The 57,671-nt window shown below is 45.5% G+C and carries 47 protein-coding genes and 1 pseudogene (1 of these 48 running past the window's edge); 12 read left to right on the forward strand and 36 right to left on the reverse strand.

Annotated features, from left to right (window positions below; genetic code table 11):
• Positions 1-355 precede the first annotated feature (355 nt).
• Positions 356-1,708 (reverse strand): cell wall-binding protein, encoded by a 1,353-nt coding sequence (locus tag QM657_RS03875; protein WP_415065231.1) that lies wholly within the window; start codon positions 1,706-1,708, stop codon positions 356-358.
• 512 nt (positions 1,709-2,220) lie between these two features.
• On the opposite strand from QM657_RS03875, the gene QM657_RS03880 reads away from it, so the two are divergent.
• Positions 2,221-3,087, forward strand: a complete 867-nt coding sequence (locus QM657_RS03880) for a class I SAM-dependent methyltransferase (RefSeq protein WP_415065232.1) — start codon at positions 2,221-2,223, stop codon at positions 3,085-3,087.
• Between the two features lie 6 nt (positions 3,088-3,093).
• Here the strand turns inward: QM657_RS03880 and QM657_RS03885 are convergent, their stop codons facing one another.
• Positions 3,094-4,131, reverse strand: a complete 1,038-nt coding sequence (locus QM657_RS03885; RefSeq protein ID WP_415065233.1) for an acyltransferase family protein — start codon at positions 4,129-4,131, stop codon at positions 3,094-3,096.
• 209 nt (positions 4,132-4,340) lie between these two features.
• Between QM657_RS03885 and QM657_RS03890 the strand changes: the two genes are divergently transcribed.
• The gene (locus QM657_RS03890) at positions 4,341-5,639 is read left to right on the forward strand and encodes a S8 family peptidase (protein ID WP_415065234.1); all 1,299 of its coding nucleotides are present in this window, start codon (positions 4,341-4,343) and stop codon (positions 5,637-5,639) included.
• 51 nt (positions 5,640-5,690) lie between these two features.
• Here the strand turns inward: QM657_RS03890 and QM657_RS03895 are convergent, their stop codons facing one another.
• The 13 genes from QM657_RS03895 to QM657_RS03955 form a co-directional block, all read right to left on the reverse strand.
• Positions 5,691-7,559 carry an LTA synthase family protein gene (locus QM657_RS03895; RefSeq protein WP_415065235.1) on the reverse strand — a complete coding sequence of 623 codons (1,869 nt, stop codon included), beginning with the start codon at positions 7,557-7,559 and terminating at the stop codon, positions 5,691-5,693.
• 227 nt (positions 7,560-7,786) lie between these two features.
• A complete protein-coding gene (gene tuf / locus QM657_RS03900) occupies positions 7,787-8,980 on the reverse strand; it encodes an elongation factor Tu (RefSeq protein ID WP_415065236.1) in 1,194 nt (397 codons plus the stop codon).
• 154 nt (positions 8,981-9,134) lie between these two features.
• Complete coding sequence (gene fusA / locus QM657_RS03905; RefSeq protein WP_415065237.1) at positions 9,135-11,255, reverse strand: elongation factor G; 2,121 nt, start codon at positions 11,253-11,255, stop codon at positions 9,135-9,137.
• Between the two features lie 16 nt (positions 11,256-11,271).
• A complete protein-coding gene (gene rpsG / locus QM657_RS03910; protein ID WP_415065432.1) occupies positions 11,272-11,742 on the reverse strand; it encodes a 30S ribosomal protein S7 in 471 nt (156 codons plus the stop codon).
• Positions 11,743-11,917: 175 nt separating this feature from the next.
• Complete coding sequence (rpsL, locus tag QM657_RS03915; protein ID WP_415065238.1) at positions 11,918-12,340, reverse strand: 30S ribosomal protein S12; 423 nt, start codon at positions 12,338-12,340, stop codon at positions 11,918-11,920.
• A gap of 264 nt (positions 12,341-12,604) precedes the next feature.
• A complete protein-coding gene (locus QM657_RS03920; RefSeq protein ID WP_415065239.1) occupies positions 12,605-13,921 on the reverse strand; it encodes a sulfatase-like hydrolase/transferase in 1,317 nt (438 codons plus the stop codon).
• A 16-nt stretch (positions 13,922-13,937) separates the two neighbouring features.
• On the reverse strand, positions 13,938-14,771 hold the full coding sequence (locus tag QM657_RS03925; protein WP_415065240.1) for a carbohydrate ABC transporter permease: 834 nt from the start codon (positions 14,769-14,771) through the stop codon (positions 13,938-13,940).
• Between the two features lie 13 nt (positions 14,772-14,784).
• Positions 14,785-15,666: a carbohydrate ABC transporter permease gene (locus QM657_RS03930; protein ID WP_415065241.1), complete on the reverse strand. Its 882-nt coding sequence runs from the start codon at positions 15,664-15,666 to the stop codon at positions 14,785-14,787.
• 62 nt (positions 15,667-15,728) lie between these two features.
• Positions 15,729-17,084, reverse strand: a complete 1,356-nt coding sequence (locus tag QM657_RS03935) for an ABC transporter substrate-binding protein (RefSeq protein ID WP_415065242.1) — start codon at positions 17,082-17,084, stop codon at positions 15,729-15,731.
• A gap of 145 nt (positions 17,085-17,229) precedes the next feature.
• Positions 17,230-17,958 carry a response regulator transcription factor gene (locus tag QM657_RS03940; protein WP_415065243.1) on the reverse strand — a complete coding sequence of 243 codons (729 nt, stop codon included), beginning with the start codon at positions 17,956-17,958 and terminating at the stop codon, positions 17,230-17,232.
• Positions 17,943-19,646 carry a sensor histidine kinase gene (locus tag QM657_RS03945; RefSeq protein ID WP_415065244.1) on the reverse strand — a complete coding sequence of 568 codons (1,704 nt, stop codon included), beginning with the start codon at positions 19,644-19,646 and terminating at the stop codon, positions 17,943-17,945. Before QM657_RS03945 ends, QM657_RS03940 begins: the two co-directional genes overlap by 16 nt.
• A 132-nt stretch (positions 19,647-19,778) precedes the next feature.
• Positions 19,779-23,438 (reverse strand): DNA-directed RNA polymerase subunit beta', encoded by a 3,660-nt coding sequence (rpoC, locus tag QM657_RS03950; protein WP_415065245.1) that lies wholly within the window; start codon positions 23,436-23,438, stop codon positions 19,779-19,781.
• Positions 23,439-23,456: 18 nt separating this feature from the next.
• Positions 23,457-27,317, reverse strand: a complete 3,861-nt coding sequence (locus QM657_RS03955) for a DNA-directed RNA polymerase subunit beta (protein WP_415065246.1) — start codon at positions 27,315-27,317, stop codon at positions 23,457-23,459.
• A 309-nt stretch (positions 27,318-27,626) separates the two neighbouring features.
• On the opposite strand from QM657_RS03955, the gene QM657_RS03960 reads away from it, so the two are divergent.
• The 3 genes from QM657_RS03960 to QM657_RS03970 all read left to right on the forward strand — a co-directional run bounded on the left by QM657_RS03960 (position 27,627) and on the right by QM657_RS03970 (position 29,412).
• Complete coding sequence (locus QM657_RS03960) at positions 27,627-28,055, forward strand: hypothetical protein (protein ID WP_415065433.1); 429 nt, start codon at positions 27,627-27,629, stop codon at positions 28,053-28,055.
• Between the two features lie 269 nt (positions 28,056-28,324).
• Positions 28,325-28,945: a superoxide dismutase gene (locus QM657_RS03965; protein ID WP_415065247.1), complete on the forward strand. Its 621-nt coding sequence runs from the start codon at positions 28,325-28,327 to the stop codon at positions 28,943-28,945.
• Between the two features lie 26 nt (positions 28,946-28,971).
• Positions 28,972-29,412, forward strand: a complete 441-nt coding sequence (locus tag QM657_RS03970) for a Dps family protein (RefSeq protein ID WP_415065248.1) — start codon at positions 28,972-28,974, stop codon at positions 29,410-29,412.
• 118 nt (positions 29,413-29,530) lie between these two features.
• Here the strand turns inward: QM657_RS03970 and QM657_RS03975 are convergent, their stop codons facing one another.
• The 3 genes from QM657_RS03975 to QM657_RS03985 are packed head-to-tail and all read right to left on the reverse strand — an operon-like array spanning position 29,531 to position 31,883.
• Entirely contained in the window at positions 29,531-29,977 is a 447-nt protein-coding gene (locus QM657_RS03975) for a DUF1934 domain-containing protein (protein WP_415065249.1), read from the reverse strand.
• 11 nt (positions 29,978-29,988) lie between these two features.
• Complete coding sequence (gene murI / locus QM657_RS03980; protein WP_415065250.1) at positions 29,989-30,807, reverse strand: glutamate racemase; 819 nt, start codon at positions 30,805-30,807, stop codon at positions 29,989-29,991.
• A gap of 17 nt (positions 30,808-30,824) precedes the next feature.
• Complete coding sequence (locus QM657_RS03985) at positions 30,825-31,883, reverse strand: D-alanine--D-alanine ligase family protein (protein ID WP_415065251.1); 1,059 nt, start codon at positions 31,881-31,883, stop codon at positions 30,825-30,827.
• A 96-nt stretch (positions 31,884-31,979) separates the two neighbouring features.
• Here QM657_RS03985 and spoIIR point away from each other — a divergent pair, with 96 nt between their 5' ends.
• On the forward strand, positions 31,980-32,630 hold the full coding sequence (gene spoIIR, locus QM657_RS03990) for a stage II sporulation protein R (protein WP_415065252.1): 651 nt from the start codon (positions 31,980-31,982) through the stop codon (positions 32,628-32,630).
• Here spoIIR and QM657_RS03995 read toward each other — a convergent pair.
• The 9 genes from QM657_RS03995 to QM657_RS04035 form a co-directional block, all read right to left on the reverse strand.
• Positions 32,608-33,804 carry a TolC family protein gene (locus QM657_RS03995; protein ID WP_415065253.1) on the reverse strand — a complete coding sequence of 399 codons (1,197 nt, stop codon included), beginning with the start codon at positions 33,802-33,804 and terminating at the stop codon, positions 32,608-32,610. The genes spoIIR and QM657_RS03995 overlap by 23 nt on opposite strands.
• A 2-nt stretch (positions 33,805-33,806) precedes the next feature.
• Positions 33,807-34,958: a TolC family protein gene (locus QM657_RS04000; protein WP_415065254.1), complete on the reverse strand. Its 1,152-nt coding sequence runs from the start codon at positions 34,956-34,958 to the stop codon at positions 33,807-33,809.
• A 94-nt stretch (positions 34,959-35,052) separates the two neighbouring features.
• A complete protein-coding gene (locus QM657_RS04005) occupies positions 35,053-38,100 on the reverse strand; it encodes an efflux RND transporter permease subunit (protein ID WP_415065255.1) in 3,048 nt (1,015 codons plus the stop codon).
• Positions 38,101-38,112: 12 nt separating this feature from the next.
• Positions 38,113-39,255 (reverse strand): efflux RND transporter periplasmic adaptor subunit, encoded by a 1,143-nt coding sequence (locus QM657_RS04010; protein WP_415065256.1) that lies wholly within the window; start codon positions 39,253-39,255, stop codon positions 38,113-38,115.
• 24 nt (positions 39,256-39,279) lie between these two features.
• Positions 39,280-39,894 carry a TetR/AcrR family transcriptional regulator gene (locus QM657_RS04015; protein WP_415065257.1) on the reverse strand — a complete coding sequence of 205 codons (615 nt, stop codon included), beginning with the start codon at positions 39,892-39,894 and terminating at the stop codon, positions 39,280-39,282.
• Between the two features lie 131 nt (positions 39,895-40,025).
• Positions 40,026-40,217: a hypothetical protein gene (locus QM657_RS04020; protein ID WP_415065258.1), complete on the reverse strand. Its 192-nt coding sequence runs from the start codon at positions 40,215-40,217 to the stop codon at positions 40,026-40,028.
• Between the two features lie 10 nt (positions 40,218-40,227).
• Positions 40,228-40,905: a GntR family transcriptional regulator gene (locus QM657_RS04025; protein ID WP_415065259.1), complete on the reverse strand. Its 678-nt coding sequence runs from the start codon at positions 40,903-40,905 to the stop codon at positions 40,228-40,230.
• Positions 40,895-41,800 carry a 4-(cytidine 5'-diphospho)-2-C-methyl-D-erythritol kinase gene (gene ispE / locus QM657_RS04030; protein WP_415065260.1) on the reverse strand — a complete coding sequence of 302 codons (906 nt, stop codon included), beginning with the start codon at positions 41,798-41,800 and terminating at the stop codon, positions 40,895-40,897. The genes QM657_RS04025 and ispE overlap by 11 nt, the downstream gene beginning before the upstream one ends.
• A gap of 183 nt (positions 41,801-41,983) precedes the next feature.
• Positions 41,984-42,676: a YesL family protein gene (locus QM657_RS04035; protein ID WP_415065261.1), complete on the reverse strand. Its 693-nt coding sequence runs from the start codon at positions 42,674-42,676 to the stop codon at positions 41,984-41,986.
• Between the two features lie 176 nt (positions 42,677-42,852).
• Between QM657_RS04035 and QM657_RS04040 the strand changes: the two genes are divergently transcribed.
• Positions 42,853-43,554 (forward strand): hypothetical protein, encoded by a 702-nt coding sequence (locus tag QM657_RS04040; RefSeq protein ID WP_415065262.1) that lies wholly within the window; start codon positions 42,853-42,855, stop codon positions 43,552-43,554.
• Here the strand turns inward: QM657_RS04040 and QM657_RS04045 are convergent.
• The 7 genes and pseudogenes from QM657_RS04045 to QM657_RS04075 form a co-directional block, all read right to left on the reverse strand.
• The gene (locus QM657_RS04045) at positions 43,490-44,323 is read right to left on the reverse strand and encodes a GNAT family N-acetyltransferase (RefSeq protein ID WP_415065263.1); all 834 of its coding nucleotides are present in this window, start codon (positions 44,321-44,323) and stop codon (positions 43,490-43,492) included. The two genes, QM657_RS04040 and QM657_RS04045, sit on opposite strands and share 65 nt — an antisense overlap.
• Positions 44,289-44,807 carry a peptidylprolyl isomerase gene (locus QM657_RS04050; RefSeq protein WP_415065265.1) on the reverse strand — a complete coding sequence of 173 codons (519 nt, stop codon included), beginning with the start codon at positions 44,805-44,807 and terminating at the stop codon, positions 44,289-44,291. The genes QM657_RS04045 and QM657_RS04050 overlap by 35 nt, the downstream gene beginning before the upstream one ends.
• Positions 44,808-45,054: 247 nt before the next feature.
• Entirely contained in the window at positions 45,055-46,008 is a 954-nt protein-coding gene (locus QM657_RS04055; RefSeq protein ID WP_415065266.1) for a choloylglycine hydrolase family protein, read from the reverse strand.
• 69 nt (positions 46,009-46,077) lie between these two features.
• The gene (locus QM657_RS04060; protein ID WP_415065267.1) at positions 46,078-48,138 is read right to left on the reverse strand and encodes a thioredoxin domain-containing protein; all 2,061 of its coding nucleotides are present in this window, start codon (positions 48,136-48,138) and stop codon (positions 46,078-46,080) included.
• A gap of 663 nt (positions 48,139-48,801) precedes the next feature.
• Positions 48,802-49,080 (reverse strand): hypothetical protein, encoded by a 279-nt coding sequence (locus QM657_RS04065; protein WP_415065268.1) that lies wholly within the window; start codon positions 49,078-49,080, stop codon positions 48,802-48,804.
• A gap of 445 nt (positions 49,081-49,525) precedes the next feature.
• Positions 49,526-49,729: pseudogene (locus QM657_RS04070) on the reverse strand (transcriptional regulator); the annotation flags it as partial.
• A gap of 285 nt (positions 49,730-50,014) precedes the next feature.
• Positions 50,015-50,470, reverse strand: coding sequence for a hypothetical protein (locus QM657_RS04075; RefSeq protein WP_415065269.1), 456 nt, complete (start codon positions 50,468-50,470; stop codon positions 50,015-50,017).
• A 666-nt stretch (positions 50,471-51,136) separates the two neighbouring features.
• Here QM657_RS04075 and QM657_RS04080 point away from each other — a divergent pair.
• From QM657_RS04080 to QM657_RS04090, 3 genes are read left to right on the forward strand one after another with little or no spacing between them, the layout of a single operon-like run.
• Positions 51,137-51,544 carry a BlaI/MecI/CopY family transcriptional regulator gene (locus QM657_RS04080; RefSeq protein ID WP_415065270.1) on the forward strand — a complete coding sequence of 136 codons (408 nt, stop codon included), beginning with the start codon at positions 51,137-51,139 and terminating at the stop codon, positions 51,542-51,544.
• Between the two features lie 3 nt (positions 51,545-51,547).
• On the forward strand, positions 51,548-52,699 hold the full coding sequence (locus QM657_RS04085) for a M56 family metallopeptidase (protein ID WP_415065271.1): 1,152 nt from the start codon (positions 51,548-51,550) through the stop codon (positions 52,697-52,699).
• Positions 52,696-52,947, forward strand: a complete 252-nt coding sequence (locus QM657_RS04090; RefSeq protein WP_415065272.1) for a hypothetical protein — start codon at positions 52,696-52,698, stop codon at positions 52,945-52,947. The genes QM657_RS04085 and QM657_RS04090 overlap by 4 nt, the downstream gene beginning before the upstream one ends.
• A 99-nt stretch (positions 52,948-53,046) precedes the next feature.
• Here QM657_RS04090 and QM657_RS04095 read toward each other — a convergent pair whose 3' ends face one another.
• Positions 53,047-54,420, reverse strand: a complete 1,374-nt coding sequence (locus QM657_RS04095; protein ID WP_415065273.1) for an alanine/glycine:cation symporter family protein — start codon at positions 54,418-54,420, stop codon at positions 53,047-53,049.
• 147 nt (positions 54,421-54,567) lie between these two features.
• Between QM657_RS04095 and QM657_RS04100 the strand changes: the two genes are divergently transcribed.
• Positions 54,568-55,551: a zinc dependent phospholipase C family protein gene (locus QM657_RS04100; protein ID WP_415065274.1), complete on the forward strand. Its 984-nt coding sequence runs from the start codon at positions 54,568-54,570 to the stop codon at positions 55,549-55,551.
• A 90-nt stretch (positions 55,552-55,641) separates the two neighbouring features.
• Here QM657_RS04100 and QM657_RS04105 read toward each other — a convergent pair whose 3' ends face one another.
• Positions 55,642-56,253 (reverse strand): hypothetical protein, encoded by a 612-nt coding sequence (locus tag QM657_RS04105; protein ID WP_415065275.1) that lies wholly within the window; start codon positions 56,251-56,253, stop codon positions 55,642-55,644.
• A gap of 224 nt (positions 56,254-56,477) precedes the next feature.
• Here QM657_RS04105 and QM657_RS04110 point away from each other — a divergent pair, with 224 nt between their 5' ends.
• Positions 56,478-57,671 carry the 5' portion of a BCCT family transporter gene (locus QM657_RS04110; RefSeq protein ID WP_415065276.1) on the forward strand. Its footprint extends 330 nt past the window's final position, so the window shows 1,194 of its 1,524 coding nt (coding positions 1-1,194); its start codon is at positions 56,478-56,480; its stop codon lies beyond the right edge, outside the window.

The raw sequence follows: 57,671 nt of genomic DNA on the forward strand, positions 1-57,671 counted from the left end.
ATGTGATTCTCATTACTTGACTTGCCATAAAAAAAGTCGCCTCCTTTTCGCACTTATAATAGAAGTACGACAAGCGGTGACTGTACACATTCCCGTGTGTGTCCTGCGGACTACCACACTGACTATCCGTTTGTATAAACAGAACTTTAAGTTGTACAGTGACTTGTCGCCAGTTTCCTAACTTGACATTCGCTCCGCGGAAAACCTGCTTTTACAAGCAGCAACCTCACGCTTCACAGCTATCATGCCACAGCCTTAATATAATATCATACTTTTTTTTAGATTGCAAGTACTTTTTTTCAAAAAAATGGCGTGAAATCTGATTTTTTCAAATCTCACGCCATCAATCTTTTTTTTAATCCCAGACAGGCTCTACCGGAGATCTGCCTTCCCCTGACGGGGTTTCATCGTCCACCTTTAATAAGTTTCCGTTGCTTCCGGTTTTATACTTCACGCCTTCCGCATTCTTTACAGTCGTTCCCTTTGCCACTTTTCCGGTGGAGTTGACCACATAGTCGGTGGTGGTGCTTCCCGTTGGAATGGCGATGACTTCGTACTTGCTTCCTTCATCAGCTCTCTGAAGCTTACCCATATAATACAGGTAGCCGTCTTTCACGCCCGTATAACCCCGGCCGCTGTCGCTGAAATAATATGTTTCCTCGTTGCCGTCTCCTTCAATCACTTTGATCTTACCCTTTTGCATGGAGCTGGCCTTCTTATCTCCGAAATAATAAGCCGTAAATTCGGAGCCGTTTCCGATTTTCACCTTCTGGAGTCCGTATACAGGATTTCCAAGATCGTTGAACAAATACGTCTTGTCATTGATCTTCGTCAGATGCTGGGTGCTGGCTTCCCCCTCCTTTGGTCCGGCCTTTGGTACACCGGAGTTGGAGAAATAAAACCATTCCACATTTTCTTCATAGCCGGATACATCGTGAGGCGGTTCTACCGAATACCAGCCCACTCTCAGCTTTCCGTTGTTGTCATAATACTTATAATTTTGAATCTCATAGTCCGCATTGTCAATGCCTACATTTTTCCAGCCGGTCTGAAGAGTGCCGTCTGAGTCAAAGCAGTAAGAGATTCCGTCAATCTTATAAGTTGCAAAATCGCCGGACAAGTTCTTTGGAACGTACTTCTTTCCGCTCTCGCCGAAATAATACCAGAACTTTCCATCGTCGCTGTCTCCCGGCGCCACCTTATCCGGGTCATAGTCGCTGTCCGGTGAAAAAAGCTTCTGCCAGCCTGTGCGCATAGCGCCGTCCGTGCCGCAGTAATACATATCCTCCAGAACCCAGCCCGTCTGCATCTCGCCGTTGGAATCAAAATAATACCACTTGTTGTTGATCTTGGACCAGTTGTCCATAACAGCCTTTCCGCTGCTTCCGAAGTAATACCACTTAAGCTGGCCGTTTCCCGAATCCTGGAACTTCATCCATTTATCAGTCACCAGAATGCCGTTAGAGTCCGTATAATATGTATTTTCGATCCAACTGTTTACGGCCATCTCACCATAGCTGTTTAAATAGCGCCAAAGGTTGTCCGCACCCTTTTTCCAGACATTGGTGACTTTACTTCCGTCTGCATCATAGTAAACCCAGGTATTTCCTGACTGAGCCCAGCCTTCCGCGGCCATAGCATCCATCGATGCAGTACCCATAGCCAGCACGGCGGAGACAGCCAGCACAATGAGACCTTTTCTTTTCATTCCTTCACTCCTTACAGGGATTTCCTTTTTATCTTTCTTTATTTTAGCAATTATTTTCCAATTATTCAACTGTTTTAATCTTTCGATTCTATTACGAAATTATTTCTCCCTCAGGAATACGGCTTTTTTCTTCTATATAAAAGCGGGTGCCGTAAATCACACCCGCTTTTATTCACGTTACCAGTTGCATCGGCGGTTGCAGCAGCGGCAATTCCTTCTGCACCGGCAGCAGCATCCCCGGTTACACTGCCTGTAGCAGCCTCCTGCATTAATTCCCCAATTGCACCAATAATTACAGCCGCAGGTACCGGCAGAAATTCCTATACGAAAACACATAGTTTCACACCTCATCACTTAGAATTATACTATATTATATAGGACACATAGACAAGGGGTGATTTTACGAGCAATTTCTTGACGCTCCCCCGTCTATCCAGTATAATTGAGGAAGTTCAATCGGCCCGACCCATAAGCGGACAGGCTGACAGGAAGCAAAAGAAAGGAAACACGATATGTGGATTGCAGACGGCTGGAAAGATTATGAAGTAATAGATTGTTCAGAAGGAGAAAAACTGGAGCGCTGGGGGAAATACATCCTCGTGCGTCCCGATCCCCAGGTCATCTGGTCCACTCCCAAGACAGAAGCGGGCTGGAGAAAGATGAACGGCCATTATCACCGAAGTGCCAAGGGAGGGGGAGAATGGGAATTTTTCAGTCTTCCGGAGCAGTGGAGCATCAGCTATAAGGAACTGACCTTCCAGTTAAAGCCCTTCAGCTTTAAGCACACCGGAATTTTCCCGGAGCAGGCGGCAAACTGGGACTGGTTCGGCGAAAAGATCAAACAGGCAGGAAGGCCCATTAAGGTCCTCAACCTCTTTGCATATACCGGAGGAGCCACATTGGCAGCCGCAAAGGCGGGAGCCTCTGTCACCCATGTGGACGCGTCCAAGGGAATGGTCGGCTGGGCCAAGGAAAACGCCCGCTCCTCTAACTTGGAATCCGCACCCATCCGCTGGATCGTGGATGACTGTGTCAAGTTCGTGGAAAGGGAAATCCGCAGAGGAAGCCGGTATGATGCCATCATCATGGACCCGCCATCCTACGGCAGAGGCCCAAAAGGGGAGATCTGGAAGATCGAAGATTCCATTCACCCCTTTGTCAGCTTATGCGCCCAGCTTCTGTCCCCTGAGCCTTTATTTTTCCTCATTAATTCCTACACCACCGGCCTGGCGCCCTCTGTATTGTCCTACATGATTTCCATTGAAGTGGGAAAGAAATTCGGCGGCACAGTAGATGCCCAGGAGGTAGGCCTTCCTGTCACAAATACAGGACTCCTGCTCCCCTGCGGCGCATCGGGAAGATGGTCGTCAGAGTCTTAAGGTTCTTTACCGGCCTCCGTTCATCACCTGCCACAAGGGCGGCAAAAGCCACCGCAGCAACCGCCCTGCCTGGTAGCTTAAAATCACACATAAGATCGGCATAAAGAGAAACAGCATAAAGGGAATGGCCGGAACAGACGGGAGCAGCAATGCTCCCGTTTTGTTAACCAGTCTCACAATAGCAAAGTGAGCTGCATACAGAAAGAAGTTCTGCTTCATCCAGTCTTTCGCTTCTATGAGAATCCTTTCCGGGGTGAGCAGCCACAGTCCTGCAGGAGTGAGCAGGCGAAAGCACACGGCAGAAGCCGCCATTTCTCCCTTTAAGCTTCCTGGAAAATCAAACCCATATAGAAAAATGGCTGACACAAGGAGGGCTGCCCCCGCTCCAAACCGGCCTCTGTTCCATTTTCCTTCCGCAACCCTCTTTCCATGGATGGCCGCAAAGGCTCCGAAGGAATAATAGAGGAAAGCATCCAGGTTTAAAAACGGCAAATATCCTCCCAGGTAGATGACCGCAAATATCCCGCCCAAAACCAGGCAGCCAATCTGCCATGTTTTCACCAGCATGTAAATGAGGGGGGCCAGGATGATCAGCAGAATCAACTGTTGTAAATACCAGAATACATAATTATAAGTATAATTGAAAACCGCATCCCAGGCTCCCGAAAGGGAAAAAGGCACCTTGCCCTTTCCGATGACCTCGGACAAATAGGGAATCCGGCTTCCCACCACGTAACCCAGGTAGTAAAGGAGATTCCACACCACATAGGGCACCAGCACACTTCTCATTCTGGCTTTCCATTTCACCCAAAGCTTTTCCATGGTAAATCCCCGGAAAAAGAGGTAAGAGGAAATCAAAAAGAACCCAGGCACGGCAATCTGGGACGCTGTATTTCCCAAAAGCCTTTCCAGCCAGTCCATCTGATATCCCAGCCTTGTGCTGCCCAGAAAAAGTACTGCATTGTAGGAGTGGACCCATATGACTAAAAGACTGTAAAAAAATGTAAACCAGACGATTTTATTACGAAACTGCACTTCTTCCATGGGGCCCTCCTTTCTCTCCATACATTTTATCACAGGAAAAGAGCCTTTATCAAATCATTTTCCAGGTCTTTGGCCGGAAAAAGGAACTTTCAGCAATAGACCGTAAAAATTAAAATATTTTTCACATATTTTTTCATTCTGTCCCGTAGGGTTTATGGTATAATAGGAGCAATCTCAACCATTGCTTTCCAGTTAAGGAGAAAATAACCATGAAAAAAATAACCCGCGCCGCCTGTCTTTCCCTCGCTGTCCTGATTGGGGGCTTATCCCTTTCAAGCAGCGCTGCTTTCGCAAAAAGCAGTCCAAAAGATCCGGCCACGGCGCTTCAAGCATTTTCCTCTGACAGAGGACAGGCCCTTCAGGCAGCAGCCATTGGTCCGGGCCTCATAAACTTATCCCCCGCGGATGAGTTTTCCACCTATCAGTGGGGGCTTAAAAATGACGGGGAATTCCGTCTCATAGAGCTGCAGGCCAAATTCCGGGCAGTGGACCAGAACTACAGCCAGAAAAGGTCCGGAGTGGGCATTGGAATCCCAAAACCTGGGCCGGACGATTATAAGTCCATTGTGACCCACGCCACGACCGGCATTGACATCGCCATGCAGCCCGCCTGGAAGGTGTACGATCAGGCAGAGGCAAAGCGGTCTGTTACCGTTGCCATCATTGATACGGGCATTGATATCCATCATCAGGAGCTTAAAAATGCGCTGTGGACCAATCCCGGAGAGGTGGATGGAGACGGCATTGACAATGACGGCAACGGATATGTGGATGATTTTTACGGCTGGAACTTTTATTCCGGAAACAACCAGATTTTTGTAGGGAACGAGGACAGCCACGGAACCCATGCGGCTGGCACCATCGGAGCTGACAGAGGATCTTACGGCATAGCTGGAATTACGGATAATAACTACGTGAAGCTCATGACCTTAAAAGCCTTAGGCGGCGAGGACGGGGCCGGCTCTCCGGAAGCGGTGATTCAGGCCATACGGTATGCCGAGGCAATGGGGGCTTCCATCTGCAACTTAAGCATGGGAACCACCGCCTACAACGAGGCGCTGGACCAGGCCATCAGAGACTCTTCCATGCTGTTTGTGGTTTCCTGCGGAAACGGAGGGGTGTCCGGCCTTGGATACGATACGGATGTTTACCCTGTTTATCCGGCCTCTCTCCCTCATGACAACGTGATTTCCGTAGCCAACATCCTGTTTGACGGAAGCTTAAGCAAGGACTCCAACTTCGGCGCCAGCAGCGTGGATATCGCAGCGCCGGGCAGCTTCATCTTAAGCACGATCCCAGGTGATGCTTACGGCTTTATGAGCGGAACCTCCATGGCCGCACCCATGGTGACCGGAGTAGCTGCCATGATCTATTCCTACCGGCAGGACATCTCTTTGGGAGAGGTTAAAAACATTCTTTTAAGCTCCAGCAGAAAAATGGACAGTCTTGCCGGTAAGATGGTAAGCGGCGGACTTTTGGATGCTTATGCTGCCATCACCTGGCAGTAAATAAAAAACAGTGAGATAAAGGGTACATTTCTCCTTCTTCTCACTGTTTTTTTATTTTTCATACTCCAGGGAAAACATCTCCCTGTACTTCTTTCCGTCAAAGGTGTGATTATATACCAGATATTCATAGCTGGCAATTAAGTCACGGTAAGGATTTTCCGGCATTCTTAAGTCATCCCATGAATAATAGGTGCCTTCTTTATCATAACAGCCGATGGGGTGAACCACCGGAAATGTCTCTTCCATGGTCAGAAGAAACTGCTGGTAAGGCGTCATCTGGACATTGGCCCTTTTTAACAGCTCTGAACCCAGGTAAACAGCCCCCAGCTTCCCTTTTTCTTCTGCCTGGCTCTCATAATTGGTCCAGATCAGAAACGGGGTCTGATACCACTTTAAACGGTCCTCATTGGGCACAAGATCGCTTGGCATCCCTGCAATTTCATCAAAGAATTCATCTTCCACACTGGGCTGATGATCCCCGAACAGGACGATCATGGTGGGCTCATCACTCTGCTTAAAATAGGAAATCAAATATTCCAGGGCTTCATCCGACTTCTTCACAAGGGATAAGTACTGGTCGGTCTTAGGATACTTCCCTTTCAGGTTTCCGGTCAGCCATACTTCCTGCTGGAAGTTATCATAATCACTCTCATAACCTCCGTGGTTTTGCATGGTCACATTGAAGATGAACAGCTTATCCTCCGGATTCTCCTTGGACTCCACCCGCTCGATCAGCTTCTGGTAATCCGCTTTGTCGCTGACATAGTTTCTCAGCTCTTCGCTGCCCTCATAATCTTCTATAGCCAGAAATTCATCCATTCCCAGGTTCCGGTAGCATTCCTGCCGGTTCCAGTTTTCTCTTGGATATGGGTGCATGGCGACGGTCTCATAGCCCTGGGATTTTAAGGTGCTCACAAGGCTGTATGTATCAGGCTTCACATTAAACTGATAGGCAATGCTGTTGGCCTGAAGCAGGGAAATGGAATTTCCGGTCAGGAATTCATATTCGGAATTGCTGGTCAGGGAACCGAATACAGGAACGGCAAGACTTCCTTTCACCGTGTTTTCCTTTAAGCTGTTTAAAAAGGGAAAATATTCCTGATTCGTCTCAAAGCTGCCTGCTGTTTTCAGTTCAGACAGGCTTTCATTCATAATGCATATGATGTTGACCGGGGTTGTATTCTCTTCTGTTTCCGCATCACTTTCTCCGGCCTGAGCCAAAAGAACCTGGTTTTCCTCCCTCACGGAATCGTAAATCTGTTTTACCTTTGAAAGGCTGTAGCCCTTGGGTTTTTTCTGCACCGTGTAATTGAAGGAAACAGCCGTGGAAAGCACATATCCGTACTCCTGATAAGTTTCATTAACCTCCCACATGTTGATTTCAAGGCCCTTGGAAGGGATCAGGAAGGTATAAAACCACATGCAGAAGCTGACAATCACGCCCGCACTTCCTCCGGCGAGGATCAGCCGCCTTTTCCTGCCCTTAGCCCGTCTGGGAAACAAAAAGGCAAAGAGACAGATCGCCTGGACTCCTAAAAATGCCAGATACATCTCCTCTGTCAGGATAAATTCATAATTTCCCGCCACGCTCATGGCAGTCCGCAGGGCCAGGACATCCCAGATCATGATAGGCCTTCCCCGAAAGCTGGTGACCAGATATTCCGCCGCAGAAACAAAATAGAGAAATACCGCCATCACGGGAATTCCGATTCCGGTGCTTCCGCTGACTGCAAATGCAGTGAGATACAAAAGGTAAATCCAGCCTATATTTAAAACAGCCATGGAGGGGGAGATTGCAGACAAATTGCCGGTTACATACTCAAACAGAATATAAGATGCGCAGGGAATCAAAAGCATGATGGCAGTGGCTGTAAAAATCCCTGCATTTTTAAGCCACTTTAACAGCCGTTCTCTTATCACGTAAAAACATCCTCTTTTTCTATACCAGAATGATTTAATGTTACCACAAAGCGGCGGCGCCATCAATAGACAATTTATGACAACCGGAAAATCAAACCGTTTCCATCAATCACCCAGCCCCCTCTCAGCATTTTAGAGCAAAAAAAGGAGCGCTGCTCCACAGATGATTTCTCATCTGTTTTGCAACGCCCCTGATGTTTCAATCAGTATTGATTTATCGTCAATAATTACTCAACGATAGTAGCTACTCTACCTGAACCTACTGTACGGCCGCCTTCACGGATAGCGAAACGAAGACCCTGCTCCATAGCGATTGGGTGAATCAGCTCTACGGACATTTCTACGTTATCACCAGGCATACACATCTCTACGCCTTCTGGAAGATCACAAACGCCTGTTACGTCAGTTGTTCTGAAATAGAACTGAGGTCTGTAGTTGTTGAAGAAAGGAGTATGACGTCCACCTTCATCTTTTGTTAAAACGTAAACCTGTGCTGTAAACTTCTTATGGCACTTTACAGAACCTGGTTTAACGAGACACTGTCCTCTTTCGATGTCAGTTCTCTGAACACCACGAAGAAGTGCGCCGATGTTATCACCAGCCTGAGCCTCGTCAAGCAGCTTACGGAACATCTCGATACCAGTTACAACAACCTTACGGGTCTCTTCGCTGATACCAACGATTTCAACTTCATCAGATACGTGTAATGTACCACGCTCTACTCTACCGGTAGCAACGGTACCACGGCCTGTGATGGAGAAAACGTCCTCGATAGGCATAAGGAATGGCTTATCTGTTTCACGAACTGGGTCCGGAATCCACTCATCTACTGCGTCCATTAACTCAAGAACCTTATCGCCCCAAGAGCAGGAAGGATCTTCAAGAGCCTTTAATGCGGAACCCTGGATGATTGGTGTATCATCGCCTGGGAACTCGTACTCATTTAAGAGCTCACGGATTTCCATGTCTACCAGTTCAAGAAGTTCTGAATCGTCTACCATGTCACACTTGTTCATGAATACAACGATGTAAGGAACGCCTACCTGACGGGAAAGAAGGATGTGCTCTCTTGTCTGAGCCATAACACCATCAGTTGCAGCAACAACCAGGATAGCGCCGTCCATCTGAGCAGCACCAGTGATCATGTTCTTAACGTAGTCAGCATGTCCTGGGCAGTCAACGTGTGCATAATGTCTCTTGCTGGTCTCGTACTCAACGTGAGAAGTGGAGATTGTGATTCCACGCTCTCTCTCTTCCGGAGCCTTATCGATATTCTCGAAAGCTACTGCCTGTCCAGTACCTAATCTTTCATGCAGAGTCTTTGTGATAGCTGCTGTTAAAGTTGTTTTACCGTGGTCAACGTGACCGATGGTGCCGATGTTACAATGTGTTTTGTTTCTTTCAAACTTAGCTTTAGCCATTTTATAACGTCCTCCTTAATTTACGCTCTCTTCCGAGCTTTGTTTATATGTTAGGCTGTTTTTTATTATATGCTATTTGTGCACTATTTTCAAGCCTATTTGATGGATTCCGGGCAGACTTGTGTGCCCGAAATCCATGGAAAACCGGTTAGGATTATTTGCCCTTCTTTTCAGCAAGAACTTTTTCCTGTACGCTCTTTGGTACTGGCTCATATTTCTCGAAGAACATAGAGTAGTTACCGCGTCCCTGTGTTCTGGAACGTAAGTCAGTGGAGTAGCCGAACATCTCTGACAACGGTACAAATGCTTTAACCATCTTACCGCCGCCGATATCCTCCATACCTTCGATACGGCCGCGTCGGGAGTTAATATCACCGATAACATCGCCCATGTATTCTTCCGGCATGGTTACTTCCACCTTCATGATCGGCTCAAGGAGAATAGCGCCACCCTTGTTCATAGCATCTTTAAATGCCATGGAACCGGCGATGTGGAATGCCATTTCACTGGAGTCAACCTCATGGTAGGAACCGTCGTATACAGTTGCCTTTACACCAAGCACTGGGAATCCGCCCAGAATACCGGACTTTGTAGCTTCCTCAATACCTGCACCAACTGCCGGGATGTACTCCTTAGGAATAGCACCACCAACAACAGCGGATTCAAACTTGAATAATTCTTCGCCATTGGCCTCCATGGGCTCAAAGCGAACCTTACAGTGTCCGTACTGACCACGTCCGCCGGACTGCTTTGCATACTTGCTGTCAACTTCAACAGTCTTTGTAAAGGTCTCCTTGTAAGCAACCTGAGGAGCACCTACGTTAGCTTCTACGTTGAACTCACGAAGCAGACGGTCTACGATGATCTCCAGATGAAGCTCACCCATACCGGAAATGATAACCTGGCCAGTTTCCTGGTTGGTCTTTGCACGGAAGGTAGGATCTTCTTCTGCAAGCTTTGCAAGAGCCTCGCCCATCTTGCCCTGACCAGCTTTGGTCTTAGGCTCGATAGCGATATCGATAACTGGCTCTGGGAATTCCATGGACTCCAGAATTACCGGATGCTGCTCGTCACAGATAGTATCGCCTGTTGTTGTCAGCTTGAAACCTACGGCAGCAGCGATATCACCGGAATATACCTTATCCAGCTCTGATCTCTTGTTGGCATGCATCTGAAGGATACGGCCAACACGCTCTTTTTTGCCCTTGGTTGCATTCAGCACGTAGGAACCGGAGTTCATAACACCGGAGTAAACGCGGAAGAATGCCAGCTTACCAACGAATGGGTCTGTCATAATCTTAAATGCGAGAGCGGAGAATGGCTCTTCATCAGAAGAATGTCTCTCGATCTCATTTCCATCCATATCAACACCCTTGATAGAAGGAATGTCAACAGGAGATGGCATATATTCCAGAACAGCATCAAGCAGCTTCTGAACGCCCTTGTTTCTGTATGCGCTTCCGCAGCATACAGGAATAGCGGTACACTCACAGGTAGCTCTTCTCAATGCCTTCTTTAAATCTTCATTTGACGGCTCTTCCCCTTCCAGGTATGCCATCATCAGGTCATCGTCCAGTTCGCAGATTTTCTCAATCATCTCTGCACGATAAAGTTCAGCGTCATCCTTCATGTCGCCAAGGTCTTCTGTGATAGTCACATCATCACCCTTGTCGTCATTGTAGATATAAGCCTTCATTTCGAACAAATCGATGAGTCCTTTGAATTCGTCCTCTGCACCGATGGGAAGCTGAATGCAGATTGCATTCTTGCCCAGACGGCTCTTGATCTGATCAACAGCACCGTAGAAGTTCGCACCCATGATATCCATCTTGTTGATGTATGCCATACGGGGTACGTTATAGGTGTCTGCCTGACGCCATACGTTTTCAGACTGAGGCTCTACGCCGCCCTTTGCACAGAACACGCCTACAGCGCCGTCCAGTACACGCAGGGAACGCTCAACCTCTACAGTAAAGTCAACGTGTCCTGGAGTATCGATAATGTTGATACGGTGCTCCGGAGCGCCTGCTTTTACCTTATTGTTTTCATGCATGGTCCAATGGCAGGTGGTCGCTGCTGAAGTGATTGTGATACCTCTTTCCTGTTCCTGCTCCATCCAGTCCATGGTTGCAGTACCTTCATGAGTATCACCAATTTTGTAATTTACACCAGTATAATAGAGGATACGCTCAGTCAATGTGGTCTTACCAGCATCGATATGGGCCATGATACCAATATTTCTGGTTCTCTCCAATGGATATTCTCTTCCAGCCAAAGCTTTTTCCTCCTAATTAAAATCTGTAATGAGCAAATGCTTTGTTTGCCTCAGCCATCTTGTGCATATCTTCTTTCTTCTTTACTGCAGCACCGGTGTTGTTGGCAGCATCCATGAGCTCATTGGCAAGTCTTTCTTCCTGGGTCTTCTCGCCTCTCTTACGTGAGTAAAGAGTGATCCATCTTAAAGCTAATGCCTGCCTTCTCTCCGGTTTTACCTCGATAGGTACCTGATAGGTAGCTCCACCGATACGTTTTGCCTTTACTTCCAGTACAGGCATGATGTTGTTCATTGCTTCTTCGAATAATTCAACAGCAGGCTTGCCTGTCTTCGCTTCCATACGGTTAAATGCACCGTATACGATCTTCTGAGCAACACCCTTCTTACCGTCAAGCATAATGTTGTTGATCAGCTTTGTAACAACCTTGTTGTTGTAAAGCGGATCTGCTAATACGTCTCTTTTTTGAGTATGTCCTTTACGTGGCACGTTACTTCCCTCCTTAATACCGCTGGCAATTCCTAAAATTGTCCAGCTATTCATTAGATCTTAGGTACTCACAAACATTGAAGTTGCGTTCGCGCTGGGTTTCTATATATAATCCTGCAACCTACAGGTTCAATATCTAAAGTCCGGCACTAGAAATTCAAATGTGTGGTTCTAATTATTTCTTTGCTGCTTTTGGTCTCTTAGCACCATACTTGGAACGAGCCTGTCTTCTGTTGGCAACGCCTGCAGTATCGAGAGTTCCTCTTACGATATGGTATCTTGTACCTGGTAAGTCTTTTACTCTTCCGCCGCGGATTAAAACAACGCTATGCTCCTGAAGGTTGTGTCCCTCTCCTGGGATGTAGCTTGTTACTTCGATGCCGTTAGAAAGACGTACTCTGGCGATCTTTCTAAGAGCTGAGTTAGGTTTTTTCGGTGTAGCAGTCTTAACTGCGGTACAAACGCCTCTCTTCTGAGGAGCAGAAATATCAGTAGCCTTTTTCTGTAAAGAGTTGTAACCCTTCTGCAGAGCAGGTGCTGTAGATTTCTTTACGCTTGTCTGTCTTCCCTTTCTTACTAACTGGTTAAATGTTGGCATTCCATTCACCTCCTGTGATATTGTCTGTGGTTGCTGTCTTCTTCAGCTTAATTTACGCACAAAAACATGACGCGTTTATGCACGCCTAATCATTATATACATATTGCTTTTTCCTGTCAAGGATTTTTTTGCTGATCTGTATTTTTTAAAGCGCGGACAGAGAAATATGCTTTGTATTTTTTCCTGATATGAAATTATTTTTTTATAACCGCAAAAAGTGGGCCGCAGCCCACTCTTTACCAAAAATCATAAATGCGGACAGGGTCAGAGGGAAATGATCCTGGGGCTCCCTTCTCCGGCCAGCTCCAGCTTCCCAAGCAGCTTCTCTTTCAGCTCTTCTTTCACTTCCCGGTATTTTTCCCTGTCGACCAGGTTATTCAGCTCATAGGGATCTTCCTCCAGATTATAGAGGCATTCTTCCACATAAATATCACTTCCGGAATCGAGCCAGGGATTTTTATGGGGTGCCGTCACGCAGTATTTCCATTTTAACGTGCGCAGGGCACGCCCCACCTGGCTTTCACTGATTTGAATCAGAACATCGTTATCCCAGTCTTTGGCTCCATCCCTTAGCAGGCATCCTGCCGGTCTGCCATCCATCTGCTTTGCCGGCTCTGCTCCTGCAATTTCCAAAATCGTCGGGGCGAGGTCTACCAGGCTCAGGGACTGTTCGATCACCCTTCCTCCCAAATAGCTGCCCCCTCGGCATATCATGGGGATTTTTATGCTGGCCTCATGACAGGAACGCTTATATTCCCCATTTCTGGTGCGGAAATGGCTTCCATGGTCAGATGTGAACAGAATGACCGTATCCTCGTAGATTCCTTTTTTCTTTAAAGCGTCTGCAAACTCTCCCAGATTTTCGTCCAGCTTTCTGATACAGCCATAATAGTCGGCAAGATTGGCTCTCCAGTCCGCATCCGGCTTATCCAACTGAAGCAAATCCTCAGGCACCCTGGCATCCCGATACCGGTCCGCATATCCCTCCGGCGCGACATAACGGTTTTTTGTATTCTGATGGTGGGGCTCCAGATAAGAAACCATTAAAAAGAAAGGCTCTTCCTTCTCATACTCCTCAATGAACCGGACACCGTGCTCCGTCAGAAAATCAGAACGGTACTGTCCGGAAAACGGCAGCTTTTGATTATCACGGTCATAAATATAGCCCTCATACGCATCCGATGTAAATTCCAGCAAGTCCGCAGCTTTCCACTCTCCCGTATAGCCGCATCGTTCTTCCATAGGGACAGGCTCAAGCCCAGTGAGGGAAAGATGCCACTTTCCGATGTAGTTGGTCGTATACCCCGCACCGTTTAACAGATGGGCCAGAGTCTGGTTATCGTCCTTTAACTCCAGCGCATTGCGAAAGCATCCGTTTTTCGTAGCATACCTTCCAGTCTGGATCACCGATCTGGCCGGGCCGCATACAGGCTGGCAGGTAACCGCATTCTTAAACGTCACTCCTTCTGCGGCCAATTCATCAAGATTCGGAGTGAGTCCAAGGTCTGAGCCATAACAGCCGCAAGTGTCCGCCCTTTGCTGGTCCGTAAAAAACAACAGTATATTTGGTCTGTTTTTCATGAAAATTCTTCTCCTTTCACTCTTTGACCGCACCGGCAGTCAGCCCTGAGATTATGTATTTTTGAAGGAATATAAATATGATCAGAATGGGTATTGCCGCCGTAACAGCCGCCGCCATAACGCGTCCCCAGTCATAATTATACTCTCCCAGATACGTCATGGCGATTCCCGATGCCAGCGTCCTCATCCCTGTTTTATTTACCAGGGTCAGCCCCCATAAAAAGTCCTCCCAGGATATCAGGAAAGAATAGATGCCTACGGCGATGATCCCCGGCCGGATCAGGGGCAGTATAACCCGAAACAGGGTGTTGGCCTTAGAGGAACCGTCGATGCAGGCTGCCTCATCCAGGGATTTGGGTATGGTGTCAAAGAATCCCTTCAAAATCCAGACCGACATGGGAAGCGCATTGGTGGAGCAGGCCAGCACCAGAGCCGTATAGGTATTTAACAAGCCCAGCTTAAAATACATGTTGTATAAAGCGATCAGCAGGGTCATAGCCGGGAACATCTGCGTGGACAAAAACAGCATCTGCAAAAATCTGGCCCCCCGGAACTGAAAACGGGAAAATACATAGGCCGCAAATACTGCAAGGGTCAATGTAACCAGAGTTGTCACAGTGGAAACAATCACATTGTTCTTATAAAAAACAACAAATTTCCCATCATTCATAATATTTTTATAGTTATTCCAGGTCGCGCCATTGGGAATAAACTGAGGCGGCAGCCTTAAGATCGCCTCATTGGGCTTAACGGATGTCAATATCATCCAATAGATCGGGAATATAAATATGATGGTAATTGCAGCCACACCAAGGTACACCAATACCTTATTTGACATTTTAACCTTCATCTATGATGCCTCCTTAATATTGAACTTCCTTCGCTGCCAAAACCTTATTATACACCGCCGAGAATACCATCAGGAACACAAGCCAGCACACGCCGATTGTGGCCCCCTTGCCCATATTAAAGCCGGAAAATGCGGTTTCATAAGTATAGAGAGGCAGGGTAGTAGTCGCCCTCACAGGGCCTCCCCCGGTCATTGTGAAGAAAAGGACGAACATCTGAAAGTTAGAAACAATGGATGTCAGGGTGACTGTCTTTATTACGGGCATAATAAACGGAATCGTAATTGCGTAAAACTTCTGCCAGCCCGTCGCTCCGTCTATGGAGGCCGCCTCTCTCAGTTCCTCCGGAACCGTCTGGAGCCCTGACAGCAGCATAATCATCATAAGAGGCATCTGTTTCCAGACTGCTGAAATAACAACAGAAATCATTGCTGTCTTTGGATTGCCCAGCAGGCTGTAATTGCCCATCCCGAAAAGGTAGTTGGCAATGCCGTACTGGGGCTGGAAAATGAACATCCATACCACTGCAACAACCAGGGAGGGAATGGTCCAGGGAAGGAACAGCAATCCCCGGAAAATCTTCTGCCCCTTAAGCCACTCGATATTTAACAGCATTGCAACCGTAAGACCTATGACAAACTGGAGAAATACGGTGGATACGACATAAATCAATGTCCTTCCAAAGGTGGCAAAGAATTGGGCATCCTGTAATACATCCTTATAGTTCTGAAAATTATTCCACTTTATATTGTTAATATCCATCAGGTTATAGCGCGTAAAGCTCATGCCGATCACCGTCACCACCGGAATCACAATTGTGATTGACAGCAGTAGGAGTGCGGGTGCCAGAAGGACAATTATGAACCAGTTAATTTTCGTTTTTTTCTTTCTAATCATCGATATCACCCTGTCTTTCAAAAAATTTAGGAGGAATTTAAATCCTCCTAAATTTAAACCCGCTATTCGCCGTATATATTTTTGATGGTGGTTTCTGTCTCTTCAAGGACTGTGGTGATATCCTCGTTGTTGATCATAATGCGCTCCATTGCCTTTGTCACTTCATTCATGGCATTGTCAAACAGCGGGTTTGTGGCCGGAAGCGGGCTTGCTGTCTCTGCTTGCTTATTAAATACTTCCATAAAATAATCCTCATTCATCTCCGGCAGCGCTGCAACGGATTTTCTGCCGGAAAGCACAGCATTGGATTTATGGTATTTTAACATGGCTTCCTTGCCGGTCAGGTATTCAATTAATTTTGCCGCTGCTTCCTGGTGGCTTGAAGATGCTGAAATTCCAAGCTCATGTTCCGTATATACCGTTTCGCTTTTTCCTGTCACTCCTATTGGAATGATGGCATAACCCATAGAAGCATCAAAGTCTTCGCCCTTACCGCTGCTGGCCCTATATGCGTTACGCCCCATATCGCCGTCGATAATAAACCCAATCTGTCCTGTTGCAAATAATCCGCGTAAGTCCTTAATCTCCAGTCCGCCCGGCATCACCTTCTCGTCAACCATCTGCTTCATGTATTTTAATGCATTCACATTGCCTTCATTGTTAAGGTCAACCTTGCCGTCCCCGCCCAGAAAATGTCCTCCAAAGCTGTAGAATACGCCATTGGCGACAGACCCGGTATGTGCCACCTTACCGGTTGGAAGTCCCAGTCCATAGATCGTATTGCCTGCATCATCCTTGCCGAGAGCCGCTATTTTCTTCGCCATTTCCGTCATCTCATCCCAGGTGGCAGGGGCCTTTTCAGGATCGAGGCCGGCTTTCTTCATCAGGTCCTTATTATAGTACAATGCCAGAGGATGGGGTGCCCAGGATATTGCAGCTACCTTTCCATCAAACGTCGTCCCTGCCAGATAATTCGGATATACATCGTCGAGCACCTCCTGTGATACGAGGCCCTTTAAGTCTGCAAGAAGACCGGCTCCCTGGAAGGCAACCATCATCTGAGAATTTCCCATGATGACATCTGCTGCATTTCCCGATGTTCCTGCAATTAAAACCTGATCCTTGTACTGGTTAAACGGAATTGCCACAGATTCTACTTTAATGTTTGGATTGGCCGCCATAAAATCAGCCAAAAGCTCTTTAAAAATACCACTCGTTGCCTCTTCTGCCTCCAACCAGTTGCTCATGGTAATGGTGACGGCTTCTTCCCCTGCTGTTCCCGCTGTTGTGCTCTCCGTTTTTTCCACCGATGCACTTTTGTCCGCAGATACCGTTTCTTCCGTCTTTTTACCGCATCCTGTGAGAATCATACTTCCCGTCAGAGCCGCCAGCAAAATAATACTTAACACTTTTTTCATTTCCTTCTCCTCCTGCTTTCATATTTTGTTGCAGTAATTACTCTGTGGTTTTATTATATAGTAAAATATCACAAGATTATAAGGACACAAACTTCATATCAGGTATTATTTTCACATATTCCATCTCATTTCAGAAGTGTTTTTGTCACTTTTCACGTCCCTCCGAAGGTGTGACACCAAATTTCTCTTTATATATCCGGGTAAAATGCTTTGTGCTTAAATACCCCACCATCTCTGAGATTTCATTCACCTTTAAATCCGTATTGAGCAGCAGGTTACGGGCTTTTTCCATGCGAAGCTCTGTCAGGTATTCAATGTATTTCATTTCCAACTGTTTTTTAAAGAGGGAAGAAAGGTAATTCGGATTTACCCCTACCTTTTGGCTCACATCCTCCAAACTGATATTTTTATAAAAATTCCGGTCTATGTATTCCTTCGCTCTGCCTATCACACTGTTGTCGCGAACACTGTCAGCCGGCTCTGCCCCTGCCTTAGAGGTCTCACTGATTCCGAGAATGCGGTTTATGGACTCTACCAGTTCAAAACGGTTAACCGGCTTAATGATATACTCACTGACACCATACCTCATGGCAGTGCGGGCGTATTCAAACTCACTATAAGCGCTGATGAGAATAATTTTAGGCCGCCTTTCCATACCGCTGCAGAGCCTGGCCAGGTCCAAACCGTTTACAACCGGCATACGGACATCCGTAATAATAAGCTCCGGAGTGTGGATAACCGCCTCTTTGTATCCCTCTTCCCCATTTTTGCATTCTGACACAACCTCAACATCATCATAAGCAGTTTCAATGATCTTGCGTATCCCCTGGCGTATGATTTTCTCATCATCACATACAATCACTTTGTGTTCCATAGTTTTTCCTCCTGAATCGGAATCTGAATCGTGGTTATGGTGCCCACCCCTTCCTTCGAGTGGATGAAAAGGCGGCTTTTCTCCCCATAAGCGATTTTCAACCGGCGATACAAGTTTCTGATGGCATAGCATTCTGATGGACTCTCTTCCGGTTCACTGACCAAAAGCCGGCCAATCCGGTCCATGCTGTCCGAATCAATATGTCTTCCATTATTATAGACCCGGATGAGCAGATACTGATTTCTCACCCGGACGGAAACCTTCAGATAACCCTGGTCCTCAAAATCATTAAATCCATGCTTAAAAGAGTTCTCTACCAATGGCTGCAGGGACAGGCGAAGCATCTTACACATTTCACTCCCCTCTTCCACATCGAATTCAGTAGTAAAGCAGTCCCCAAAGCGTATCCTCTGTATTGCAATATAATTTCTGGCATTTTCCACTTCAGACCGGACCAAAACCTCCGGCATGGATACTTCCATAGCATACCGCATCATGGCAGAAAAGGATTTGGATAAATTCACGATCTCGTAATTGTCCTGTATCAGCGCAAGCATTGAGATACTTTCTAAGGTATTATAGATAAAATGCGGGTTGATCTGGCTTTGCAGCGCCCTTAAAGTCGCCTTCTGATTCTCAATCTGAGCGATGTAATTTTCATTAATCAACTGCTTCATATTGTGGATCATGGTATTTAAGCTATGACTCAGCTCACCGATTTCATCCTCATAGCCTTCCTTTACATGAATGTCCAGATTTCCCCCTGCAACGGACAGCAGGGTATCCCGCAAGTGAAAAATACGGTCCGTAAACCGGTTGGTGAATAAGCGGCTGGTAAAATAGATGCTCACCATCAGACCTGATGTGCCGAGAGCAAAATACAGAAATGCTAATTTATATCCGGCTCTGATATCCTGCAGACTGATTCTGTACTCCACCTTTTCATTTAAGGCTCTGACAGTCGAGTAAACCGACATATATTCCCTGCCCTCTCCGCCCTGGGGCCCGATCTCCCTTCCATTCACAATAACGGAATTCTTCGTCCCCCGTACCAGAGGATAGAATGTACCTATTATGTTATCGTAATCCAGCTCAGAATACACGAATCCAAGAAAGGCGCCGTTCTGCACACTGATAATCGGAATCGCCGTAAATAAAACCTCATTTCCCGTCTGTATGCTGACCGTCTCCCCCAGCACCTGACGTTTACTTCCGGAAAGCAGGTCCTTAAACCAATCTGCCTGGCTGTAATAAGTGTCAAGGTCCTTATCTGAAAAATCATTTGAGAAGGACTTTCGTGATCTGTTAATGTAAACATATATGTTAATGACCCTCTTGTCCGAGGTTGCCACATTAGCAAGCCGGTTTCTGATAAAATCCCGGAATTCAAGCTTCTCCTTATAATTGAGGTCCGGATACTCCTGCATCTCTTTTTGCACACTGATGTCGGTTGCAATGCTTTCCAGCTTCTCCTTATTCTGCAAAAACCATGTATTAATTTCATCGGAAGCCTTATCAATGGTAATCTGTGCCTGTTTTCTCGACGCGTTCACCGTCGCCCTCACGTATACCACAGATATAATAGTAAAAAGCACCAGAAAGGGAACAATAACCGCTCCCCAGCAGGATATCGTAAGCTTTTTATGAATCGATGCATTATTATAACGCAGTAAAAGCCGTTTTATCATAAGATTCCTCCCATCAATATACCGAAAAATAACGTTCCATAGCCGTTTATGAAATATTATATATTATTTGAAAAGGACTGTATACGAAAAAAATCCCGGAAGCCTTCAGCCTTCCGGGATTTTCTCCTCTGATTATTCTTCTATCTCTATTTCATCAATATCCAGAACTTCTTCCGCCTCTTCAAAGGAATCTTCTGCCAAAATGATCTCATCATCTTCTGAAAGAACAATCTCCTCTTCTTCCTCGAAAGCAGCGTCTGTGTTCAGACGAATGGTGCGGTAACGCTTCATACCGGTACCTGCCGGAATCGGCTTACCGATGATAACATTTTCCTTCAGACCGATCAGATGATCCACCTTGCCGTTAATAGCGGCTTCGGTCAGAACCTTTGTGGTCTCCTGGAAGGAGGCTGCGGATAAGAAGGAATCAGTAGCCAGAGATGCCTTGGTAATACCAAGCATAACCTGCTTTCCATCTGCCGGTTCTTTGCCTTCTGCCAACAGGGATTCATTTAAATCATTGTAATCCAGAACATCCATGGAGGTTCCCGGAAGCACATCACTGTCTCCGCTTTCCTCAATTTTGATCTTCTTAAGCATCTGTCTTACGATCATCTCAACGTGCTTATCATTGATCTCAACACCCTGGAGACGGTATACACGCTGTACTTCCTGGATCATATAATCCTGAACAGCACGAACGCCCTTGATCTTTAAGATATCGTGAGGATTCACACTACCTTCGGTCAGCTCGTCGCCGGCCTCCAGCACCTGATTATCCTGAACCTTGATTCTGGAACCGTAAGGGATCAGATAGGTCTTGGAATTTCCGGTTTCATTTTCTGTTACAATGATCTCACGTTTTTTCTTTGTATCTTTAATCGCTACCACGCCGCCAAACTCTGCGATAATGGCAAGACCCTTTGGCTTACGGGCCTCGAAAAGCTCCTCGACACGGGGAAGACCCTGTGTGATATCGCCTCCGGCAACGCCTCCCGTATGGAAGGTACGCATGGTAAGCTGTGTACCGGGCTCACCGATGGACTGAGCAGCGATGATACCGACTGCCTCGCCTACCTGAACCGGCTGTCCGGTTGCCATGTTGGCACCGTAGCACTTGGCGCAGACGCCCAAATGGGATTTACAGGTTAAAACGGTACGGATTTTAATAGAATCGCGGCCCATCTTATTTAATACCTTCATAACCCCGGACGCACGCTTTGGCGTACACATGTGGTTGGCCTTTACGATCACTTCTCCTGTATCCGGATCAGTGATGGTCTCTCCGATGAAACGGCCTGTAATACGTTCTTCCAGACTCTCAATGGTTTCCTGACCGTCCATAAATGCCTTGATTTCCATATAAGGAATCTCTTTTCCTTCGCAGCAGTCGATTTCACGGATGATCAAATCCTGAGAAACGTCTACGAGACGTCTGGTCAAATAACCGGAGTCAGCGGTACGAAGGGCTGTATCGGAAAGTCCCTTACGGGCTCCGTGAGCGGAGATAAAGTACTCCAATACGTCAAGTCCTTCACGGAAGTTGGACTTAATAGGAAGTTCGATGGTATGACCGGTTGTATCGGCCATGAGTCCACGCATACCGGCAAGCTGCTTGATCTGCTTATCGGAACCACGGGCTCCGGAATCGGCCATCATGTAGATGTTGTTATACTTATCAAGTCCTGTCAGCAGGTCATGGGTCAACTGGTCATCGGTTGCCTTCCATGTATCAATTACTTCTTTATAGCGTTCTTCCTCTGTGATCAAACCACGGCGGAAGTTCTTTGCAATCTGGTCAACCGTTGCTTCTGCATCTGCGATCAGCTTCGGCTTGCTCTCCGGCACGGTCATGTCGGAAATGGATACGGTCATGGCAGCTCTGGTGGAGTACTTATAACCGATAGCCTTAATATCATCTAAAGTCTCAGCGGTCTGAACAGCACCGTGAACGTTGATAACCTTTTCCAGGATCTGCTTTAACTGCTTCTTTCCTACGTGGAAATCCACTTCCATCAAAAGCTCATTGCCTGGAATGGAACGGTCTACAAAGCCTAAATCCTGAGGAACGATCTCATTGAAGATGAAGCGTCCTACTGTGGATTCTACCACTCCGGTTTTTGCGGTTCCATCAGCCAGAGTCTTGGTCATTCTGGCCTTGATTCTGGAATGAAGGGTAACTGCCTGGTTTTCATAGGCAAGAATGGCTTCATTCACACTCTTAAATACCATTCCCTCACCCTTTGCGCCCGGTCTCTCCTGAGTCAGGTAATAGATTCCGAGAACCATATCCTGAGACGGAACAGCCACAGGGCCGCCGTCAGAAGGCTTTAATAAGTTGTTAGGTGATAACAGGAGGAAACGGCACTCTGCCTGAGCTTCTACGGAAAGAGGAAGATGAACAGCCATCTGGTCTCCGTCAAAGTCGGCGTTAAAAGCGGTACAAACGAGAGGATGGAGCTTAATAGCCTTACCTTCCACCAGAATCGGCTCAAATGCCTGGATTCCAAGTCTGTGAAGGGTAGGAGCACGGTTTAACATAACCGGATGCTCTTTGATGACATCCTCAAGCACATCCCAGACTTCCGTCTGAAGGCGCTCTACCATCTTTTTTGCGTTCTTTATATTGTGAGCGGTTCCGTTGGAAACCAGCTCCTTCATAACAAAAGGCTTAAACAGCTCAATGGCCATTTCTTTCGGAAGACCGCACTGGTAAATCTTCAGTTCCGGTCCTACTACGATAACGGAACGTCCGGAATAATCCACACGCTTTCCTAACAGGTTCTGACGGAAACGTCCCTGTTTTCCCTTTAACATATCGGAAAGGGACTTTAAGGCTCTGTTTCCAGGTCCTGTGACCGGTCTTCCGCGTCTGCCGTTGTCGATGAGGGCATCGACAGCTTCCTGAAGCATACGCTTTTCGTTGCGGACGATGATGTCCGGAGCTCCAAGCTCTAATAAGCGGGCGAGACGGTTGTTACGGTTTATGATTCTTCTGTAAAGGTCATTTAAGTCTGAGGTGGCAAAACGGCCGCCGTCAAGCTGTACCATGGGACGGATATCCGGAGGAATGACCGGAACCACTGTCATGATCATCCACTCAGGCAGGTTGCCGGAGCTGCGGAATGCTTCCACTACTTCCAGTCTCTTGATGATTCTGGCCCGCTTCTGTCCTGTGGCTTCCTTTAATCCCTTCTTTAACTCCTCAGAGTCCTTTTCCAGATCTATGGAGTGCAGAAGCTCTAAGATGGCCTCTGCTCCCATTCCTACCCGGAAAGAGCCGTGGCCGTATTTCTCCACTTCCTCCCGGTATTCTTTTTCTGATAAAACCTGCTTATACTGCAGACCTGTATTTCCTGCATCAAGCACCACGTAAGATGCAAAATACAGAACTTTTTCCAGCGTTCTGGGAGAAATGTCCAGAATCAGACCCATACGGCTGGGAATTCCCTTAAAATACCAGATATGGGAAACTGGTGCAGCGAGCTGGATATGGCCCATACGCTCCCTGCGGACACTGGCTTTGGTCACTTCCACACCGCAGCGGTCACAGATAACGCCTTTGTAACGGATTTTCTTATACTTTCCGCAATGGCATTCCCAGTCCTTACTCGGCCCAAATATCTTTTCACAGAACAGACCGTCTTTTTCCGGCTTTAAGGTCCTGTAGTTGATTGTCTCAGGCTTTTTTACCTCACCGTGGGACCAATCCAGAATTTTCTCCGGAGATGCCAGACCGATCTTGATGGCATCAAATGTCATTGGGTGGTAAGTTTCATTATTTTCAGGCATGAGCGGTTCTCCCTTCTATTATTCTTCGTCTGAGTCTTCAAAATCTGTATCGTCGAAAGCATCTGAAGAATCGTCTACTTCTACTTCTTCCTCATCCTCTACACTTACCAGCTCCTGATCCTGGAATTCCTGTTTCTGGTAGCCGAAGCTGCCAAAGGATTCCTCGTCACGGTACTGTTTGTCACCTTCGATAATGGATCTCAAATCCGTTTCTTCATAGTCAGTGCTTTCTGCGATCTGAACCTCAGTGTTGTCATCACGCAGCACCCTTACATCGAGCGCCAGGGACTGAAGCTCCTTTAACAATACCTTAAAGGATTCGGGGATTCCCGGCTCAGGGATGTTCTCACCCTTGATAATGGCCTCATACGTCTTCACACGGCCTACCACGTCATCGGATTTCACTGTCATGATCTCCTGAAGTGTGTAGGAAGCGCCATAAGCCTCCAGAGCCCAAACCTCCATCTCTCCGAAACGCTGTCCGCCGAACTGGGCTTTACCGCCAAGTGGCTGCTGGGTAACCAGAGAGTATGGTCCGGTAGAACGTGCATGAATCTTATCGTCTACCAGATGGTGAAGCTTCAGATAGTGCATGTGTCCGATGGTAACGGCGCTGTCAAAGTACTCGCCGGTACGTCCGTCACGGAGGCGGACCTTTCCGTCCCTGTTAATGGGAACGCCCTTCCACAGCTCTCTGTGCTCCAGATGATCTCCCAGATATTCAATAACTCCGGGGGTCAAGGTGTCGTTATATTTTTCCTGGAAATCCTCCCACGTCATGTTCACGTAGTCGTTTGCTACATCCAGGGTATCCATAATATCAATTTCGTTCGCTCCGTCAAATACCGGTGTGGACACGTTAAATCCAAGAGCTCTTGCAGCAAGGCTCAAATGGATTTCAAGAACCTGACCGATGTTCATACGGGACGGAACGCCCAAGGGGTTTAATACAATGTCAAGAGGGCGTCCATTGGGTAAGAATGGCATATCCTCTACCGGAAGCACGCGGGAAACAACACCCTTGTTGCCGTGACGTCCGGCCATCTTATCGCCGACAGAGATCTTTCTCTTCTGTGCGATGTAAATGCGGACAGTCTGGTTCACACCCGGTGACAACTCGTCGCCGTTTTCTCTTGTAAATACCTTTGCATCTACGATAATTCCGTAAGCACCGTGAGGCACCTTTAAGGAAGTGTCGCGGACTTCTCTTGCCTTTTCGCCGAAGATGGCGCGAAGCAGTCTCTCTTCTGCAGTCAGCTCAGTTTCTCCCTTTGGAGTCACCTTTCCAACCAGAATATCTCCGGCACGAACTTCCGCACCGATTCTGATGATTCCTCTTTCGTCAAGGTCTTTTAAAGCGTCCTCGCCTACGCCGGGAACGTCTCTGGTGATCTCTTCCGGCCCTAACTTGGTGTCACGGGCTTCTGCTTCGTATTCCTCGATATGGACAGAGGTGTAAACGTCTTCCTGAACGAGACGCTCGCTTAAGAGAACCGCATCCTCGTAGTTATAACCTTCCCAGGTCATAAATCCGATGAGAGGATTCTTTCCAAGAGCGATCTCGCCGTTTTGTGTGGAAGGACCGTCTGCAATGACTTCTCCCTTTTCCACGTGGTCGCCTTTATATACCACCGGCTTCTGATTATAGCAGTTGGACTGGTTGCTTCTCTTAAACTTGGTCAGACGGTAAACGTCTCTTCTGCCGTCTGAATCTCTCTTGATGATGATCTCATTGGAAGCGGAGCGCTCTACCACGCCGGACTCTCTGGAAACCATACATACACCGGAGTCTACCGCTGCCTTTGCTTCCATACCTGTTCCTACGGCCGGAGCCTCTGTGGTCAGAAGCGGAACTGCCTGACGCTGCATGTTGGAACCCATGAGGGCACGGTTAGCATCGTCATTTTCCAGGAAGGGGATCATGGCTGTCGCAACGGAAAATACCATCTTGGGAGATACGTCCATGAGATCGATGTTCTTTCTCTGGAACTCGGAAGTCTCCTCGCGGAAACGCCCGGAAATATTCTTATGAATGAAGTGGCCCTCATCATCTAACGGCTCATTAGCCTGGGCAACTACGTAGTTATCTTCTTCGTCAGCGGTCAAATAAACCACATCCTCTGTAACAATAGGATTGTTGGCATCTGTCTTATCCACCACCCGGTAAGGAGCCTCTACGAATCCGTACTGGTTCACTCTCGCATAGGTAGCGAGGGAGTTGATCAGACCGATGTTAGGACCTTCAGGAGTCTCGATAGGGCACATACGTCCGTAATGGGTGTAGTGAACGTCTCGAACCTCGAATCCGGCACGGTCTCTGGAAAGACCGCCAGGTCCCAATGCGGAAAGACGGCGCTTATGGGTCAGTTCTGCCAGAGGGTTATTCTGATCCATGAACTGGGAAAGCTGGGAACTTCCGAAGAATTCCTTCACTGCCGCGGTAACCGGTTTAATATTGATTAAGGACTGAGGCGTAATTCCGTCCATGTCCTGTGTTGTCATTCTCTCACGAACCACACGCTCCATTCTGGAAAGACCGATGCGGTACTGGTTCTGTAAAAGTTCGCCTACAGCACGGATTCTTCTGTTTCCAAGGTGGTCGATGTCATCGGCATTTCCCACGTTTTCTTCCAGATGCATGTTATAGTTGACGGATGCTAAAATATCCTGCTTTGTGATGTGCTTTGGAATCAGTTCGTTGACATTCTTGCGAATGGCAGCTTTCAGTTCTTCTTCGTCATTTCCAGCTTCTGTCAGGATTTTTTCAAGGACAGGGTAGAATACTAATTCTGTGATTCCTGCATCTTTGGGATCAAAGGTCACAAAAGAAGTTAAATCCACCATGAAATTGGAAAGAACCTTCTGCTTGCGCTCTACGCCCTCAATCCACACGAAAGGAACAGCCGCATTCTGAATGTCAGTTGCAAGCTGCTTGTCTACAGTCGTTCCAGCCTCTGCCAGGATTTCGCCGGTTCTGGTATCCACCACTTCCTCAGCCAGCACATGGCCTGTAATGCGGTTTTTGAAATGAAGCTTTTTATTGAATTTATATCTTCCCACCTTTGCAAGATCATATCTTCTGGGGTCGAAGAACATACTATTTAACAGACTTTCAGCACTATCAACAGATAAAGGTTCACCTGGGCGTATCTTCTTATATAACTCCAGCAAACCGTCCTGGTAATTGTCGGAGGTATCCTTGCCGAAGCTGGCTAACAGCTTTGGCTCTTCACCAAAGAGTTCAATGATCTCTGCATTGGTGCCAAGGCCAAGGGCACGGATGAGCACGGTTACAGGAACCTTTCTGGTTCTGTCAACACGTACATAGAAAATATCGTTGGAGTCCGTCTCGTACTCCAGCCACGCACCGCGGTTTGGAATTACTGTACAAGCATAAAGCTCTTTTCCTACCTTGTCGTGTTCAATACCATAATAAATACCTGGGGAACGTACCAACTGGCTTACAATAACTCGTTCAGCGCCGTTTATCACGAAGGAACCGGTATCTGTCATAAGCGGAAGATCACCCATGAAGATCTCATGTTCATTTATTTCATCTTTATCTTTGTTGCAAAGCCTTACCTTTACCTTTAAAGGAGCTGCGTAGGTGGCATCTCTTTCTTTGCATTCTTCTATTGTATACTTGATATCATCCTTACATAATGTAAAGTCGACAAATTCAAGACTCAAGTGACCAGCAAAGTCTGCGATGGGAGAGATGTCTTCAAAAACTTCCTTCAACCCTTCATCAAGGAACCACTGATAGGAATTCTTCTGAATTTCGATCAGGTTCGGCATCTCAAGCACTTCTTTTTGTCTTGAGAAACTCATTCTCAGGCTCTTACCGGCCGGGACCGGACGCATTCTGCTTTTCTCCATTGACGTTTCACCCCTGTTTTCTTTCTAATCGTTTCTGTTTTTGGGCATAAATGTGCCTTTAAGGCACACAAAGCCACAATAGTGCACATTCCATAATATCATAGCCCTGTCAAGGTGTCAAGCATTTTTTGCTTGAATTTCCCAGAGATATGTGTTATACTATTTCGGATAGGCATGATTTTCTTAGCGAAAGTGAGTGAAGCGAACTTGAGCTCAGTAAATCAGCCGTTCGTTCGCCGTCAGGCGAATCGAACTTCCTTAAAAAATGAACTATTGGAGGTATTCCCGGTGAGCGTATTTTTAAACGTAATGATAGTGATTCTTTTCATTGCAGTGGTGGCTATGGCAGCCCTTTATTTCTTCGGAAGAAAGTTGGAAAAGCGTCAGGTGGAGCAGCAGCAGGCATTGGAGGCTGCGGCGCAGACCGTATCCATGCTGGTAATTGACAAGAAAAAGATGAAGGTTAAGGATGCTGGGCTTCCCAAGGTCGTATATGAGCAGACTCCCTGGTATATGCGCCGTACAAGCCTTCCCATCGTAAAAGCGAAGATCGGTCCAAAGGTCATGACCTTGATCGCAGATGCCAAGGTTTTTGAAGTGCTTCCGGTTAAGACAGAGGCTAAGGTGGTTATAAGCGGTATCTACATAACCGAGATCAAGAGCCTTCGGGGAAAAGCAATTCCGCCTGCACCGAAAAAGAAGAAATTTATGGACAGGTTTAAAAAAGATAAAAAATAAAACTGCTCTGAATGCCGGAGTGCGATTGCCAATCGCGCTCCGGCATTTTTATTTTTCTTTTATTGGATTTAACCCTGTAATTATTCTCAATATTTAACTATATTTTACAAAAACATGTTTATTACCTATATTTTGTTTCAAAAGTTTGAAAACGCCCTTGACATTTCCCTATTCTTAATATATAATCAAGCTACAAGGTTGTTAGTTACAACTAACCTAAAAATTAAAACGACTACTACATTATATATAGAAGCGAAAGGAGAACCACTATGTTTGAACAGATTAAATTACCTTATGCATATGACGCTTTAGAACCTCACATCGATGCTCTTACCATGGAAACTCATTATTCCAAGCATCACGCAGCTTATACAAAGAATTTAAATGATGCAGCCCAGAAGGCAGGCCTTGAGGGCAGGGAGATCACTTCCATCCTCTCCTCTTTGGACAGCATTTCCGATGAAGCTTTGAGAAAAGCGATCCGCAACAACGGCGGCGGCTTTTATAACCACAACCTCTATTTTTCCACCATGAGCCCTGACGGAGGCGGCGAACCTTCCGGCAGTCTTAAGGCGGAACTGGATAAGACCTTTGGAAGCTTTTTGGCTTTTCAGGATCAGCTAAGCGGTCTGGCTGCCGGACAGTTCGGCTCAGGCTGGGGCTGGCTCTCTGTTAACAGAGAAGGAAAGCTGGTTCTTTCCTCCAGCGCCAACCAGGATAATCCTTTTATGGAAGGAAAGGGAAGTATCCCGATTCTGGGCATTGACGTATGGGAGCATGCTTATTATCTGAAATATAAGAACTTAAGGGCAGATTATATCAAGGCTTTCTTCCAGGTTGTTGACTGGAAGGCAGTTGCCGATAATTATGAAAAGGCATTAAACAGATAAAAAAGAAAGAGGGGAATAAAAGCATTATGAGTAAAAACTTATCCGACAAACTCAATGAATATCTTGCAAATCAACAGGTCATGTACATTAAGCTCCACAACCTGCACTGGTATGTAAAGGGCCGCGGCTTCTTCACACTCCATGCCAAGCTGGAAGAGCTTTACGATCAGACAGCTCAGATCATTGACGATGTGGCCGAAAGGCTTCTGGCTCTGGGCGGTTTTCCGGTAGCCAACTTAAAGAAGGCGCTGGAGCTCACTTCCGTAAAGGAACGGGAGGATGCACCTATCTCTTCCGATGAAACCATTAAAAGTCTGATCTCTGATGTGGACTATTGGATTCGGGATACGAAAGAAATTGTGGAACTGGCAGAGGAAGACAACGACGGAGCTACTGCCGATCAGTTTAACGGCTATCTGACGGAATATCAGAAACTGATGTGGATGTTGAATTCCTACATGGATTGAATTTAAATAGATAAGCAATTTTAAATGAATAAGCAAAAGTACCGCCCCGCAGTGAAAATCTCGCTGCGGGGCGGTTTTTGGCTGCCCGATGACTTGCGTCAAAAGGCGTATATCCGGTTTAATTTAAGAGATGGATATCGGCTGTGGCCTTGGAATGGATGTCCAGGACAATGCTGCACTGCGATACGTGCTGATAATTGATGTCCAAAGAATACTCCACCCGCACGGTTAAATGGTCCTCATCCTCCTGGATGTGGATGTCATTCGTATTGATTCCAACCATGAGCTCTCCCAGGGGCGTGGCATAGCAGGACATATTTTTCTTGTCTTTTTCAAATATCATATGGGTGCTGAAGCTTCCCCTTTTAATAATATCCAGGCCGGAAGGACGGATCTTGATGGTATTTTTGGTCAGCCCTTCTCCGTCTTCCTGAATCTCCTCGTATAAAATGTAGTGGTTTCCGTTTTTTACGAAGTAATCCCCGGAGGTAATCAGTTCCACTCCATTTTTGTCCTCTTCTGCAACCTGCATTCCGCTGATGCTGATCAGAACGTCTCTCGTCATATAGTACTCCTCTAAAATTCCTCAATATTAATCTGCTTTGTCTCCGTCACCCTTCCAGGGAGGATAGACGCCGCAAAATTAGTAAATTTTTCTGCCAGGTCACTGACATAAAAACGGTATTTTTCCTGGTCACCGCCGCAGGATTCACACAGCAGCCCCTGCTCCTCCAACACCTGTTTCAACTCCAAAGCGGTCTCATAGGCCGGGTTCACAAGGGTGACCTCCGGTCCCATCAGCCTTCCTACTGTGGAGCGCAAAAGGGGATAATGGGTACATCCCAGAATCAGTGTGTCTATATATTTACCTTTTAATTCGCTTAAATATCTGGATGCGATCTCATCGGTGACAGAATCGTGAAGAAGGCCTTCCTCCACCAGGGGAACCAAAAGGGGACAGGGCTTTCCGGTGACCTGGATGTCTTCCCTCATTTTCATCATCACTTTGGTGTATTCTCCGCTGTTTATGGTTCCTTCTGTTCCAATGATGCCGATTTTCCCGTTCTGGGTGGACTCCACAGCGGTCTTAGCCCCTGCATGGATCACACCGACGATGGGAATGTTCATATCTTTTTCCACTTCCTCTAACGCATAGGCTGTCGCTGTGTTGCAGGCGATGACAATGGCCTTCACATCCTGGGTCAGAAGAAAGCGGATGATCTGTCTGGTAAAACGGATTACTGTGCTGCGGGACTTATTTCCGTAGGGCACACGGGCCGTGTCACCGAAGTATACGATCCTCTCCTCCGGCATCTGCCTCATGATCTCCCTTGCTACCGTAAGGCCTCCTACGCCGGAGTCAAAAACTCCGATAGGTGAATTTTTATCTGCCATGGTGTCTCTCCTTGCTGTCAGCTTCTATCCATGGCATGAGCCATCAGGCGGTCTACCAATTGATCCTTGGTGATTCCAGCTGCCTCCCAAAGCATGGGGTACATGCTGATGGCGGTAAATCCGGGCATGGTATTGATTTCATTGAAGACCACAGTTCCGTCCTCTTTCACAAAAAAGTCCACTCTGGCAAGGCCGAAGCCATCCACTGCCTGAAAAATGGCCTTAGCAGCTTCTCTCACCTTCTCTGCAGCGCCTCCCGGCAGTTCCGGGTTGACAACTGTTTTGGACTCTGAGTTATAGTATTTTGCATCAAAATCGTAGAATTCGGCTGCTGCAAGGATTTCTCCCACGCCGGAGGCTTCTATAGCGGCTTTTCCCCCTCCCAATACAGCGCATTCGATCTCACGTCCCACGATCATCTCTTCCACCAGGATTTTTCTGTCATGGTTTGCGGCCTCTTTCAGGGCCTCCTCCAGCTCTTTTCTGCTGCCTGCCCGGCTGACTCCCTTGGAGGAGCCTGCATTGGAGGGTTTTACAAATACGGGATAGGAAAATTTCTCTTCCACCTTTTTCACAACAGTTCCCATATCCTCTAAATCCCGGCGCATCACCGGCACGTAGTCTGCCTGTTTTACAGAAAGCCGGTCCACGATGATCTTTGTATATAATTTATCCATGGAAACAGCGGAGGCCAGCACACCGCAGCCCACATAGGGGATTCCTGCCAGTTCTAAAAGTCCCTGCACAGTTCCATCCTCTCCGAATAATCCGTGAAGCACCGGGAAGACCACATCCACTTTTACAACCTCTGTTTTTGCCCCATCCATGAGAATGACTCCTCCCATGGTGGAATCAGGGGAGAGGATGGCGGAAACGCTTCCTTCTCTCCAGGCCCCTGTTTCGATCTCTTCGATGGATTCTGTCTTCACCCAGCGGCCTTCTTCTGTAATTCCAATCAGTATTAAATCATACTTTTCTCTATCGATATGGTTAATGACATTGATGACTGACATGCAGGACACAACGTGCTCTGATGACCGGCCTCCAAATAAAACAACCGCAGTTTTTTTATTCATTTCTATCTCCTCACCAAATTCTTAATCTTTCAGCGTTTATATTATATCACATATGGCTACAATTAGAAATAGAAAAGGAAAAAGGAGAAATGAAATATGAAAGAAAAACGCAATCTGTTTTTATGCATCGTATGCTTATTGCTTGCCATATTGCTCACCCTGGCGGAAGAACGGAAGGAAGACGAAGCCTTAGCCGCCCGCATTTCCCCGGAAATTCTGCGCTTTCACGTGCTTGCAAACAGCAACAGCACTGAGGATCAGGCCCTTAAATTAAAGGTCCGCACCATGCTGCTCAACTCCATATATGAAGATTTGGGAGAAGGAGCGTCTTTGGAGGATACAAAGGACTATGTTCTCTCTCACCGGGAAAGCCTGGAAGAAGAAGCGACTGATTACATGAAAAATCTGGGATACGATTATCCTGCACATATGGAACTGACCGATGCCTATTTTCCCGTTAAGACCTATGGGGATATGGTGTTTCCCCAGGGAAAATACCATGCCGTCCGGGTAAAAATAGGCGAAGGAAAAGGACGCAACTGGTGGTGCGTCCTCTATCCTCCGCTATGCTTTGTGGATTCCTCCTATGCAGTGGTTCCCGATGAGTCAAAAGAAATTCTCCGAAAGTCCGTAGGGGAATCCGATTATCAGAAGATCAGCCGGGAAGGGGTAAAAATACACCTTCGTTTTAAAACGGCTGAGCTGTTTTCCAAAAAATCATTGTCTACCGGCCAGACTGCAGAATAATGCCGTTTACCGCCCACTGGTAGGTGTCGTAAGCCTGATACAGGCTGTTATAAGCGCTCTGCTTTGCTCCCTCTGCCTGAAGCAGGGCCATCTGGGACTGGAGATAGGCAACACGGCTCATCATGCCAAGCTGAAAGGCTCTGTCTGATTTTCCGTTTATGAGCACTGCCTTGTCGTAGGAGGTGCAGGAGGCGTCGTAAGCTGCTTTGGTCTGCATGACGGCCTGGTACATGGACTGCATCTGAATGGTGACCTCCTGGGTGGCCTGGGATACTTCCGCCCCTTTGATTTCCGTTCCTGTCGTGGTTCCGTCCGACTTGGCCCGGCGTAAGTCGATGAGATTATAATTGTTTCCAATGGCCTTTTGGGTATCCCCCTCTAAGTCAAGGGAAGAGAATACAGCCAGATCAAGCTGAGGAATCTGGCCGATCTGAGGCATTGAATCTGCGGAATATCCGGTCATCAGCCCCAGCATCCGTCCTAAACTGTCTATGGTGTTTTCAAGCTGTGTCAGACTGGACCTGGCAGACAGGACTTCTTTTTCAGCCGCCAGCACATCTGCCTCTGTAGCCATAGACTGCTGGAATCTCAGCTTTTGCGCCTCATAGGCCGCGGTATTGGCTTCCAGCAGCTTTTGAAGGAGGGCGCGGTTTCCTTGGGCGCTGTGATAGCCGATCATCATCTGATTCACACCGGCAGTCATTCTTTTGACCATCATATCGGTTCCTGAATCAATGGACTTCTTGGCTTTCGTCACCCCCGGCTTCATCTCATCAGCCATTTTGCTGTACGCTTTTGCAGTCTGTGTCAGGGTCATATATTCCACCATTCCGGAAACGGTGTCAGCTGCGCCGGAATCTTTTAAGTTCTTGGCCTGGTTATTCAAATCTTTTACATGAAGTCTCATTTCATCGTAAACTTGCTGCACCCCGTCTACAGCGGCAAATCCGGAGGCCAATCCGGCTTTTAAATCAGGATTAAAATATCTTACAAGGTTTGAAACCTCATCAAATTCTATGGTCTGGTCATTTAAGCGGTTCCATACTTCCTCAGATACACCTTCGGGGATGGACTGCATGGCTTCTCCCGGTCCTAAGGCACCATAGGCTGTCAGAACAGGGGAAAATGCCAGGGAAGCGGACAGGCAGAGGCAGAGAAAACTGTTTTTCTTCATAATTACATACCTCCTGCCAAAGCCAGACCCTTCACTCCGTTTTCGTAGGTCTGAACAGCCTGGAATAAGGCCAGTTCTGCAGTTTTAATTCCTGTACTCTTGGAGTTATATGTATTTTTCTGTTTTAAATAATCCAGTCTGCTCATCATACCGATGTCAAACTTTCTCTGAGCGGTTCCCATATTTTTGCTTTCCAGTTCAAACTCTGCGGCTGCCTGCTCATAAGCGGCCTTTGCCTGGAGTACGGTCTGATAATTTTTCACCATATTGGCATTGATGTTCTGCACGTTGCTTTCAATGGTACGTCCTAAGCTTTCGATGGTCACACCGGAGATGGAATTTCCCTGTTTTCTTTTATTGATCTTTAAGGTGTAGTTATTTTCAAGGGCTGCTGCCTTATCCTGCTCTAAGTTCATGGCAGCGATCCGTTCCATGTCCACTGCAGGAATCTGCCGGATATCCGGCATGTCATTGTACTTCCAGCCCAGCATGACGCAAAGGGTCTGTCTGGTCTGGTCAATAGAAGCAGTCAGCTTGTCAATGCCTGCCTGAGCGTTCTGGACAGCTTCCAGGGCTGTCAGCACATCCACCTGGGTTGCCATGCCTGCACTCTGCCTCAAAACTGTGGAATCATAAACTGCCTTTAACAGTTCCAGGCTGTCTTTTGCCCCTTCCAGCTCATAATTCTGCTGGAAGTATGCGATCATAGAGGACTGGGCTGTGGCCACCAAATTGGCTTCCTGCTGGTCATAGGTCAGTTGGTATACCTGTAAATCCTCCACGTTATTATCGGCACTGACCTCGGCATTTCTGGCGGCCATCGCGGTGCCCGCATCCGCAACAGCATCGTCACCGGTCACTTCACTCCACTTTTCAGCAGCAGCATCCCGGTAATTTTGTGCGTACTGGTCGCTGGTGATCAAATCATCTTTCTTCTTATCACTGATATCAAGCTGGTTCTTCCGTACGGTCACGTTATATTCACGGATCAGGCCGGCCAGCTCATCATATTCCATCACATTGTCCCTGAGCCTTGCCCACTCCTCAGGGGTCCTGGCAAATTCCGGACTGACCGCCCAGGCTGTGGCCGCCGGTCCGGAAACAGTCAGTACGGCTGTAAGACAACATGCACAAATCTGTTTCCATTTTCTCATCCTGAATCCTCCTTGTTTGAATTTCATTTTACCATATTTTATCAAATTTATAAAATCCACTTTCTTCCAGACTCCAGGCCGGAGCCCGGATTGTTTAATCCGGGTCCGGGTCTATATTCTTTTCCGATTTTCCGGTCATAATCGAGTAGTAAACAGGAAGGAGAAGAAGAGTCAAAACTGTGGAAGCGGTAAGGCCTCCTACGTTAACCAGGGACAGGCCCTGCATGGTTTCTCCGCCGTCTCCCAGCCCCAGTGCCAGAGGTACAATGGAAACAATGGCAATGAGTGTTGTCATGGAAATGGAACGGAAACGGCTCACGCCTGCCTGGATTAAGGCTTCCCGTTTTTCCATGGTCAGGCGGTACTGGCTTACGGTTTCCACGTAAAGGATACCGGATTTTACTACCGTACCGACCAGCATGAGGAATCCTAAGAGGGAAGGCATGTTGATCTTGATTCCCACCGCCACCATGAGCCCGAAGGCACCGATCAAGCTGAAGGGAATGGCTGTCATGACCATGAGGGAGAGCTTCGGTGACTCAAACTGAGCCGCCATGACCACGAAGAGAAGGAAAATAGCTGTCACAATAGCCATGGCCAGATTGGTGAACTCTTCCATCATGGACTCTTCATCGCTGTTCTTTGACCTTGTGACCGTTTCATCCAGATATGGATTGACAATATCCTCGTCAATGGTCTTTTTCAGCCCCGCTTTATCCTTTTCTGACTTAACTTCTTCTGTAAAGGAGCCTGATATGGTAACTAAATACTGTTTATTCTTTCTGTTGATTGTGGAAGGGCTGTCTTCATAGCTGATATCAGCAATATCCATCAAAGCTACCGAACCGCCTTGCATATTGGGGATTAAAACTCCCTGAACCTTATTAAGCGTACCGTAAAGATCCTTAGGATATTCCACCCTTACGGCGATTTCCTCTCCTGCCACCTCCAGCTTTGCGGCCTCTTTACCGCTGAGCATACCGCTCAATACGGAACCTACGCTGGCTGGAACCACGCCTTCTGCCGCTGCCTTGATGGGATCTACACGGACCTTTAAAACAGGAGCCGCATTTTCAAGGTCAGAATGAACTTTAATAAGTCCCGGATGGCCGGAAAGCTCTGTCACCATCTGATCTGAGACCTGCTTCAGCTTATCAAGCTGGGCGCTTTGAAGGATTACTTGAAAATCCTGGACGCCTGTTGTCATGGACATGCTGGAGGTGGATTTTACGGTGATGTTGCAGTCAGGAAGCTGACTCATTTCTTTTTTCCATTTATTTACGACCTGGTCGGTAGAAAGTTTTCTGTCAGATTTTAAATATCCGGTTACGGTGGCTGCGCTGTTGCCTATTGAGCTTAAGCCGCCCCCTCCGTAGGTGGTCATATAGGACTCTAAATCCTCTTCTTTGGTCATAATGTCTTCTACCTTTTTAAGAATCTGGTCCGCTTCTTCGATCTTAAGTCCCGGCTTTACTTCTACGGAAACAGAAACCGTTCCCTCATCGGTCTCAGGCATTAGCTCAAATCCAAGCCTGCTTGCCAGAATAAAGGAAACTACCAGAAGGAGAACGGATATGATCATAACCAGAGCCCTTCTTTTCAGCAGCCTGGAAACCAGGCGGCTGTACCCATTTTGAAGGGCTCTTATGATCCCTCCCACCGGGGAGTTATGCTTTTCAACAGGGCGAAGCTTGGTGTAGCACATGGGCACAATGGTCAGTCCTGAAATGGCGGAAGCCAGGGAAGCAAAGATCAGGGTAAAGCCCAAAGGCATGAACAACTGTCCTGATAATCCCTCCAGAACTGCAAGAGGAATGAACACCACGCAGTTTGTGAGGCCGCCTCCTAAGATGGCTGCAAATACCTCTCCGGTTCCGCTGACGGCTGCCTCCATATACGCCTTAAAGCCCTTTCCTTTCTGGGCCCTAAAACAGCTATCCAGTACAACGATGGAGTCATCCACCATATTTCCCACTGCCAGAACAATACTGCTCATAGTAACCAGGTTCATGGAAAAGCCCATGAGGGACATCATGATCAGGGAAATCAGCATGGACACTGGAATAGAGCTTCCTACAATGAGTGAAGCCTTTAAATCTCCGAAAAACAGGAAGATGATAACCATGGAAATGACAACAGCCGCTATCATGGCATCTCTTACACTTCCCAAGGCTGATAAAATCTGATCACTGGCATCGTCAATGGTGATAAATTCTACATTGGGATATTCTTTTTTCAAGGTCTCAATGGTTTTGTTTACTCCCTTTGAAACATCCACAGCACTGTTTTTCTGCTGCTTGTTGATGGACAGGGTGATGGTATCATCTCCATTGTAACGTCCAATGGCTGTTTTTTCTTTATAGGATTCGGAAATGTCAGCCACATCTTCTAAATATATGGTCTTTCCGTTTCCAGCCACCAAAGGAACCTTTTTTAAGCTTTCAATGTTCCCGATCTCTACAGCGGTACTGACAGACAAATTCCGTTTTCCCACTCCTGCGGTCCCTGCGGGATAGGTGAAGTCAGCCGAGGCGATGGCCTGGCCGATGGACTCCATGGTCAATCGGTACTGAGCCATTTTCTCCGGAATGAGCCGGACGCTGACGTAGTTTTCCTGGCCTCCGCTGACATCCACTCTGGCTACGGAAGTGATTTTTTCAAATTCCGGCACAATCTTTTCATTTACGTAGTTATATAAATTGGACTGGGTGGAATCCTTGACTGCCAGGGTGACAGAAGGCATATCATTCATGTTAAATTCCATGATGGTTGGTATTTCCACATCATCAGGCAGGTTGACGCTGTCCATCTTTTTCTTCAGTTCAGAATAAGATTTATCCATGTTGGTTCCGTATTCATATTCCATATACACGATGGAAATATTTTCCTGGGAAAAAGAGTAGATGTTTTTGACACCGGACAAGGTTCCTACAGATTCCTCCAAAGGCTTTGTGACCAGGTCATTGATATCCTCCGGACTTGCTCCGGGGTATGTGGCCGTGATTAAAAACATGGGGAAATTCATTTCCGGGGTCAGCTCCATCTTAGCGCTGAAAACAGAGGAAAGACCGAATACCAGCAGACAAAGGATGGCTAAAACAAGGGTGACAGGCCGCTTTAAAATGCCTTTTATAATTCCCATTCTACCGCCCCCTTACTGTCCTGAACCAGAAGTTTCCGCCCCGGCTTCTTCTGTTTCTGCTGTGCTGTCTGCTGCCTGGGTTTCTTCCCCATTTCCGCCTGCAAGGGTGACCTTTGATCCGTCATACAACTCGCTGGTCCATGTGGTGACCACCTGGTCTTCTGCTGTGATTCCTTCTTTGACCTCTGCATAGTCATCGTCTGCCAGCCCTATGGTCACGGGATTTCTCTTTAAAGCGCCGTCGGCGTATGTATAGATGAAGGACGCTCCGCCCTCATAATAAACGCTGTCCACTGGAACTGTGAGGACATTTTCCACCTTCTGAGAAACTACGGAAAGCTTTACGGAAGTGCCTGTAGCCAGCGTATCTCCGCCGGGAACGGAAGCTTTTACCTTAAACAGACCGCTTGCCGCATCCACCATGGTGCTGACTTCTGTGATAGAAGCATCGTAGCCGGTTCCGTTCTTTTCCACCTGAATGCTGTCCCCTGCCTTTAAGCCGCCTACAATGCGCTCAGAAGCGTAAAAGGTCACACCTTTTCCGCCTTCTCCTGATATGACTCCGAGAACGGTCTGAGGGGATACCATATCGTGAACTTTCACGTTAAAGCTTTCCACCTTTCCTCCTATGGGAGCCGTTACCTGGCTGCTCTCTATCTGGAGGTTATATCCGATCTTGGCATTTTCATACTGGAGCCTTGCCATTTCCACCTTGTCTGCAAGAGACTGGTAATCGGCATCAGCCACATCGCCTGCCGCATGGAGAATGGCCATCCGGTCTAAGTTCTTTTTTGCATCTTCATATGTAATTCTGGCTGTTTCGGCCATGATTCTGGAGCTTTCCACCTGCTTTGTGTCAATGACACAGAGAAGCTGGCCTGCCGAGACCGTGTCTCCAGTCTGGACATTTACCCCGGTGATCTCTCCTGCTCCAAGAGGGGTGATATAGACAATGCTGGAGGGTTCTATTGTACCGATCAGCTCACTGGACAGCTCGATGGACCGAAGCTGCGGCGTCTCTGCACTTACGGCAGGAGGCACATCTGCTACAAATTCCTCCTTATTTCCTCCCAGGACGCTGGGAAGGATTAAGCCTGCCAGGGCAGCAACTGCCACTACTGCGCCTGCAATGATGAATATCTTTTTCTTTGTCATAACAAACTCCTTCGCTTAATCGCATTATAGTTGACTTTTACAAATTCCATACTGAAGAATTTCTAATTTTTTACGAAACACATTCTTAATCTTTTCTTCATCCTCCGGATGGTGGTAATGCCATCCCATACAGTGAAGCAGCTCCAAAAATATGATGGAAATGAGATTTTCAAAGGTTTCCATGGTCTGATCCTTAAAATTCGTTTTGTCCACCGGTTCATACATGCCCTCTAAAAGAGCGTATAAGCCGTTATCACAGTTCTGGCGCATTTTATGGACCTCACCGAACATTTTTTCACTTTCCGAAAGGTTCTTCAACATCAGCATATGCTCTTTTGTATTGGTAATGCTGTAATCAAAGAAAGTCTCCGCCGTTTTCCAGAGATCGCCCTTGTTTTTTTCAGCGCACTCCTTCCAGCTTTCCAGCAGCTTTTCAGCGGCATCCTCGAATATGCAGGCCAGGACGTCGAACTTATCCTGAAAATATGTATAAAAGCTTCCCCTCGATATTCCTGCCTTTTGAATCATCTTATTAATTGATACCTTTTCGAAGGGCACCCGGATAAATTCTTCCATTGCGGCCTCGCGAATTGTTTTCTTTTTTCCCGTTGGAAGATTGTAAAACCGCTCCGTCGGCATTTTCTCACCTCTCTCTGTTTTTTACCCTGTTAAAAAAAATACACAGGGTGACAACATGTCACTTATTATAATGACACATTGTCACCCTGTCAACAGGGATTATATTTATTTAATAATTTTTACCGTTAAGTTTATTTTTTGCTGTCTAAAAGCTCCTGTAAGGCTTCATCGCTTTCCTCAATCCAGACATCCTCTTCCTCTCCGTCAAGGCCCAGGAATTTCGCCAGAGTCAGGTCTGTGCTGCTGTTGTTCCACTCTTCTATATAATCATCAATGGCTTCAAATTCCACTTCACCCGCTAAATACTTCTCCTTAAACGTCATAAGCGCCTCCTTAAGAATCCCGTTCTTTTATATTTCTTGAAACTGTGATCTCCTGGTTGTCGATATGCTCCCGCATGGCTTCCTTGGCATCCGTGATCCGGCCCTTGCGTACTGCCTCTAAAATGCTTTCATGCTCTGTCACAAGTGCCTGGCGTTTGTCCTTATCCTTGATGTACTCCAGACGGTAGCGGTACATCTGCTCCCTTAAATTGTTGATCATCTGAACCAGCCTGTCATTGCAGGTTCCCTTAAAGATCACATCGTGGTAGGCTTCGTCGGTTTCAGCGATCTCCATGGCATTGCCCTTTAAAACAGCATTCCGGAATTCCTCCTGCTTCTTCTCAAGCTCTTCCACTGCCTCCGCATCCATTCTCTGGCAGGCCAGTTCAATGGCAAGCTCTTCCAAAGACCTACGGACCTCCAATACATCTCTTAAACTCTTTTCAGAAATCCTGGCCACCTCGGCGCCTTTTCTGGGTATCATTAAAACAAGGCCCTCCAGCTCCAGCTTTCGGATAGCTTCCCGGATAGGGGTCCGGCTGACTCCCAGACGGTCGGCGAGCTGAATCTCCATCAGCCTTTCTCCCGGTGCCAGCTCTCCCTTTAAAATGGCCTGCCTCAAAGTATTAAAAACAACATCCCGCAAAGGCAGATATTCATTCATGTTCACCTTTAATTCACTGCTCATTAGTAACCTCCCTGGTATTGTAAAAATTCGTCAGATAAACCTGTTTCGCAAGGGTCTTTCCCTCTCCGTATCTCATGTCTTCATAAGCCTTCTCAGCCGCTAAAGGGCTGGTAAAGATGCCGAACACCGTAGGCCCGCTTCCGCTCATAAGGGCATTTACCGCTCCTGCTTCCTTCATGCGCTCCTTGATCTGGGCGATGACCGGGTATTCCGGTATGGTGACCGTTTCCAGCACATTTCCCAGGCGGGCCGACACCTGATAGATGTCCCGGCTTTTGATGGCAGCGACCATTCCGTCAATGTCCGGGTGATCGGATTCCTTCAGCCCTGCTGCGTCTAAGTTGTCATAGACAAACTTGGTGGAAACGCTGACTCCCGGCTTTGCAATCAGCACCTGGCACTGGGGCATGTCGGGAAGGGGAGTTAAGATTTCTCCGATTCCCTCGCTCAAAGCAGTTCCCCTCATAATGCAGTAAGGCACGTCTGCTCCGATTTTAACCCCACGCTCCATCAGCTCCTGCCTGGTCAGCCCAAGCTTAAACATCTTGTTGACTCCAAAGAGCACCGAAGCCGCATCGCTGCTTCCCCCTGCCATGCCGGCAGAGACAGGGATGAACTTCTTTAAATGAATGGTGACGCCCTGGGTGACGTGAAACTCATCCATGAGGAGCTTTGCCGCTTTGTAAACCAGATTATTTTCATTGACAGGCAGGTAAAAGAGATTGGTCACAATCTCAATCCCCGGCGTTTCTTTTAAATAAATATCAATCTTATCATAAAGGCTTACGGTCTGCATGATCATACGCACATCATGGTATCCGTCCTCTCTTTTTCTCAAAACATCAAGTCCCAGATTGATCTTTCCGTAGGCTTTTAACCCCAGATATCTTATCATAAGCAGGCATCCTCACTTCTGGTTTCTGAATTGTATTTAATCATTTTTTTGTATACTGTGTTTAGTATACCTCAAAACAGGGAAAAGTACAAGCCCTTTATATAAAAATAGCACTGTTCCGGTAATCAGTCTCGATTTCCGAAACAGTGCTGCTTTTGTCTCAAGCCGTTTCAATCACCGGCCTCAGCTTCTTTCTCCGTCTTCATCCGCAAATAACGGTCTCATTTCATCTCCATCCCTCTTTTCCTCCGGCGTATACCGCTGGAATACGGGGGAAAGGATGTAGGAATTGATAAATGCAATGAGGGGAAAACCAAAGAGCATCAATATCATCATGACAGGAGGAATCATCAGTACAAATCCGGCAGCGATTAAAGCTCCGTCAATAGCCAGAATTCCGATGGTGCGGAACAAATGGCGCAGGGACATGAAAAATGCATTGAAAAAGGTGCGGCGGATGGTGTTGAAAAATCTGGCCTGCAGAGGGAAAATATAAGTAAAGATCGCGGCATAGACCAAAGCCATGGCAATGAATACGGTGAGCATCACGGTCCGAAAGCTCTCTTTGCCTGTAAACAGCTTTGTAAAGACGTATACGTCGATTCCAAGGATGATGCCTGCCGCCAGCAGAATCAGCCAGATGACCGTAGCCTGTTTAAAGTTCTCCTTAAAGGACTTGAAAAATGAACGGATGGTGTACCCGTCGTCATCCCTGACAAGCTTTAAGGTCACATAATAGACTGCTGTGGTAGATGCGCCTATGGTGAAAATCGGAAGACTGCACACAATCCATAAGATGTTTAAAATAATCAGGTCTCCGAATTTTCCGATAAACCGCCAGACCGGATTGTCATAATTAAAAAAGTTAGAAAACATATGTCGTTCCCCTCCAAACGTAGAATTGAAGAATATTATAGCCCATGTATCCGGAAAAATCAAATCTTCTCCCTTATTTCATCAAAATTTCATAATTATTTTAAGGAAAGCTGCCTCTCATATGGTATAATCTAAAAAGTTCCCGCGATAGATAAATGAAGAAAGAGGCGTAAACCATGACACCTTATGAAGACAAAACCTTAAAAGATTCCCTGCAGGAGGAAAAGCAAAAGCTGAAGAGCATGAGCATCAGGGACAGGCTTTGGTATATCTGGGAGTATTATAAGATTCCCATTTTAAGCATTACGGCAGCCCTATTCCTCATCGGCTCCATCGGCTCCGCCATGTATCAGAACCGGTTTGAAACGGCCCTTTCCTGTTTCATCTTAAACAGCAGACCAGGCAGTGACACGGACCGCCTGACCCCTTACTTTGACCAGGATTTCCGCCAGTATGCCGGACTCAGTGAAGATGTGAAAGTGGAGGTGGACTCCTCCATGAACCTGACCTTTGACGAATCGGCCATGAGCGAGCTCACCTATGCCTCTCTTGCAAAAGTCACGGCTGTGATCTCCACCAAGGATTTAGATATCATGATCGGAACCCCGGAAACTGCCTCACACTACGGTTCCCTGGGCGGCTTTGCCGACTTAAAAGAGTTTCTTCCGGCTGACGTATACGAGAAGGTGAAGGACCGCCTTTACATGACCACCAATGAAGAAACGGGAGAAACCATTGCAACCGGTATCCTCATCGGGGAAACGGACTTTTGTGACCGGACAGGGCTCATTATGGAAGAGCCTGTTCTGTCTGTTATCGGCAATTCCACCCGTACAGACACAAGTCTGAAGCTGGTCCGTTACGTCCTTGGGTTATAAGCCGAAAGCCCAGGCTCTCTGCCAGCTTTAAGGACGGCAGGTTTGTCCGTTCGATTCTGGCGTAAATCTGCCCGGAAACCTCCTGAGCCCCGTACTGTAAAATGGCCTGGCAGGCTTCCCTTGCATATCCCTGATTCCTGTATAGAGAAAAAATGTGATATCCCAGTTCTACCGGGGTATCATCATCCCCCAGAAGGGTTTCTCTTTGTCCGCAGGGAGAATTCATCTTATCTCTTATGGCAGAGGAAAGTTCCGGGCATCCGGATAAGTCCAGATTGGAAAGACCTACCTTTCCCACCAGCCTGCCGCTCGCAGATTCCTCCAGGGCCCATATTCCGTATTCGTAAAAACCGTACTGGCACCGGATATAATCTTTTAAATATTCTTTATTTAAAAAACGGCGTCCTTCCTCTCCTGCTTCCGGCTCATCAGGAATGAGAAGACAGTCTTGGGGGACCAGTTCCCGGACCGTCAATCGGTTGGTCCTGGTTATGATCCAGGGAAGTTCCAGCCTTCTTCTGACTACCCGTTCCAGAAAAATATCGTCAATATCTTCCAGCTTTTCTACGACATAAGCTGCCGGAGCAAGGCTCTGGTTCTCTTTTTTAGGGTCCCATAAACCAACAACAGCCCTGCCTTCCGCATAAGCAGAATGCAGGGCCTTGCAGTCATCGGATATGGTGACCCGGAAAACAGTTCCTTCTACTGTGATCTCCCGCTCCCAGGTCATTGCATCAGCTCTCCTGTGGCTTGGAATAAGCTTCTCCAAAGGTATCCACTGTCATAGAGCGGATTTTCTGCTCCTCCATGGGACGGTCACTGTAATCGGTCTTTACAGCGGCAATCTTATTGACAACGTCCATGCCTTCTGTAACTTTTCCGAATGCAGCGTAAGCTCCATCTAAGTGAGGAGATGGTTTGTGCATAATAAAGAACTGGGAACCGGCTGAGTCAGGGTGCATGGCTCTCGCCATGGATAAAACGCCTTCGTCATGCTTTAAGGTGTTGGAAAATCCATTCTGGCTGAACTCTCCCTTGATGGAGTAGCCTGGGCCGCCTGTTCCGCTTCCTTCGGGGCATCCGCCCTGAATCATAAAACCGCTGATTACTCTGTGGAAAATCAGCCCGTCATAAAAGCCCTTTTCTACAAGACTGATAAAATTATTTACTGTGTTTGGTGCAATATCCGGATAAAGCTCTGCTTTCATCACATCGCCGTTTTCCATTGTAATTGTTACAACCGGATTTTTCATGTTAATCTCCCTTCTGAGTCAGATTTCTCATCTAGCAATATTTTATCAAATACATGGACGTTTGTCCACATGTTCATATTTTGTTCAAATTTTATTTAAAAACCTTTTACAGAAATAATATGATTTCTTCACGTTTCATGGATATACTGTAAACATAGCAAAGAATTGCTGAAAGACTTTTTTTCATAATACAGGAGCTGATGACTTGTCATCAGCTCCCCCTCCCTTTTATGGACATTTCTGTTCATTATAATCCCCCAAGATCCACAAGCCTCGGAGCCGGAAAATCGTATTCATAGAACCGGGTGGTGCCAATCTGGAAATCATCATACGTTCTGAAAAAATATTCGCATGTATTGATATTGATAAATGCGGTGTACTTTGTGTAGTCATAAACGTTTCGGGCTGCGATCACCGCCCCCTTTGGAATAGAAATGTTTTCCATGATGTGAAAACAGGAAGTGACCGCTTCCCCTCCATCTTCCGGCATCGGAACATGGGATTTTAAATAGGAAGCCCGGACAAAGCGTTCCGGAGAAGTAAAACCTCCCGGCAGGGGCATAGACCCGCCTCCCTGCCCAAAGGGCGTCAACTCCACTTGTCCCCAGTTGACCTTTTCTGTCTGCCAGGGGGAAGCATCCATGTAATTTCTCAAATTGGTCATATGCCAGGGAAATTCAGGGCTGTTGGTCATAACGCCCATGGGGTTATCCATGACTGACTTCCCTTCTTCCGTAACCTCCACGACAGCGCAGGCTCCGCTTCTGTCAACCGCAATCCAGTGGAGAGGTGCCGCAGTCCCGGTAACCGGGTCCTTTACCCCTGCGATGGAAACGCTTTTTGTCAATGCCTTTAATTCCTCTACAGAGGCACAATTCCCCAGCATATAATGGAGAAAATCATAAGCTGCAATCCCATTTTCAGAGCAGTCATCATACTTTGCATAACCTGCAAAATAGAGGGCCGCTGCAGCAAAGCCCATTTCGTTTACCCCATCAAAAAGGAACAGTTCTCCCTCCAGCTCCTGTCCAATGCCAATGAAACCGTACGTATTGGCCAGAGCCGCCATGTTCACCCGGTTAGTCCATTCATAATTTTTCGGGACAATAAACAGATGGGGATCAATATCATAAGAAAAATCCATGGTCCTTCCAAAAAAAGTCTCTCCCTGCCGGGTTTGCAGAGTAACAGCAGTGCACATAACATCTACCTCCTATTTCTATCAATGCTTACTTATTTATATAGGAGGCAGATTATTTTTATGATAAAATCAGGACAGCCAGCCAGGCAGGGTTTTCATTAAGTCCCTCACTTCCTTCAGGGTGTCCACAGGCTGCAAGCAGGTTCCGCCGCTGCAGACGTAATACCTGGTCTTGGAGTCAGGTATGGGATAGTCGGCTGTAAAAGGCGCTGATTCAGAAAGAACTTTTTGATTTTCTGCTGTTTTCCATAGAAGACTTACATTTCCTTTGGTTTCTTTCTGCAGCTCCATCACTTCCTCTTTATCCGGCTCTCCCGCTGAAACCGCTACGATTTCCACGGAAGGATAAAGAAGAGTCTGAAAGGCCATGAGGGCAAAGCAGTGGTTTGCAGGGCTTTGGGCCGCTGCTCCCGCCATGCAGGAAATCTGCTTTTTCAAAACCTCCTGCCACTTCACTTCCCCTGTCAGGTGATAGAGCCTGCTTAATACATAGGCTGCCACAGAATTTCCCGATGGCAGAGCGCCGTCGTAAAACTCCATGGGGCGGCTGATGAGCCTGTCCCTGTCATGGGCATACATATAGAAGCCTCCCTGTACTTCATCGTAAAATAAGTCCACCATCTTTTGGGAGATGTCCGCTGCTTCTTTTAAATATGTGACGGAAAGGGAGGCTTCGTACAGTTCTAAAAGGCCGAAAGCATAAAAAGCGTAATCGTCAAGCTGTCCGTCGTGAACCGCTTCCCCATCCCGGTAGCGGATAAAGAGCCTGTTGTCCTGGGTCTTCAGGTTCTTTTCTATAAAGGCCTGGGCTTTTCGTGCAGCATCTAAATACCGGCTGTCACCGAGAACCTTATACGCTTTTGCAGCCGCACCGATCATAAGGCCGTTCCAGGAGGTCAGAATTTTATCGTCGGTATGAAGGGTTGTTCTTTGCAGGCGATATTGGTAAAGCTTTTGGCACAATGCTTTTATTTCCTGGTTTTCTGTTTCAAAGTCTTCATTTTCGATTAAGTTTGGAATGTTTTTTCCTTCAAAATTTCCTGCTTCCATTATTCCAAACCAGCGGCAAAAGACTTCTCCCTGCTCTTCTCCCAGAATGTCTGTGATTTCTTTTTTCTTAAAGGTGTAGAACTTTCCTTCCACTCCTTCGCTGTCCGCATCCTGGCCGCAGTAAAAGCCTCCCTCCTCATCCGTGAGGACGGAAAGGACATAGTCCAGGATTCCCTTTGAAACCGTGGCATAAAAGCGGTTTCCTGTGATCTGGAATCCTTCCGTATAGGCATGGAGCAGGAGGGCATTGTCATAGAGCATCTTTTCAAAATGGGGAACCAGCCACTTTTCATCGGTGGAATAGCGGGAAAATCCCCCTCCGATGTGATCGTATATGCCTCCCCGGTACATTTGTTTCAAAGTCTTTTCTGCCATGAAAAGGGTATTTTCCTCTCCCTCCAGAAGATAATGCCTGAAAAGGAACGTCAGGTTGTAGGCCATGGGAAATTTAGGAGCCCGATGAAAACCTCCCCACTGTTTGTCAAAGGCTCTGGAAAGAGTGTTTGACGCAGTTTTTAAAAGCTCTTTGGAAGGCTCTTCTCCTGTTTCCGATTGGGAACGGGGTTCCTTGTTTAATAAACCTGTCAGTTCTTCTCCTACTTCCAGAACCCTGTCTCTTTTATTCTTCCATAGCCTTTGAATGGAAGATAAAATATCCAGCAGTCCGGCAGAGCCCCATCTGGAAGACCTTGGAAGATAAGTCGCGGCATAAAAAGGCTTTTGCTCCGGTGTCATAATAATAGTCAGAGGCCAGCCGCCGGAGCCGGTCAGGGCCTGGCACACAAACATGTATACGGAATCAATGTCTGGCCGCTCCTCTCTGTCCACCTTCACAGCCACATAATCCCGGTTTAAAACTTCTGCTACCTCTTCATCCTCAAACGATTCATGGGCCATGACATGACACCAGTGGCAGGTGGAATATCCGATGGAGAGAAAGACCGGCTTATCTTCTGCTTTTGCTTTCTCAAAAGCCTCCGCTCCCCATGGGTACCAGGAAACGGGGTTGTGGGCGTGTTGGAGGAGATATGGGGATTTTTCATTGATCAACTTATTGGAAGCTTTGTCAGAATCAGGCATAGCAACACCTCTTTCTAAATATTAAATTAAAATTTGTAATTATTGTGTCCAGCTTTGTGAAACTTACACACATTAACACTTTTCAGGTTTTCTCTATTATCTTGCCAAAATTAAGACTGTCTGAATGATACGTTATTATTCTTTATTGTATACCCTGCCATGGTCAGAATGCAATCTCGAAAACGATATTAATAGGAATTCTATAATATCCAAATTTACAGATTGTTGAATATAAAAATCGGAACGACGTCTGTTTTACTTAGACATGTCGATCCGATTATATTAATTCCTTTATATCTTATTTTTTTGACAGTTGTTTAACTCTTTCATATATGAATCCATCACTTACAATGATACCTTTTTCAGTTAAATACTTGAGGTGAATTTCATCAACAAGCTGTTGATAGTTACTTAAAAATATTTCTTTTTCCTTATCTCTGATTCGATAACCATATATGCTATAAAATTCTTCAAAACGATCTTCGTAACTTTTAGTTTTTAAATGCCCGACAGACAAATCATCAAGTAAAAATATGATGTTTTATTCTCGCGCCACTTTAAGCATCACAAAGGCAGTACATGAAAAGCATATATTTAGCATTAGGCTCTCCTTAAATTCTTTTATTTCAATTATTGTATCCCGCCTTGTGGAACTTACTATCATTAAATCCAGAGTACCAATATATCCAACAGTACAAGAACAACAATTATAGATGCCTTCTTCTTAAATGAATACTCCGGTTTTTCATAAATTAAATTCTGACATATAATGATCAGGAATAATAGATTGATTCCCACCATAGAAATGCGCTCTCTTCGATAATATTCTACATACATATCAGCAGGGATCACTGACTTTAAATCTGAAATCGGTAAAGAAAAACAAGTCAAAGCAACCGCAAGTATGGTTAAAGCAATCAAAATATATCTTTTATATTTCATTTCCATTCCTCTTTCCTTAAAACATTATTTACGGGCAACTCTTGTTTCACATTTCAGTGAAGAATGCATTTGATATTTTTATTTATGCAGCAATAATTTATGGTTTTCCGTATGATTCTATCCATATCAAATTTTAGGTTTGACTTTTTATGGTCAGTTCAGGGGGTATATGTATCTCATCATAACAGGCTGCTATGGCCGGTAGGAATGACCAGTAGGAATTCAGTAAACGGATATCAATCCAGCGTCACGCAAACATCCCAAATGAGTGGCTTGCAAACTATCTATTTGAAGTAAAATCAGCATAAAAAATTCACCAAGAAAGCAAGACCGTTAAAGTATGCAAAAAACACGAAAGTGACTGATCAAATCATCCTTTTTGTGTTTTTCAGGGTTAAGGATTCGTCGTAACTGTAACACTACCAAAAATACTAATAAAATAAAGTTAGTCAGCTTCCATAATAACTCTTTTTAATAGTTCTACATATTCCTTTAACAAACAAATTCCATAATCAGTTATTTCATAAGTAGTCCTAGTTTTCTTCCCATCTATCTTTTTTACTGATGTTATAAATCCCCACTGTTCTAATTTCGATAGTAGAACACTCATGTTTCCATCCGACGCTTCAACCAGTTCTTTTAATTCATTAAATGTCTTTTTTCCATTTTCTAAATATTAAATTAAAATTTGTAATTATTGTGTCCAGCTTTGTGAAACTTACCACTGTTAAGTCCAAGGTATTAATATATCCGCAAAAGTACAATAACAATTATAGATGGTTTTTCATAAATTAAATTTTGATATATAATGACAAAGAATAAAAAATTGATCCTTCTATTTTCAACATAAGGAAAAGCTGGTGTCGCTTTATCCGACACCTCTGTCCTCCAGTCTGTAACGGAGTTGAAAGATATAATAAATATCGATCATTCATTATACTAGTTTTTGAAATAGGTGAAGCTCTTTCTTGTCAGAAAAATAAATAATCACTAAAATATTGTTATTATGTTTAACATATTTTTTCCAAATATATTTTTGAGTAAAATCCAGGTCATACTTTGCCTCTACTCCTAAAATATCGAAAACTTCGATACAGAAATCTTCTATTTCTTTTCTTTTTTCTACTTCAAATCCCCTTAAATCTTCCATTTTTTCAACTTGATATATTGTATGCCTAAATCCGTCTCCATGAAAAGATGTTGTATTTTTATCATTTACTAATTTTATTTGATCGGGCAGTGAAATTTCCCAATTCATTTCATATGCCTTTTTTTCAGAATAAGAAAAGTGTCCATATAAATACAAATATAGCGGACATAGTATGAAGAAAAATAAGAGAATAGCAACTTCAGCCAATAATATCCAAATCGTTCTTTTTTCTCTTTTCAAGTGATTCTCCTTTCAGAGCAAATAAAGTGTTAAGCACCTGTATCTTACTTCTATAGAAAATATCCATTTTTGATTATAAATTTTAAGATCATATAACAAAATATATTTTATCAGTAAATATTCAATAACACAAGAATGGGATAAAGCCTCTACAGGGATTTGCAAAATATATAACAGATCAAGAGTATGGAGATGAAGTCGTTCTTTTACAAATTACTTTCCACTACTAAACGTGAAATAACATTTTTACACAACTTTACTTAAGGCAACTTTTAGATTTTTTGGTTTTTGATTATGACAACATTTTTTTCTATCTAAGTATTGTTCCATGCTTACAACTTGCTGCATCAACTAAAATCCATACGATCTATTGGAATCCTCCTTTCTTTTTGTAGATATATAAAAATACAACCACCAGCCTAATTGATAATAGTTTTATCAAAAGATGAAGTAATCTTATATGATTTTTACACTAGTAATGTTCTACAAAATTAATATATCTAATTTAAAAACTATTTTAAATTTTAAAATACATTTTATAGTATAACGATATAGCAATTTTGTCAATAACGATTTTAAATTTTAAAATTAAATTAATAATTATTGACTTTTTTATAATATGAAATTATAATTTAAATGAAAAACCAAAATCAGGAGATGAACAATATGCTAGTCAAAAACAGTATGAATTCATGTTTTTTCCTTACAAGTAAAGAAGAAGCTGCCATGAAAGTTCTATGGGCATCAGACACCCCTTTAAGTGCTACCGAAATTGCTGAAAGAATTCCTAACAGAACCTGGCCTTCAAGTTCAATACAAAGTATTTTACGAACACTTGAAAAAAAGAAAGCTATTGAAGTGGCCGAAATAACAAAAATCGGAAAGTCCTATGGACGGCTGTTCCGGGCAACAATATCGGCCAATGAATATGCTGTTATGCAGTTTGACAGGTATTATCAAGGAGATGATCAAGATAGTTTGTCCTTAATATCAATGCTTTTGGGCAAGAAAAGCAGCAAAGAAGAAATCGCAGATGCCTTACAGGAATTATTAAACCAATACAGGGAGAAATAATTTATGGCGTTAACATCATTCTCGTTCCTGACCTCGCTTATATGGGTAAGTATCTTTGCAGTTGTTATAAAACTTTTAAGCAGGCAAATGCTTCTATTAAGAACGTTCTCCATATATCCTTTGATTTTTTTGATTTGTTTATGCTTAATAAGGTTCTTTTTACCGACAGAATTATTCTATACTCAAATTATCAGGTCTGAAAATTTGCTGCCTGCCCTGCAACGTGTATTAGCTTACCCTCTCATTAATCTTTCTGGCAAAGGTATTACTATCAGCGTATTTGATATCTTGATTCTTATAAGCGGCGGAGTTGCACTATATAAACTTTGTAAGAAGATAAATGAATATAGAAGATTTTATAATATACTGTGTATTTTTCCTGCTTCCGAGGATCAACGCATAAAATCAACCTTAGCAAATATACAAAACCTTACCGGTAAAAAAAAGAAAGTAAAAATTATAGTACACAAAAGCATAAGTACACCGGCAATTGTCGGTTTTCATTCACCAATCATAATTCTTCCAGATATCATTTTCACGGATGACGAATTGTTTGGAATATTACTGCATGAGTGGCAGCATTACCGTCAGGGACATGCAATAATTAAATGTGTTTGCGATATCATTCAGACCATATTTTGGTGGAATCCATTTTTTAAACATTTTAACAATGAAGTTGAACACACCTTGGAAATGCATTCTGATGAGAAAATCAGTCTTTATCTGGATAGGCAGCAGCAGAAGTGTTATTTAAATGCAATAATAAAGGTCATCCAGAATCAGGAAGAAGGTCAAAAGAAATCCATTTTAACCTGCTGCCTTGTGGAAGAAGCAGAAAGCGCCCAACTCAAACAACGATTTAAAATGCTGCTTGAAAGCAATTATTCCAAGAGTAACAGGCAGAGAAGTAAGCTGTTTATTCCAATTATGTTTGTCCTTCTGGTTTTGTCATATACATTTGTCATTCAGCCCTACAGCATGCCCAGTGTCCAAGATTATGGAACTATGGCTGACATTTCCGATGATAATTATCTGGAAAAAACAGACTCTGGTTATAATCTATACAACAGCAAAGGGGAATTAATAGCTAATATCTTAGTTATTGATGATACACTAAAACATTTAAAAATAATAAATGAGGAGGATTTACCATGAAACAGATTTTGAAGACTAATCTTATCGGCCTATTAGCAACAGCTACATTTTTAACAGTTTTATCAATCAACACTTATGCATTTGAGTATCCAACAGGACAAATGCAGACTTCTGCAAGCTCAGAAGTAGGCCCCCAAGCAGAAGAAACCGGCTATATGTACAAGATTATGAATGGCAAACAATATAAACGGCTTTGGTCTTATACATATGCAAGATGGATTGACAAGGATTGGATATTGATATCATAATAAAATAATAACGTGATATTTGAAGATGAAAAAACTCCCATAGCCTGCTGATTTTACTACAAAATGCAGACTACGGGAGTTTTCTATTGAATATTAATACTATTTCTCTTCAAAAGATAAGCCCTGCTTGGGATATGTAACTTCCTTCATTAAAAATATCAACGCCAAAATATTAGGAAGAGCCATCAACCCATTCCAAATATCGGAAAATTCCCACACAGTTTCCAGTTTGGCGATACAACCTGCGAATACAGCTCCTAAGTACAAGAGAGTATATACCTTCCCTCTCAAAATCCTCTGAAGAAAATACAAAATATGTCTCTTTTTCAAACTCTCCGCCAAGTACACCGCCGCCTGCCTGCCCAGATAATACCAGGCTATAATAGTAGCAAAAGCAAATACCACCATGGCCCCGGAAACCACATACTGTCCAAGTCCCCCCAGCCTTTTTGAAAAGGAGTAGGCAGTAAGGGCAGCCCCGTCATAGCCGGAAGCAGCCGGATTACCGTCTGTCATGCAGAGAATTACAAATGCCGTCATAGTACAGATTAAAATGGTATCGAAAAATATTTCAAACATGGCCCACATTCCCTGCTGCTGCGGCGTAGTATCCTCTGCCGCCCCGTGGAGAACCGCCAGGCTTCCAAGGCCTGCCTCATTGGAGAACACACCTCTTGATATACCGTACTGCATGCTTTTACTGACCCCATATCCTGCTGCCCCGGAAAAGAAGGACACCGGTTTAAAGGCATCTTCAAAAATACACCGGAAAATGTGAGGAATAATGTCCCAGCAGGACATGATCACAACCATGGAAAATATCATATAAAGTCCTGCTGAAACCGGAATCAGCCGTTCAGAAACGAAGGCGATCCTCCCGATTCCTCCCAGCACCACCAGGAAAACCACTCCCGTCAGCAAAATTCCAACAGAAACAGGATTCACGTCAAAGGCATATTCTAAAGTCTCAGCAATAGAATTGGACTGAACCATGCTTCCCATTCCAAGGGAAACCATGATACAGAGAAAGCTGTATATCATTCCCAAAACAGGTATCTTCATTCCCTTTTCCAAGTATACCATAGGACCGCATATCCACGTTCCATTTCTGTCTTTATAGCGGTAACGGATTCCCAGCATGGTTTCCGCATAGCCTGTCATCATTCCGATAGCAGCAGATACCCACATCCAAAATATAGCCCCAGGGCCGCCTGCTGTCAAGGCTGTGGCAACTCCCACAATATTTCCCGTTCCAATGGTGGCTGCCAGGGCCGTACAGGCCGTCTGAAACCGGGTCACTTCCCCGCTTTTTCCGTCTTCATCCTCTCTTATGCTGCCAATGGTCTCCTTCCACCAGCAGGAGAGCCCTCTGATCTGAAAAAATCCCGATTTTACGGTATAAATAATTCCCATCCCCAGAAACAAAACCAAAAGCCAGGGCCCCCATACCAGTTCATGGATGCGATGTATCATAATATCCGCTCCTTATCGCTTTCCTTAACACTTATTCACCCAGGCCGGATAGTATGAAAATTTCCAATGATTTTTATACAAAATAAATAATCATATGGTATAATCAAATTATCTGTATTGTATTTAAAAAAATGCGAGGTGAGCAATATGCCCGGTTTTACTACCCATTACTTATTAGGGGTCCGAGTTTTCAATGATATGCCCAATAATCCTTTAAAGCGTATTATCGCCAAATACCGCTGGCTTTATCAGCTTGGCCTTCAGGGACCGGATATGTTTTTTTATAATATCCCCATTCTCCGCCACCGGGATTATCGGAATGTGGGCTCCTACATGCATGAAAATCATGTCAACGATTTTTTCCTCTCCTGCTTAAACCACCTGTCTCAGATCGAATCCAGACAGCAGAGAGAGCAGGCTATTTCTTATTTGAGCGGATATTTCTGCCATTACATCGGTGATTCCATCTGCCACCCCTACGTTTACGGCAGGATTGAGTATGATGTAAAAAATGCCAGCAATTATCACCACGGCCTTCACGCTACCCTGGAAAATGATATCGATGCGCTGCTTCTGATGAAATATAAAAAGAAAAAGCCCTCCCAGTTTAACCAGGCGGCTACCATCTGCTTAAACGGGCAGGAAATGCAGTTTATTTCCAAGTTTTTGTCCGCATGTATTAACGAAACATATTATCCGCAAAACTACAAAAACAATTTCAGCGTAACTCCCAAGATGGTATCCCGTTCTATCCTGGCTATGCGCTTAGGCTGCCGGACCCTCGCCGATCCCTCCAGCCGTAAGAAAAACAGCATTGAATTTGTAGAGTCCCTGTTTTTCAGAAATCCCATAGCCTCCCGGAAGCTGGTCACGGACATTCCTCCTGACCCGGTTGTGACAATGAACTTAAACCACGAGGTCTGGTGTAATCCATGGAACAGACGGCTTGCATCACAAGCCTCTTTCCCTGAACTGTTTTACCTTTCCATGGCAAAATGCAACGATGCCTTCTTCCTTTTAAATGAAGAGCTGACTTCAACAGTTCCCTTAAAGAACTTGGATCATAATAAGCTTTTAAAGGAGCTTGGAAACTACTCTTATCACAGCGGTCTGGCAGTCAGCACCGACTAAAAAAGAAACATGATTGAAAAACGGCCTTGTGCCTTCTTTTCAATCATGTTTCTTTTTCTGGCCTGTTTTCAGCCAAGGGGCTGTACCCCTTTATTTTGCTGCGGTTGTCTCCTCGATGCTCTCTTCCGTGTCATCCTCAGCCTGTTCTTCATCTTCGCTTGTTTCTGACTCAGGCTCTGTAAGCACTGCCCCTTCTCTTGGGACGATCTTCTCATCAGAACCCTTTGGAATGTCCATGTCCACCAGCCAGTACTGCTTTTCCTCCATGGTATACTCCGGCATAACGATCAGATGCATGTCGTATTCCTTGGAAAATCCGCCGTAGGAGGTCTCACTTGACCGTTCATAGGAAAAATCCTGAGTGGCTGCTTCATCGTTTAAATACCGGATTACGGCATCTGCAAATCTCACTGCTTCCTCCGTACTGGTTCCGCTCTTTACCACCAGATTTAATTCAATGGTTTTCCCGTTCTGGTCAACGCTGTAATTGATGCTGCCTTCTTCCAATGCCATGGGGTATTCTTCATTATTTAAAAATTCGTCATCCAGAGAACTTCCGATCTGAACCCAGTCCAAAACGATTCCCTGCTGTGTTTCAAGAACCGGCTCAGCAGGACCTCCGGAAGCAAGGATATTGCTTTTGGTACAGCCGCTCAGCATGAGAGCTGATATTGCACATATTATTAATGCTTTGTTTTTCATTATAATTCCTCCTCATTATTGAACATCCACATTATATAGGATGTAAGACTTTTTTTGTAGTAGTTTCTTTAAAAAGTCATAAAATCTTCACAAATAAGTCAAAGATTCTTTTACCAGCCATATTTTTTCCATTTTATTCTTGCCTTTTTTGGATATCCATGATATTATGTTCAATATCAACATTATAAAAACTTTTTTGAACACACTCAGGAGGTAAGATTTTTATGGATAACAATAAAAAAGAGCCCTTACTAAAAAGACTGGACTGGACAACAACACAGGTTCCCTTTATCATCGTTGTCCTTTTATGCCTTATCTTTGTCATAATGCCCACCCAGTCTGCCAATGCGCTGGCAGCTATCCGGTCTTTCTTAGGGGACGATCTGGGGAGCTATTTCCTGCTTATGGGGCTTTTCACTTTCTTTTGCTCCCTTTACATGGCATTTTCCCGGTACGGCTCCATTAAGCTGGGGGACCTGGAAAAGCCTCAGTACTCCTATTTTAAATGGGGTTCTATGATGTTTACGGCTGGATTGGCTGCCGACATTCTGTTTTATTCCCTTTGCGAATGGCTTCTCTATGCAGGAGAACCTCATATCAAGGAAATGGGAACCATGCAGGACTGGGCTTCTACCTATCCTCTGTTCCATTGGGGGCCTATTCCGTGGAGCTTTTACTTAGTGTTAGCGGTTGCATTTGGCTTTATGCTTCACGTGAGAAAGCGTAATAAGCAGAAATATTCGGAAGCCTGCCGTGCTCTCTTGGGAAAGCATGTAGATGGACCGGCCGGAAAGCTCATTGACTTAATCGCAGTGTTTGCCCTTCTGGCAGGAACAGCCACCACCTTTTCCCTGGCAACGCCTCTTCTCTCCATGGCTATCAGCCGTGCTACGGGACTGCCGGACTCCAGGCTGTTAACCATTGCTATCCTGGTCATCATCTGTATTGTTTATACAGTTACCGTTTACTTTGGCATGAAGGGTATTGCCAGACTGGCTGCCTCCTGTACCTATTTATTTTTCGGCCTTCTTCTCTATGTTCTCATTGGCGGAGGGCAGGCCAGATACACCATTGAAACCGGAATTACGGCAGTGGGAAATGTGGTTCAAAACTTCATTGGCTTATCCACCTGGACTGATGCCCTGCGGACCTCCTCCTTTCCCCAGAACTGGACCATCTTTTACTGGGCTTACTGGATGGTATGGTGTGTGGCAACCCCATTTTTCATCGGTTCCATCAGCAAGGGCCGTACCGTAAAACAGACTGTGCTGGGCGGATACATCTTCGGACTTTCCGGCACATTTACTTCCTTTATCATATTGGGAAATTACAGCCTGGCACTGCAGACAAAAGGACTTTTAGATGTCATGGGAATTTATAATGCAACAGGGGACCTCTATCAGACCATTATAGAAATC

Origin of the sequence: Lacrimispora sp. (assembly GCF_047605665.1) — a bacterium.
In the GTDB taxonomy this organism is placed as follows: domain Bacteria; phylum Bacillota; class Clostridia; order Lachnospirales; family Lachnospiraceae; genus Lacrimispora.

What these genes read in the sequence shown, in the direction of transcription:
- QM657_RS03875 (WP_415065231.1), bottom strand. Translation starts at nt 1,708, where the DNA reads ATGAAAAGAAAAGGTCTCATTGTGCTGGCTGTCTCCGCCGTGCTGGCT.
- QM657_RS03880 (WP_415065232.1), top strand. Translation starts at nt 2,221, where the DNA reads ATGTGGATTGCAGACGGCTGGAAAGATTATGAAGTAATAGATTGTTCA.
- QM657_RS03885 (WP_415065233.1), bottom strand. Translation starts at nt 4,131, where the DNA reads ATGGAAGAAGTGCAGTTTCGTAATAAAATCGTCTGGTTTACATTTTTT.
- QM657_RS03890 (WP_415065234.1), top strand. Translation starts at nt 4,341, where the DNA reads ATGAAAAAAATAACCCGCGCCGCCTGTCTTTCCCTCGCTGTCCTGATT.
- tuf (WP_415065236.1), bottom strand. Translation starts at nt 8,980, where the DNA reads ATGGCTAAAGCTAAGTTTGAAAGAAACAAAACACATTGTAACATCGGC.
- rpsL (WP_415065238.1), bottom strand. Translation starts at nt 12,340, where the DNA reads ATGCCAACATTTAACCAGTTAGTAAGAAAGGGAAGACAGACAAGCGTA.
- QM657_RS03920 (WP_415065239.1), bottom strand. Translation starts at nt 13,921, where the DNA reads ATGAAAAACAGACCAAATATACTGTTGTTTTTTACGGACCAGCAAAGG.
- QM657_RS03925 (WP_415065240.1), bottom strand. Translation starts at nt 14,771, where the DNA reads ATGAAGGTTAAAATGTCAAATAAGGTATTGGTGTACCTTGGTGTGGCT.
- QM657_RS03930 (WP_415065241.1), bottom strand. Translation starts at nt 15,666, where the DNA reads ATGATTAGAAAGAAAAAAACGAAAATTAACTGGTTCATAATTGTCCTT.
- QM657_RS03935 (WP_415065242.1), bottom strand. Translation starts at nt 17,084, where the DNA reads ATGAAAAAAGTGTTAAGTATTATTTTGCTGGCGGCTCTGACGGGAAGT.
- QM657_RS03940 (WP_415065243.1), bottom strand. Translation starts at nt 17,958, where the DNA reads ATGGAACACAAAGTGATTGTATGTGATGATGAGAAAATCATACGCCAG.
- QM657_RS03945 (WP_415065244.1), bottom strand. Translation starts at nt 19,646, where the DNA reads ATGATAAAACGGCTTTTACTGCGTTATAATAATGCATCGATTCATAAA.
- rpoC (WP_415065245.1), bottom strand. Translation starts at nt 23,438, where the DNA reads ATGCCTGAAAATAATGAAACTTACCACCCAATGACATTTGATGCCATC.
- QM657_RS03955 (WP_415065246.1), bottom strand. Translation starts at nt 27,317, where the DNA reads ATGGAGAAAAGCAGAATGCGTCCGGTCCCGGCCGGTAAGAGCCTGAGA.
- QM657_RS03960 (WP_415065433.1), top strand. Translation starts at nt 27,627, where the DNA reads ATGATAGTGATTCTTTTCATTGCAGTGGTGGCTATGGCAGCCCTTTAT.
- QM657_RS03965 (WP_415065247.1), top strand. Translation starts at nt 28,325, where the DNA reads ATGTTTGAACAGATTAAATTACCTTATGCATATGACGCTTTAGAACCT.
- QM657_RS03970 (WP_415065248.1), top strand. Translation starts at nt 28,972, where the DNA reads ATGAGTAAAAACTTATCCGACAAACTCAATGAATATCTTGCAAATCAA.
- QM657_RS03975 (WP_415065249.1), bottom strand. Translation starts at nt 29,977, where the DNA reads ATGACGAGAGACGTTCTGATCAGCATCAGCGGAATGCAGGTTGCAGAA.
- murI (WP_415065250.1), bottom strand. Translation starts at nt 30,807, where the DNA reads ATGGCAGATAAAAATTCACCTATCGGAGTTTTTGACTCCGGCGTAGGA.
- QM657_RS03985 (WP_415065251.1), bottom strand. Translation starts at nt 31,883, where the DNA reads ATGAATAAAAAAACTGCGGTTGTTTTATTTGGAGGCCGGTCATCAGAG.
- spoIIR (WP_415065252.1), top strand. Translation starts at nt 31,980, where the DNA reads ATGAAAGAAAAACGCAATCTGTTTTTATGCATCGTATGCTTATTGCTT.
- QM657_RS03995 (WP_415065253.1), bottom strand. Translation starts at nt 33,804, where the DNA reads ATGAAGAAAAACAGTTTTCTCTGCCTCTGCCTGTCCGCTTCCCTGGCA.
- QM657_RS04000 (WP_415065254.1), bottom strand. Translation starts at nt 34,958, where the DNA reads ATGAGAAAATGGAAACAGATTTGTGCATGTTGTCTTACAGCCGTACTG.
- QM657_RS04005 (WP_415065255.1), bottom strand. Translation starts at nt 38,100, where the DNA reads ATGGGAATTATAAAAGGCATTTTAAAGCGGCCTGTCACCCTTGTTTTA.
- QM657_RS04010 (WP_415065256.1), bottom strand. Translation starts at nt 39,255, where the DNA reads ATGACAAAGAAAAAGATATTCATCATTGCAGGCGCAGTAGTGGCAGTT.
- QM657_RS04015 (WP_415065257.1), bottom strand. Translation starts at nt 39,894, where the DNA reads ATGCCGACGGAGCGGTTTTACAATCTTCCAACGGGAAAAAAGAAAACA.
- QM657_RS04020 (WP_415065258.1), bottom strand. Translation starts at nt 40,217, where the DNA reads ATGACGTTTAAGGAGAAGTATTTAGCGGGTGAAGTGGAATTTGAAGCC.
- QM657_RS04025 (WP_415065259.1), bottom strand. Translation starts at nt 40,905, where the DNA reads ATGAGCAGTGAATTAAAGGTGAACATGAATGAATATCTGCCTTTGCGG.
- ispE (WP_415065260.1), bottom strand. Translation starts at nt 41,800, where the DNA reads ATGATAAGATATCTGGGGTTAAAAGCCTACGGAAAGATCAATCTGGGA.
- QM657_RS04035 (WP_415065261.1), bottom strand. Translation starts at nt 42,676, where the DNA reads ATGTTTTCTAACTTTTTTAATTATGACAATCCGGTCTGGCGGTTTATC.
- QM657_RS04040 (WP_415065262.1), top strand. Translation starts at nt 42,853, where the DNA reads ATGACACCTTATGAAGACAAAACCTTAAAAGATTCCCTGCAGGAGGAA.
- QM657_RS04050 (WP_415065265.1), bottom strand. Translation starts at nt 44,807, where the DNA reads ATGAAAAATCCGGTTGTAACAATTACAATGGAAAACGGCGATGTGATG.
- QM657_RS04055 (WP_415065266.1), bottom strand. Translation starts at nt 46,008, where the DNA reads ATGTGCACTGCTGTTACTCTGCAAACCCGGCAGGGAGAGACTTTTTTT.
- QM657_RS04060 (WP_415065267.1), bottom strand. Translation starts at nt 48,138, where the DNA reads ATGCCTGATTCTGACAAAGCTTCCAATAAGTTGATCAATGAAAAATCC.
- QM657_RS04065 (WP_415065268.1), bottom strand. Translation starts at nt 49,080, where the DNA reads ATGAAATATAAAAGATATATTTTGATTGCTTTAACCATACTTGCGGTT.
- QM657_RS04080 (WP_415065270.1), top strand. Translation starts at nt 51,137, where the DNA reads ATGCTAGTCAAAAACAGTATGAATTCATGTTTTTTCCTTACAAGTAAA.
- QM657_RS04085 (WP_415065271.1), top strand. Translation starts at nt 51,548, where the DNA reads ATGGCGTTAACATCATTCTCGTTCCTGACCTCGCTTATATGGGTAAGT.
- QM657_RS04090 (WP_415065272.1), top strand. Translation starts at nt 52,696, where the DNA reads ATGAAACAGATTTTGAAGACTAATCTTATCGGCCTATTAGCAACAGCT.
- QM657_RS04095 (WP_415065273.1), bottom strand. Translation starts at nt 54,420, where the DNA reads ATGATACATCGCATCCATGAACTGGTATGGGGGCCCTGGCTTTTGGTT.
- QM657_RS04100 (WP_415065274.1), top strand. Translation starts at nt 54,568, where the DNA reads ATGCCCGGTTTTACTACCCATTACTTATTAGGGGTCCGAGTTTTCAAT.
- QM657_RS04105 (WP_415065275.1), bottom strand. Translation starts at nt 56,253, where the DNA reads ATGAAAAACAAAGCATTAATAATATGTGCAATATCAGCTCTCATGCTG.